The sequence below is a fragment of the Thermoanaerobacterium sp. PSU-2 genome, assembly GCF_002102475.1.
In the GTDB taxonomy this organism is placed as follows: domain Bacteria; phylum Bacillota; class Thermoanaerobacteria; order Thermoanaerobacterales; family Thermoanaerobacteraceae; genus Thermoanaerobacterium.
Genome location: NZ_MSQD01000012.1, coordinates 1 through 56,212 on the forward strand (window position 1 = coordinate 1; position 56,212 = coordinate 56,212).

The 56,212-nt window shown below is 36.5% G+C and carries 69 protein-coding genes, 1 tRNA gene and 1 riboswitch (1 of these 71 cut by a window edge); of the genes, 15 read left to right on the forward strand and 55 right to left on the reverse strand.

What is annotated here, in order from left to right; genetic code table 11:
- From BVF91_RS13405 to BVF91_RS09680, 12 genes are all read right to left on the reverse strand, one after another.
- Positions 1–982: hypothetical protein (locus BVF91_RS13405; RefSeq protein ID WP_206199047.1), on the reverse strand; the 982-nt coding region annotated here is incomplete at its 3' end.
- A gap of 1 nt (position 983) precedes the next feature.
- Positions 984–1,766, reverse strand: a complete 783-nt coding sequence (locus BVF91_RS09635; protein WP_085113199.1) for an HNH endonuclease — start codon at positions 1,764–1,766, stop codon at positions 984–986.
- Between the two features lie 52 nt (positions 1,767–1,818).
- Positions 1,819–2,028 (reverse strand): hypothetical protein, encoded by a 210-nt coding sequence (locus BVF91_RS09640; protein ID WP_085113200.1) that lies wholly within the window; start codon positions 2,026–2,028, stop codon positions 1,819–1,821.
- Positions 2,028–2,675 (reverse strand): ERF family protein, encoded by a 648-nt coding sequence (locus tag BVF91_RS09645; RefSeq protein ID WP_085113201.1) that lies wholly within the window; start codon positions 2,673–2,675, stop codon positions 2,028–2,030. Before BVF91_RS09645 ends, BVF91_RS09640 begins: the two co-directional genes overlap by 1 nt.
- Complete coding sequence (locus BVF91_RS09650; protein WP_085113202.1) at positions 2,675–2,854, reverse strand: hypothetical protein; 180 nt, start codon at positions 2,852–2,854, stop codon at positions 2,675–2,677. The genes BVF91_RS09645 and BVF91_RS09650 overlap by 1 nt, the downstream gene beginning before the upstream one ends.
- Positions 2,844–3,032: a DUF6011 domain-containing protein gene (locus BVF91_RS09655; protein WP_085113203.1), complete on the reverse strand. Its 189-nt coding sequence runs from the start codon at positions 3,030–3,032 to the stop codon at positions 2,844–2,846. Before BVF91_RS09655 ends, BVF91_RS09650 begins: the two co-directional genes overlap by 11 nt.
- Positions 3,033–3,098: 66 nt before the next feature.
- Positions 3,099–3,320: a hypothetical protein gene (locus BVF91_RS09660; RefSeq protein ID WP_085113204.1), complete on the reverse strand. Its 222-nt coding sequence runs from the start codon at positions 3,318–3,320 to the stop codon at positions 3,099–3,101.
- Positions 3,321–3,332: 12 nt separating this feature from the next.
- The gene (locus BVF91_RS13300; RefSeq protein WP_168170201.1) at positions 3,333–3,485 is read right to left on the reverse strand and encodes a hypothetical protein; all 153 of its coding nucleotides are present in this window, start codon (positions 3,483–3,485) and stop codon (positions 3,333–3,335) included.
- A 3-nt stretch (positions 3,486–3,488) separates the two neighbouring features.
- A complete protein-coding gene (locus BVF91_RS09665) occupies positions 3,489–3,728 on the reverse strand; it encodes a hypothetical protein (RefSeq protein WP_085113205.1) in 240 nt (79 codons plus the stop codon).
- Positions 3,729–3,745: 17 nt separating this feature from the next.
- Complete coding sequence (locus tag BVF91_RS09670) at positions 3,746–3,955, reverse strand: hypothetical protein (protein WP_085113206.1); 210 nt, start codon at positions 3,953–3,955, stop codon at positions 3,746–3,748.
- A 14-nt stretch (positions 3,956–3,969) separates the two neighbouring features.
- Positions 3,970–4,176 (reverse strand): helix-turn-helix domain-containing protein, encoded by a 207-nt coding sequence (locus BVF91_RS09675; RefSeq protein WP_085113207.1) that lies wholly within the window; start codon positions 4,174–4,176, stop codon positions 3,970–3,972.
- 12 nt (positions 4,177–4,188) lie between these two features.
- Positions 4,189–4,926 carry a phage antirepressor N-terminal domain-containing protein gene (locus tag BVF91_RS09680; RefSeq protein WP_168170202.1) on the reverse strand — a complete coding sequence of 246 codons (738 nt, stop codon included), beginning with the start codon at positions 4,924–4,926 and terminating at the stop codon, positions 4,189–4,191.
- Between the two features lie 66 nt (positions 4,927–4,992).
- Here BVF91_RS09680 and BVF91_RS13180 point away from each other — a divergent pair, with 66 nt between their 5' ends.
- Positions 4,993–5,235, forward strand: coding sequence for a hypothetical protein (locus tag BVF91_RS13180; protein WP_143589005.1), 243 nt, complete (start codon positions 4,993–4,995; stop codon positions 5,233–5,235).
- Here BVF91_RS13180 and BVF91_RS09685 read toward each other — a convergent pair.
- Positions 5,202–5,405, reverse strand: a complete 204-nt coding sequence (locus BVF91_RS09685) for a hypothetical protein (RefSeq protein ID WP_085113209.1) — start codon at positions 5,403–5,405, stop codon at positions 5,202–5,204. The two genes, BVF91_RS13180 and BVF91_RS09685, sit on opposite strands and share 34 nt — an antisense overlap.
- 12 nt (positions 5,406–5,417) lie before the next feature.
- Positions 5,418–5,645: a helix-turn-helix domain-containing protein gene (locus tag BVF91_RS09690; protein WP_085113210.1), complete on the reverse strand. Its 228-nt coding sequence runs from the start codon at positions 5,643–5,645 to the stop codon at positions 5,418–5,420.
- A gap of 184 nt (positions 5,646–5,829) precedes the next feature.
- On the opposite strand from BVF91_RS09690, the gene BVF91_RS09695 reads away from it, so the two are divergent.
- From BVF91_RS09695 to BVF91_RS09705, 3 genes are read left to right on the forward strand one after another with little or no spacing between them, the layout of a single operon-like run.
- Positions 5,830–6,225 (forward strand): helix-turn-helix domain-containing protein, encoded by a 396-nt coding sequence (locus BVF91_RS09695; protein ID WP_085113211.1) that lies wholly within the window; start codon positions 5,830–5,832, stop codon positions 6,223–6,225.
- A gap of 20 nt (positions 6,226–6,245) precedes the next feature.
- Entirely contained in the window at positions 6,246–6,584 is a 339-nt protein-coding gene (locus BVF91_RS09700; RefSeq protein WP_085113212.1) for an ImmA/IrrE family metallo-endopeptidase, read from the forward strand.
- Between the two features lie 11 nt (positions 6,585–6,595).
- Entirely contained in the window at positions 6,596–7,771 is a 1,176-nt protein-coding gene (locus BVF91_RS09705) for a tyrosine-type recombinase/integrase (protein ID WP_085113213.1), read from the forward strand.
- Positions 7,772–7,830: 59 nt separating this feature from the next.
- Here the strand turns inward: BVF91_RS09705 and BVF91_RS09710 are convergent.
- The 3 genes from BVF91_RS09710 to BVF91_RS09720 form a co-directional block, all read right to left on the reverse strand.
- A tRNA-Thr gene (locus tag BVF91_RS09710) sits at positions 7,831–7,906 on the reverse strand.
- Positions 7,907–7,992: 86 nt separating this feature from the next.
- Positions 7,993–9,279: an adenylosuccinate synthase gene (locus BVF91_RS09715; protein WP_085113214.1), complete on the reverse strand. Its 1,287-nt coding sequence runs from the start codon at positions 9,277–9,279 to the stop codon at positions 7,993–7,995.
- Between the two features lie 16 nt (positions 9,280–9,295).
- The gene (locus tag BVF91_RS09720; RefSeq protein WP_085113215.1) at positions 9,296–10,678 is read right to left on the reverse strand and encodes an NAD(P)/FAD-dependent oxidoreductase; all 1,383 of its coding nucleotides are present in this window, start codon (positions 10,676–10,678) and stop codon (positions 9,296–9,298) included.
- A gap of 273 nt (positions 10,679–10,951) precedes the next feature.
- Here BVF91_RS09720 and BVF91_RS09725 point away from each other — a divergent pair, with 273 nt between their 5' ends.
- Complete coding sequence (locus BVF91_RS09725; protein ID WP_085113216.1) at positions 10,952–11,719, forward strand: threonine/serine exporter family protein; 768 nt, start codon at positions 10,952–10,954, stop codon at positions 11,717–11,719.
- On the forward strand, positions 11,716–12,132 hold the full coding sequence (locus BVF91_RS09730) for a threonine/serine exporter family protein (protein ID WP_085113217.1): 417 nt from the start codon (positions 11,716–11,718) through the stop codon (positions 12,130–12,132). The genes BVF91_RS09725 and BVF91_RS09730 overlap by 4 nt, the downstream gene beginning before the upstream one ends.
- Here BVF91_RS09730 and BVF91_RS09735 read toward each other — a convergent pair.
- The 18 genes from BVF91_RS09735 to BVF91_RS09820 form a co-directional block, all read right to left on the reverse strand.
- The gene (locus BVF91_RS09735) at positions 12,119–13,363 is read right to left on the reverse strand and encodes a methyl-accepting chemotaxis protein (protein WP_085113218.1); all 1,245 of its coding nucleotides are present in this window, start codon (positions 13,361–13,363) and stop codon (positions 12,119–12,121) included. The two genes, BVF91_RS09730 and BVF91_RS09735, sit on opposite strands and share 14 nt — an antisense overlap.
- Positions 13,364–13,414: 51 nt before the next feature.
- On the reverse strand, positions 13,415–13,585 hold the full coding sequence (locus BVF91_RS09740; RefSeq protein WP_014757462.1) for a XapX domain-containing protein: 171 nt from the start codon (positions 13,583–13,585) through the stop codon (positions 13,415–13,417).
- Positions 13,586–13,664: 79 nt separating this feature from the next.
- The gene (locus BVF91_RS09745) at positions 13,665–15,032 is read right to left on the reverse strand and encodes a sensor histidine kinase (protein WP_085113219.1); all 1,368 of its coding nucleotides are present in this window, start codon (positions 15,030–15,032) and stop codon (positions 13,665–13,667) included.
- Entirely contained in the window at positions 15,032–15,706 is a 675-nt protein-coding gene (locus BVF91_RS09750; protein ID WP_085113220.1) for a response regulator transcription factor, read from the reverse strand. Before BVF91_RS09750 ends, BVF91_RS09745 begins: the two co-directional genes overlap by 1 nt.
- Before the next feature lie 125 nt (positions 15,707–15,831).
- On the reverse strand, positions 15,832–17,067 hold the full coding sequence (locus BVF91_RS09755; protein ID WP_085113221.1) for an Nramp family divalent metal transporter: 1,236 nt from the start codon (positions 17,065–17,067) through the stop codon (positions 15,832–15,834).
- A gap of 6 nt (positions 17,068–17,073) precedes the next feature.
- Positions 17,074–18,324 carry a magnesium transporter gene (locus BVF91_RS09760; RefSeq protein WP_085113222.1) on the reverse strand — a complete coding sequence of 417 codons (1,251 nt, stop codon included), beginning with the start codon at positions 18,322–18,324 and terminating at the stop codon, positions 17,074–17,076.
- Positions 18,325–18,493: 169 nt separating this feature from the next.
- A riboswitch (M-box (ykoK) riboswitch) is annotated at positions 18,494–18,656 on the reverse strand.
- A 47-nt stretch (positions 18,657–18,703) separates the two neighbouring features.
- A complete protein-coding gene (locus BVF91_RS09765) occupies positions 18,704–19,381 on the reverse strand; it encodes a Crp/Fnr family transcriptional regulator (RefSeq protein ID WP_085113223.1) in 678 nt (225 codons plus the stop codon).
- Between the two features lie 16 nt (positions 19,382–19,397).
- Positions 19,398–20,726 carry a replicative DNA helicase gene (gene dnaB, locus BVF91_RS09770; RefSeq protein ID WP_013789101.1) on the reverse strand — a complete coding sequence of 443 codons (1,329 nt, stop codon included), beginning with the start codon at positions 20,724–20,726 and terminating at the stop codon, positions 19,398–19,400.
- A 69-nt stretch (positions 20,727–20,795) separates the two neighbouring features.
- Positions 20,796–21,239, reverse strand: a complete 444-nt coding sequence (rplI, locus tag BVF91_RS09775) for a 50S ribosomal protein L9 (RefSeq protein ID WP_045411044.1) — start codon at positions 21,237–21,239, stop codon at positions 20,796–20,798.
- Positions 21,239–23,206: a DHH family phosphoesterase gene (locus BVF91_RS09780; protein ID WP_085113224.1), complete on the reverse strand. Its 1,968-nt coding sequence runs from the start codon at positions 23,204–23,206 to the stop codon at positions 21,239–21,241. The genes rplI and BVF91_RS09780 overlap by 1 nt, the downstream gene beginning before the upstream one ends.
- Before the next feature lie 36 nt (positions 23,207–23,242).
- Positions 23,243–24,142: a DUF2232 domain-containing protein gene (locus BVF91_RS09785; protein ID WP_085113225.1), complete on the reverse strand. Its 900-nt coding sequence runs from the start codon at positions 24,140–24,142 to the stop codon at positions 23,243–23,245.
- A gap of 22 nt (positions 24,143–24,164) precedes the next feature.
- Complete coding sequence (locus BVF91_RS09790) at positions 24,165–24,461, reverse strand: MazG-like family protein (protein WP_085113226.1); 297 nt, start codon at positions 24,459–24,461, stop codon at positions 24,165–24,167.
- Positions 24,462–24,522: 61 nt separating this feature from the next.
- Positions 24,523–24,789, reverse strand: coding sequence for a 30S ribosomal protein S18 (rpsR, locus tag BVF91_RS09795; protein WP_085113227.1), 267 nt, complete (start codon positions 24,787–24,789; stop codon positions 24,523–24,525).
- 12 nt (positions 24,790–24,801) lie between these two features.
- The gene (locus BVF91_RS09800; protein WP_085113228.1) at positions 24,802–25,248 is read right to left on the reverse strand and encodes a single-stranded DNA-binding protein; all 447 of its coding nucleotides are present in this window, start codon (positions 25,246–25,248) and stop codon (positions 24,802–24,804) included.
- A 21-nt stretch (positions 25,249–25,269) separates the two neighbouring features.
- Complete coding sequence (gene rpsF / locus BVF91_RS09805; protein ID WP_085113229.1) at positions 25,270–25,557, reverse strand: 30S ribosomal protein S6; 288 nt, start codon at positions 25,555–25,557, stop codon at positions 25,270–25,272.
- A gap of 65 nt (positions 25,558–25,622) precedes the next feature.
- Positions 25,623–25,829 (reverse strand): DUF951 domain-containing protein, encoded by a 207-nt coding sequence (locus BVF91_RS09810; protein ID WP_013789109.1) that lies wholly within the window; start codon positions 25,827–25,829, stop codon positions 25,623–25,625.
- Positions 25,813–26,691, reverse strand: a complete 879-nt coding sequence (locus BVF91_RS09815; protein ID WP_085113230.1) for a mechanosensitive ion channel family protein — start codon at positions 26,689–26,691, stop codon at positions 25,813–25,815. The genes BVF91_RS09810 and BVF91_RS09815 overlap by 17 nt, the downstream gene beginning before the upstream one ends.
- A gap of 17 nt (positions 26,692–26,708) precedes the next feature.
- On the reverse strand, positions 26,709–27,242 hold the full coding sequence (locus BVF91_RS09820) for a CvpA family protein (protein ID WP_085113231.1): 534 nt from the start codon (positions 27,240–27,242) through the stop codon (positions 26,709–26,711).
- 137 nt (positions 27,243–27,379) lie between these two features.
- Here BVF91_RS09820 and yyaC point away from each other — a divergent pair, with 137 nt between their 5' ends.
- Positions 27,380–27,934: a spore protease YyaC gene (gene yyaC / locus BVF91_RS09825; RefSeq protein WP_085113232.1), complete on the forward strand. Its 555-nt coding sequence runs from the start codon at positions 27,380–27,382 to the stop codon at positions 27,932–27,934.
- Position 27,935: 1 nt separating this feature from the next.
- Here yyaC and cphA read toward each other — a convergent pair whose 3' ends face one another.
- The 18 genes from cphA to rpmH all read right to left on the reverse strand — a co-directional run bounded on the left by cphA (position 27,936) and on the right by rpmH (position 44,591).
- A complete protein-coding gene (gene cphA / locus BVF91_RS09830; RefSeq protein WP_085113233.1) occupies positions 27,936–30,563 on the reverse strand; it encodes a cyanophycin synthetase in 2,628 nt (875 codons plus the stop codon).
- The gene (locus tag BVF91_RS09835; protein ID WP_085113234.1) at positions 30,563–31,384 is read right to left on the reverse strand and encodes a cyanophycinase; all 822 of its coding nucleotides are present in this window, start codon (positions 31,382–31,384) and stop codon (positions 30,563–30,565) included. The genes cphA and BVF91_RS09835 overlap by 1 nt, the downstream gene beginning before the upstream one ends.
- A gap of 85 nt (positions 31,385–31,469) precedes the next feature.
- Positions 31,470–32,342 (reverse strand): diacylglycerol/lipid kinase family protein, encoded by an 873-nt coding sequence (locus tag BVF91_RS09840; RefSeq protein WP_085113235.1) that lies wholly within the window; start codon positions 32,340–32,342, stop codon positions 31,470–31,472.
- A 7-nt stretch (positions 32,343–32,349) separates the two neighbouring features.
- A complete protein-coding gene (locus tag BVF91_RS09845; RefSeq protein ID WP_085113236.1) occupies positions 32,350–32,853 on the reverse strand; it encodes a DUF4446 family protein in 504 nt (167 codons plus the stop codon).
- Positions 32,854–32,882: 29 nt separating this feature from the next.
- A complete protein-coding gene (locus tag BVF91_RS09850) occupies positions 32,883–34,028 on the reverse strand; it encodes an aminotransferase class V-fold PLP-dependent enzyme (RefSeq protein ID WP_085113237.1) in 1,146 nt (381 codons plus the stop codon).
- A gap of 23 nt (positions 34,029–34,051) precedes the next feature.
- On the reverse strand, positions 34,052–35,350 hold the full coding sequence (gene hydE, locus BVF91_RS09855; RefSeq protein ID WP_085113238.1) for a [FeFe] hydrogenase H-cluster radical SAM maturase HydE: 1,299 nt from the start codon (positions 35,348–35,350) through the stop codon (positions 34,052–34,054).
- Between the two features lie 97 nt (positions 35,351–35,447).
- The gene (locus BVF91_RS09860; protein WP_085113239.1) at positions 35,448–36,287 is read right to left on the reverse strand and encodes a ParB/RepB/Spo0J family partition protein; all 840 of its coding nucleotides are present in this window, start codon (positions 36,285–36,287) and stop codon (positions 35,448–35,450) included.
- Positions 36,280–37,059 (reverse strand): ParA family protein, encoded by a 780-nt coding sequence (locus tag BVF91_RS09865; RefSeq protein ID WP_085113240.1) that lies wholly within the window; start codon positions 37,057–37,059, stop codon positions 36,280–36,282. The genes BVF91_RS09860 and BVF91_RS09865 overlap by 8 nt, the downstream gene beginning before the upstream one ends.
- 88 nt (positions 37,060–37,147) lie before the next feature.
- Positions 37,148–37,951 (reverse strand): nucleoid occlusion protein, encoded by an 804-nt coding sequence (gene noc, locus BVF91_RS09870; RefSeq protein WP_085113241.1) that lies wholly within the window; start codon positions 37,949–37,951, stop codon positions 37,148–37,150.
- A 107-nt stretch (positions 37,952–38,058) separates the two neighbouring features.
- On the reverse strand, positions 38,059–38,505 hold the full coding sequence (locus tag BVF91_RS09875; protein WP_085113242.1) for an NUDIX domain-containing protein: 447 nt from the start codon (positions 38,503–38,505) through the stop codon (positions 38,059–38,061).
- Positions 38,506–38,522: 17 nt separating this feature from the next.
- Positions 38,523–39,245, reverse strand: coding sequence for a 16S rRNA (guanine(527)-N(7))-methyltransferase RsmG (gene rsmG / locus BVF91_RS09880; RefSeq protein ID WP_085113243.1), 723 nt, complete (start codon positions 39,243–39,245; stop codon positions 38,523–38,525).
- 5 nt (positions 39,246–39,250) lie between these two features.
- The gene (mnmG, locus tag BVF91_RS09885; RefSeq protein WP_085113244.1) at positions 39,251–41,122 is read right to left on the reverse strand and encodes a tRNA uridine-5-carboxymethylaminomethyl(34) synthesis enzyme MnmG; all 1,872 of its coding nucleotides are present in this window, start codon (positions 41,120–41,122) and stop codon (positions 39,251–39,253) included.
- Between the two features lie 8 nt (positions 41,123–41,130).
- Positions 41,131–42,507 carry a tRNA uridine-5-carboxymethylaminomethyl(34) synthesis GTPase MnmE gene (gene mnmE, locus BVF91_RS09890; protein WP_085113245.1) on the reverse strand — a complete coding sequence of 459 codons (1,377 nt, stop codon included), beginning with the start codon at positions 42,505–42,507 and terminating at the stop codon, positions 41,131–41,133.
- 96 nt (positions 42,508–42,603) lie between these two features.
- Positions 42,604–43,224 carry an RNA-binding cell elongation regulator Jag/EloR gene (jag, locus tag BVF91_RS09895; RefSeq protein ID WP_085113246.1) on the reverse strand — a complete coding sequence of 207 codons (621 nt, stop codon included), beginning with the start codon at positions 43,222–43,224 and terminating at the stop codon, positions 42,604–42,606.
- Entirely contained in the window at positions 43,190–43,846 is a 657-nt protein-coding gene (locus BVF91_RS09900; RefSeq protein WP_085113247.1) for a YidC/Oxa1 family membrane protein insertase, read from the reverse strand. The genes jag and BVF91_RS09900 overlap by 35 nt, the downstream gene beginning before the upstream one ends.
- 14 nt (positions 43,847–43,860) lie before the next feature.
- Complete coding sequence (gene yidD, locus BVF91_RS09905) at positions 43,861–44,070, reverse strand: membrane protein insertion efficiency factor YidD (RefSeq protein ID WP_045411109.1); 210 nt, start codon at positions 44,068–44,070, stop codon at positions 43,861–43,863.
- A complete protein-coding gene (gene rnpA, locus BVF91_RS09910) occupies positions 44,067–44,405 on the reverse strand; it encodes a ribonuclease P protein component (RefSeq protein WP_085113248.1) in 339 nt (112 codons plus the stop codon). Before rnpA ends, yidD begins: the two co-directional genes overlap by 4 nt.
- 51 nt (positions 44,406–44,456) lie before the next feature.
- Entirely contained in the window at positions 44,457–44,591 is a 135-nt protein-coding gene (rpmH, locus tag BVF91_RS09915; RefSeq protein ID WP_013789130.1) for a 50S ribosomal protein L34, read from the reverse strand.
- A 490-nt stretch (positions 44,592–45,081) separates the two neighbouring features.
- On the opposite strand from rpmH, the gene dnaA reads away from it, so the two are divergent.
- The 5 genes from dnaA (at position 45,082) to remB (ending at position 49,362) form a co-directional block, all read left to right on the forward strand.
- Entirely contained in the window at positions 45,082–46,413 is a 1,332-nt protein-coding gene (gene dnaA, locus BVF91_RS09920; protein ID WP_085113249.1) for a chromosomal replication initiator protein DnaA, read from the forward strand.
- A gap of 222 nt (positions 46,414–46,635) precedes the next feature.
- Positions 46,636–47,748 carry a DNA polymerase III subunit beta gene (gene dnaN, locus BVF91_RS09925; RefSeq protein WP_085113250.1) on the forward strand — a complete coding sequence of 371 codons (1,113 nt, stop codon included), beginning with the start codon at positions 46,636–46,638 and terminating at the stop codon, positions 47,746–47,748.
- Between the two features lie 18 nt (positions 47,749–47,766).
- Positions 47,767–47,973, forward strand: a complete 207-nt coding sequence (locus BVF91_RS09930; protein ID WP_085113251.1) for an RNA-binding S4 domain-containing protein — start codon at positions 47,767–47,769, stop codon at positions 47,971–47,973.
- 35 nt (positions 47,974–48,008) lie between these two features.
- A complete protein-coding gene (gene recF / locus BVF91_RS09935) occupies positions 48,009–49,097 on the forward strand; it encodes a DNA replication/repair protein RecF (protein WP_085113252.1) in 1,089 nt (362 codons plus the stop codon).
- Positions 49,098–49,107: 10 nt separating this feature from the next.
- Positions 49,108–49,362 (forward strand): extracellular matrix regulator RemB, encoded by a 255-nt coding sequence (remB, locus tag BVF91_RS09940; protein WP_085113253.1) that lies wholly within the window; start codon positions 49,108–49,110, stop codon positions 49,360–49,362.
- An 18-nt stretch (positions 49,363–49,380) separates the two neighbouring features.
- Here the strand turns inward: remB and BVF91_RS09945 are convergent, their stop codons facing one another.
- Positions 49,381–50,115, reverse strand: a complete 735-nt coding sequence (locus tag BVF91_RS09945) for a type 1 glutamine amidotransferase (protein ID WP_085113254.1) — start codon at positions 50,113–50,115, stop codon at positions 49,381–49,383.
- Positions 50,112–51,473 (reverse strand): Mur ligase family protein, encoded by a 1,362-nt coding sequence (locus tag BVF91_RS09950; protein WP_085113255.1) that lies wholly within the window; start codon positions 51,471–51,473, stop codon positions 50,112–50,114. Before BVF91_RS09950 ends, BVF91_RS09945 begins: the two co-directional genes overlap by 4 nt.
- A gap of 190 nt (positions 51,474–51,663) precedes the next feature.
- On the opposite strand from BVF91_RS09950, the gene gyrB reads away from it, so the two are divergent.
- From gyrB to BVF91_RS09965, 3 genes are all read left to right on the forward strand, one after another.
- Positions 51,664–53,565: a DNA topoisomerase (ATP-hydrolyzing) subunit B gene (gyrB, locus tag BVF91_RS09955; protein WP_085113256.1), complete on the forward strand. Its 1,902-nt coding sequence runs from the start codon at positions 51,664–51,666 to the stop codon at positions 53,563–53,565.
- Between the two features lie 13 nt (positions 53,566–53,578).
- Positions 53,579–56,017 carry a DNA gyrase subunit A gene (gene gyrA, locus BVF91_RS09960; protein ID WP_085113257.1) on the forward strand — a complete coding sequence of 813 codons (2,439 nt, stop codon included), beginning with the start codon at positions 53,579–53,581 and terminating at the stop codon, positions 56,015–56,017.
- 102 nt (positions 56,018–56,119) lie between these two features.
- Positions 56,120–56,212, forward strand: partial view of an FMN-binding protein gene (locus BVF91_RS09965; protein WP_085113258.1) — the 5' portion only. 345 nt of this gene lie beyond the right edge of the window; 93 of the gene's 438 nt are visible here — the first part of the coding sequence; it begins with the start codon at positions 56,120–56,122; the stop codon falls past the right edge of the window.

Consider the following 56,212-nt stretch of genomic DNA (forward strand, 5'->3'; position numbering starts at 1 on the left):
TTCCTGTAGCTTCTCCGTTATAGAGGAATTTTGACTTGTCGAATGTATATTTTCTTGTATCCTGTTTATTATCTCCTGTATACTTTCTAACGTTGCCATTGGTGTTACCCCCTTGCTTTAAATAGTTTTCTGCTGCTGTGTTAAAATCAAGAAACTTATCAAGACCTCTTTGCAAAAAATCTTTTAAGCTCCATTTATAGCTCCAATAATACTTCTCATCTGTTAAGATAATTGCATAGTTATCTATGGCCCTACATATTTCTTCTTGTGTATAATCTTTTAATGCTCCATTTATTGCTCGTTTAGTTTTATCTGTTAAAGACCGATGTTGAATGATATTTTTGCTATTCCAATGTTCAAAAATCATTAATTGAGGTGTTATAGTTTCATTTGTAGAATTAACCTGTTTGGTCGGATTTCCAGAATCCGACTTAATATATATATCTTTTGAAGGTGAAGGTGAAGGTGAAGGTGAAGGTGAAGGTGAAGGTGAAGGTGAAGGTGAAGGTGAAGGTGAAGGTGAAGGTGAAGGGTGTTTTTTGTCGTCATCTGTGCTAACTTGCGCGCAATTGCGCGACGTATCTTTTTTGTTTGCGTTATTTTTATTCTCCCATGGTGCATTTTCAGGCACTGGACAACTAGATTTATCTGTTTCTCTTTTATTATCTCTAATGTAGGTTTGATACTTATAATACTTTTCCGGTTCTATTGCTATATATGTATGTCCATCTACTATATATTTAAAAACAAGTCCTACTTCTGCATACTTATCTATTGCTTTTTCAATATCTTCTACAGTAAAAGGGAATGCAGGGAAAATACTTAATTTAATCTTTAAGGGCATTGCCTCCATTCTTCCCCAATCATCAAACCCTGTAATAAACCATGGCCACATTAAGGCTATTGTAGGATCTTCTGCGGCTATTTGTGCTATTTTTTCGTCAATGCTCATATCACTTGTTATAAATCTCTTTCTTCCCATCTTATTCACCTTCATTATTTCTCTCAAGAAATTCATCTATGCCATCAATAAATTCTCCCCAATGAGTAATAGCTTTAGCAAATTCTTTTAAATTTTCTATAGAAGCACCATGTAAATAAGCTTTCTCTAAATATTTCAAGGCTATATCAGGTTCATAATATTTACATCTATTTTTGATAATCCCTCTAATGTAGAATAAATCTTTTATGTAAGGTTTTTCGCTCTCTAATTGTTTTACACTGCATATTTTTTCTATATAATCAAATGCTTTTTCTATTGAATCTTTTGTGTATCCATCAGAACCATCTGGCACTAAATATTGTGATGTTGAAATATCAATTGCATCAAGAATGTCATTTAAAGAATATTTTTTTATTAGTTTTTTTAATGTTTTAATTCCATTTTGGTTTACTTCACATTTTGCAATTTTTTCAAAGTGAGATCTGACATATTCTAATTGTTGATTGTCTAAATTTATCAATTCTTCTCGCCATTTCATCATCATTTCAAGTTGCTCTCGCCGCTCATTTAATTCTTCTAATTGTTGCTTTTGCTTTTCCAAAACAGATTTATCATCCAATAATTTAGCACTTTTCCCTCTATTACAATCTCTACATGCTGTAATCAAGTTTGTAATATCGTTAGTGCCTCCTGCTTTAACCGGCTTAATATGATCTACTTCAAGAATGACATCTGGAGCAGATCTACCACAATATTGGCACTTAAAACTATCACGTTTAAATACCTCAAATCTAATTTTCTTTGATATGTTTTTTCTTGCCATTTTCTCCCCTCCAAATGAGGTTTTGTGAGAGGCTCAATTAAGAGCCTCATTATTACCAAGTAACTTTATATTTAATGAAATGCATTAATTTCCCAGTTTCATTTTTGTCTAAAATTATAAGTGTATCTTTTTTGTCATCATTTTCGTCAATAAGTCTTAGTGTGATTCTTTCATCACTGTTGTAGGATATTTGCAATTTACCATGTATTGTAGAATTGAACACTTCTCTCATCTCATGGAAATCTCTACTAATTATTTGCATTATTGTTCATCTCCTTTCAAAAATTCTGGTAAATCTTCTTCATTGTCTATAATTGCGTCTTCTTGTTTGTTCGCCTTGACTAAGCCTGCGATGTATTCGCATATTGCACTTAAGTCTGATTTCTTGATGTCTTTGGAATGTTTATAGCCGAATTTGTCTAATGCTTTTCTGAATATTGCTACGTCTTTTAGAGCTAGTGCGTATAGCTGGTTAGCTTCTTCTTTTGTGATTAGTTCTTCTTTCTTTGCTACGTGTTTTTCTTGTGAGTTGCCATCGTCATCATCTTCACTGCTAATTCCTAATAATGCTGATAATGCGTATCTTCTGCCATAAGTAATGATGCTTCCTATGCCTTGTGCTGTCATTTTTTCAGGCGTAATCATAAGTGGACTACTTTCTATCCATTCACCGCTTGTATGGAATATGCAAGTGGTTATAATAACTTGTCCGTTTTCTACTTTTGCGTCTTGTATAACTGATAAGCCATTTTTACTTAAAATTGGTCTTACAACGTTTAAAATCTCATTTAATGGTGCATATTTATTTTTTAGAAAAGGATTTGTAGCTGTGTTCGCAGGATTTTTGACTTCTCCCTGAAATTTTGCTAGTGCTGTCGCAATTTCTTTGATACTTTCTGATTTATTCATTACCTTTCCTCCTCCACATGTACGTATCCACATTCACATTGGTATATTCCGTCTATTTTGTCCATTGCATGTCCGCAGCTTGGGCATATACCATATTTGTGATAGAAGTCTTTTTGCTCTAACTTGTGTTGTAAGATTTTTAGAAATTCTTTTAATTCTTCTACATCTTCATCTATCATTTTTTAACCCCCTTAAGTCAAAAACTGAAATCTGATTTTTCTTCATCCGTTCTTCAGTTTCTTTGAGATACTTTTTATAGCATGTCTTACCAAATCCTCGTTCAATAGATTTGATATCCTTGAGTTTACGTCCACATCTTACACAATTTCCATCAAGACCACTCACAAGACCACTCATTATCTTTTTATCCCTCCCATTTAAGCCTTGACTGCACCGCTAAAATGCGGTACAATCAAGACGAAGTTATTTTTGAATAAGTTCTTTAATTGGCACATATAAGTGCCTTTTTTCTTCTGTGACGTATTGGTTCCACGGTATTTCTATATCTTCCATGTAAATTTTTAGTGCCTTGTCTGTGTAGTGCTTAAAGAGTTCGACGTCACCATTTAAATATCTTACGATTGCTCTATATAGATAAGCCATGATGTCTCTGTTTGTGAAACCATATGAAATGAAATCTTCCAATTTCCTCACCTCCTATGTATTAAAGAATTCTATGCCATGCTTAACCCGGCCGTTTTTCACTGTTGTTGTTATATGGAATAGCTTGTACAATATTTGAGCAAGTCTAACTGACATATTAGCACCTCCTTTTCTTTCTACATTCCACGTCATATTTGCTATTATCATGTTTTATGCCTCCTTTATTCTGTAGTAATACTGAAACAATATTTTGTATTCTTCTTCTGTATCTTTCTTTTCTTGTATCAATATTGGTAATAACTGTTTTTCTTTTTCTGCTTTTGCGATGTCTAAGTTGATTTGTCGTATTCTTTCGTTTAGGAAGTTTATTTTATTTTCAAGTTCATCAAGCCTTAGTTCGAGCTGTTGTTTGTCATTTGTATCGATTGCTTTTAATTGTACCTGTATCATATGTTATTCCTCCTTTTTTAGTCAATTGTTTCCATTGCGCTTACTTTCTGGTAGAGGCTTTCTAATTCTTTGATTTGTTCTTGAATGTCATCATAAATGTCTTTTTGTATTTCTGTTATTTTTTGTTCATTTAGTTTTACGACGTAATATCTTTTTTTCTCTTGTAAGCGGTGCAATTTTTCTTCCAATATCATTAATAGGGTTAATTTTTCGTGCCATGTCAGCATCTATTTCACCTCCTTTATTCTGCTATTTTCCTGATGCCACGTGTGGATTTCTCAATCTCTTCCTGCCACCATTCTTCAAGTTTGGCTTCATCAAAGAGTATTTTTCTACCAAGTTTTACATGAGGTATTCTTTTTTCACGCACCAATTGATATAAATATTCTTCTGATATGTTGTTGTTTAGAAATTCTACTGCTTGAGATACTGTTAAGGCTTTTATCATTTTATCCCCTCTTTATGCTGTTTTTATATCGTTTAGCATCTTGTCAGCCACTCTGATTGCGTCTTCGAGATGTCCTGTGACTGCAAGATATTGCGGTAAAGTCAATTTCTTTATTCCTTCACGTTCTTTGTAATTATTCATAAGCAATTCAAGATTTGTCCTATATGCTGTGTTATACGCTTGTTTGAAATGTTCCCATGCGATATTGTGCATTATACCTGCCTTAAAAGCGTATTTTCTGACGAGTTTATTTAATCTTTGCTGTAGATCTCCTTCAATGTTTGTTGCATCAAGATTTTGTATTCTATACTCAAGTGTCTGAACTTTTTCCTTGAGTTCTTTTACTGATTGGGCTTGAAGAATTATTAAATCTTCAATGCTCATAAGTTGTTGTGTTCCTAAAAATGCCTGTGCAAGCACGTCTTTGGCTTTAAGCTGATATTCGACGAGCTTATTTTGAATTGCAGGGCTAACTTTTGCAGGGTTTATAGAGGCTAGCCAAAGCGGTAAGTAGTCTAATTCAATTACGTATGATTCCTGTATACCGCCATTAGAAGGTATGCCCCATAAGGTACACCCCTTTGAAAGTGTCATATGTTCTTTGAGTTTGTCTCTTTGTATACGTGCATCCAACCCTAATGCGTTACAAATGTGATTGACTGCAACATAGATTTTGTTTGTTTTATTATCTTTTACTGCAAGTAACTTATCGCCTTGAAAGTCAACTTCTTTTATTTGCAATTCATTCATACTTTTTCCCTCCTTGTTTTTTCTTCCTCTCAAGTGGTAAAATTTTCTTAAGAGGAGGTGAATATAATGAAGATACATTTTAAATGTCATAGTTGTGGCGAAGAATTTAATGTTGAAACCAAAAACCTTTTAAAAAAACAATCTTTAGAATGTCCAAATTGTAGCAATAACTTTAACGCTTTAAATAAGCTAAATAATGCTGTCCAAAACATTGAAGAAGCAAAATCAATGCTAGAAAAACCAACACCGCCGGAAATTATTACAGCTAGAAAATTTTATTCATGGAGTTTTACATTCATAGACGATTGATTCCACGGAATTAAATCTTCTAATTCGTTCTCTACTGCATTTAAAATTTTTTTGCATTGTTTAAATGAAAGTTTTTTATTCGCAAGAACAGTAATTATTTCATAAATTATTTTCATATCACTTGGTTTAAGCTGTTCTTGCTCCTGCTTCTCTTTTAAAACTTCCTCCATCCTTCTCACCTCCTATGCGGATTGATTTTTTATTGATGGTTCATTATCGTATAATTCTTCTACCGATACATTTAAGATTTGTGCTATTTTAGCTAATGTTTCTGCTTTGATATTTCTTTTGCCGGTTTCTATATAATGGTATCCGGTTCCACTTTTATAGCCCAATTTTTTAGCTAATTCTTTTTGAGATATTTTTTTGTCTTTGCGTAGTTTTTTTATTTTTTTTAAGTCAACCTTCATAGTATTTCACCCTTCCATTATGGTAGTTATATTACCTTTTCGGTAGCTTCAAGTATATTATAAACTACCGATTCGGTATTGTCAATAGTAAATTTGACATTTTGGTAGTTTTTCTTTAAAATTTTTTTTAAAATGTTATAATTATATTACCGCAATGGTAAAATATCTAAAGGGAGTGGTAATAATGCTATTAGGTGAGAGAATAAGGCAGGCTCGTCTGCTTAAAAAATTAACTCAAAAACAATTAGCTGAATTGTTGAATGTAACTGATGCTACAATAAATCGATATGAGAAAGGCTTAAGAAGTCCTGACCCAGAAATGCTAAAAGCTATAGCTGACATTTTAGATGTTTCTGTTGATTATCTTCTTGGTCATACCGACATTAAAAATCCAGCTGAAAAAATCACAAAAGCGTTAGAGGACGATCCAGAGCTTTTGGAATTTTGGGAAGACATTAGTTCAAGAGAAGACCTCAAAATAATGTTTAAACAGGCAAAAGATTTGTCACCTCAAGACATAAAAACAATAATAGCATTAATAAGACGGTTTAAAAATGAACAAGCAGCAACACAACTATAACCCTTAAAGAGGTGATTAGCTTGCCTGAAATTGTACATAACCCTCTTATTAAAGCTTTAATAGATGGTAACATTTGTTTTTCTGAATTAATGACTGCATATGGAATTGTAATCAAATATGCTGATTTAAGCAGTAACCTATATGGCTTTGTGTATGCAGATCCGTCTGACACATATTTATTAGTCATAAACAATAACCTAAATTTTGAAACGCAGCAAAAGGTATTTCTACATGAAATAAATCACATCATCTTTGATATGCCGAAAAAGTCCTATTTTATAGGATTGGATATGCAACATTCAGATTTTGAATTAAATGCGGACAAGCTTGCTGAAGAAATAATAAAAGATTGTATATAGGAGGTCATTTTATGCCCGGAAGTATTCAAAAGAGAGGAAACAATAAATACTTATTAACAGTATCCACAGGCTTTGACTTATTTGGCAAACGTATAAGACATACAAAAACAATTACAGCGAATAGTGATGCAGAAGCAGAAAAGCAACTTGCATTATTCTATGCCGAAGTAATGAAAGGAGATATTAGAAACGACAGAAATATAACACTCGGCAAATATATCGAGTATTGGATCAAAACAAAAGGAAAAAAATTAGCACGCAAAACAATAAGCGAATATAAGAAGTTAGCAAAAAGAATAAACGAAGCATTAGGACATATTAGATTATCGAAGTTAAAACCGAGACACTTGCAGGAATTTTATGATCTGCTAAGAGAACCAGATGCTCGATTAGATGGCAAAGAAGGGCCTTTATCAGAAAATGCAATATCACATTATCACAGATTTTTGCACGCTGTTTTAGAAACTGCTGTTAAAGTAGACAAGCTTATTCCTGAAAATCCTGCTAAAGAAGTGCAAGACCCACCTACACCGGGCAGACCAAGACCGAAGTATTATGACGAGGAACAAACTGCAAAGCTATTAGAAGCCTTAGAAGGCGTTACAGGACGCTTTTTTAAGTACAAGGTATTTATTATATTAACCCTCTTTTTAGGTGCTCGCAGAGGCGAAATTCTCGGTCTTGAATGGAAAGATATAGATTGGGATAAAGGTATAATACATATCCAACGTGACAGCGAATATACCGAATCCGACGGTATCTATGTAGATGACACAAAAAATGAAACTTCTATAAGAGATGTTTCTGTGCCACAAGAAATATTGGATCTGCTAAGAGAATATAAAGCATGGCAAAATAAACAAAGGCTTAAAAAAGGCGACAAGTGGATTGATACAGACAGGCTATTTACACAACATGACGGGAAGCCAATGCACCCCGACACAGTTAGTAGCTGGTTTTCTGACTTCGTAAAAGAAAATAACTTACCACCTATCACAGTACACGGTTTGAGACATACTAACGCAAGCATAATGATAGCAAACAATATAGATATAATAACAGTCGCCGGGAGGTTAGGACATGCAGACAAAGCCACAACAGCTCGGATTTATGCACACATGCTAAAAAGCTCTGATAGGAAGGCAACAGAAAGACTTGCTGACACTTTGTTGAGACAAAAAAAATAAGATTGTCAACAAAAGTGTCAACAATCATTTTTTTGCATCTTTAAAAGTATTGATTTTAGTGGAGCTGGCGAAAGGAATCGAACCTTCAACCTGCTGATTACAAGTCAGCTGCTCTGCCGATTGAGCTACGCCAGCATTTATCGCCCTGACAGTTATATATTATACCGGGTAAGTTTCACTCTGTCAACACCTTTTTTAAAATTTTTGAGAGGAACTGATGGTTATTTCATCAGTTCTTCTCTTATTATTGTCTTCTCCCTGCCGGGTCCTACAGATATTATAGAAGCATTTATCCCTGTCAGTTCTTCTATTCTTTCTACATATTTCTTTGCGTTTTGAGGCAAGTCCTCAAATCTTTCTACATTTGTGATGTCTTCAGTCCATCCGTCCAATTCTTCGTATACAGGCTCACAAATAGCTAAATCTTTCAGGCTGGCTGGAAATGTGTTTATTATCCTTCCATTTAACTTATATCCTACGCATATCTTTATCTTTTCAAATCCAGTGAGAGTATCAAGCTTAGTAAGGGCAAATGACCTTATGCCAGAAAGCCTTACGGCATAATTTACTATGACAATGTCAAGCCATCCGCATCTTCTCGGTCTTCCCGTCGTCGTGCCATACTCATGCCCTTTTTCTCTTAGAAGATCGCCTTCCTCATCCAAAAGCTCTGTTGGAAATGGTCCTTTTCCAACCCTTGTAGTATATGCTTTCACAACGCCTACTACATCATCTATCATTGTTGGACCAACTCCTGCTCCAACTGTTACTCCACCAGATATTGGGTGTGATGCTGTAACATAAGGATATGTTCCTAAATCTATATCGAGAAGCGTTCCTTGTGCACCTTCAAACAATACTTTTTTCCCTTCTTTTATTAAATCGTACAATAGTGAAGTCGTATCTACGATGTACGGTTTAAGTATCTTTGCATATTCAAGGTATTCTTCGTATATTTCTTCGAAGCTCATTTCAGAAACACCGTATATCTTTTTGAATATCTCATTTTTCTTCTTGACATTTATCATCAATTTTTCTCTTAACACTTCTTGATCTACAAGGTCACAAGCCCTTATCCCTATTCTCTCCGATTTATCCATGTAACATGGTCCAATTCCTCTTTTTGTTGTGCCAATGTCGTTATCGCCTTTTGAAGCTTCTTCTAATTCATCAAGTTTAATGTGGTACGGAAGGACTATATGGGCTCTGTCACTGATTTTGAGATTTTTCACATCTACTCCTTGACTTTTCAACTCATTCATCTCAGAAATCAAAGAACCAGGGTTTAAAACGACGCCATTTCCTATAATGCATATCTTGTCAGGGTACAAGATGCCGGACGGTATTAAGTGAAGTTTATACTCAACACCATCTTTTAAAACTGTGTGCCCTGCATTGTTTCCGCCTTGATATCTTACAACCACATCAGCCTTTTCAGCCAAATAGTCTGTTATCTTTCCTTTTCCTTCGTCTCCCCACTGCGAACCTACTATTACAAGCGTTGACATTATTTTGCCCCTTTCTTTACTTTACTCTATTTAAAATTTCCCTTGCCACAACGATGCCTGATACAGACGCTTGTGCAAGTCCTCTCGTGATGCCTGCACCATCACCGGCAGCAAACAGATTTTCTATCTGGGTCTCAAATTTATTTGTAAGTTTCACTCTCGAAGAATAAAACTTAACCTCAACACCGTATAAAAGCGTATGCTTCGAATATATTCCTGGCGATACTTTGTCAAGAGCTTTAAGCATTTCAACTATAGACTGGAGAAATCTGTACGGCAGCACGAGACTTAGATCTCCAGGTGTAGCATCTTTTAACGTAGGCTCTACAAGACCTCTTTTAAGCCTTTCTGGAGTAGATCTTCTCCCAGACAAAAGATCTCCAAGCCTTTGTACGATGACGCCATCTCCCAACATATTTGCAAGCGATGCGATATACTTCCCGTAAGCTATAGGTTCTTTAAAAGGTTCCGTAAATTCCTTGCTTACAAGTATTGCAAAGTTTGTATTGTCTGTCTTTATGTCTTTATAGCTGTGTCCATTTACAGTTTTTAGACCATCGTTGTTTTCTACTACTACTTTTCCATATGGATTCATGCAAAACGTCCTGACCCTGTCATCAAATGATTTGGAGTAGTATATAAACTTTGACTCGTAGACGACATCGGTTATATCCTCCATCACAACAGCAGGAATCTCTACTCTTACGCCAACATCAACCGCATTGTTTTTAGTCTCCAGCGACAATCTTTCAGATTCCTTTTTAAACCAGTCTGCTCCTTCTCTGCCAGGCACTACTACCACATACTTTGAGTAGTACTTCTCACCATCCTCTGTGACGACTCCACACGCCTTGCCACCGTCTGTCAATATCTCTTTAACCATCTTTTTAGTCTTTATCTCTATTTTATCCATCAAGTAATCTTCAATATTTTTTATTATGTCATAGCACTTTTCAGTCCCTAAATGCTTTATGACGGCAGGGATTAACTTCAAGTCTGCCGCAGCAGCTCTTTTCTCTATCTCCCTTATTTTTGCTTTATCAGTGCCATGGACTTCTTTCGTTCCACCAAAGTTTACGTAAATATCATCTACATACTTTATAAGCTCATTTAGCTCACCTTTTGGTATATACTCGTCCAATACTCCACCATAATCAGATGTCAAAGTAAGCTTTCCATCGCTAAATGCACCTGCACCACCTATGCCACAAGTTATAGAGCACGGTTTGCAGTTGGCACACTTTGAGCCATACTGGCTTATAGGGCAAAGTCTACCTCTTATGTCTCTTCCCTTTTCCAAAAGCAATATGTTAAGTCCACTATTTTCCTTCACCAATTCCAGGGATGCAAAAAGTCCTGCCGGACCACCACCGACTATTATTACATCGTATGATTTCATTCAAAACACTCCTTTTTGATAGTATAACAACATCCCCTTTAGTATATTATCAGATATCATCATTTTAATCAACTAAATTTACGAATTATATTCATTATTTTTTATATAAAGTTCGTTTTTTATCGATTTTTGCCTCAGTTTTTCGACAAAATATCGATAAAATTTTAAATACTTTTTTTCATTAACACAGTAAAGCCAAATTCATCATTTTTTTATAGCTTAAAATAATATATAATAGTCTTGTGATTTCAGATATGAAAGGAATGTGTACAATTGAACCATGAAGATCTCCTAAAATTCGCCGTAATAGCCGGAAAAACAATACTTGAAAACGGCGGTGAAACGTATAGAAGTGAAGATACCATAGAAAGGATGCTTAATAATAAAGTTGAGAGAGTGGAGACATTTGTAACACCTACTGGAATCTTTGCTTCTATTGAAAACAACGGAAAAATAGAGACGACGATAACTAGAGTCAAGCAGAGGGATAGCGACTTAAACAAAGTAGCTCTTGTCAACGATTTGTCCAGAAGATTCAGCAAAGAAAGTTTAGATACGCTTGACTTTTCAAAATACGCAGATGAACTTATAAAAATTAGGTCAAAAGGCAAATACAGCTTTTTATTGAGAGTTTTCTTTGCAGGCGTTGCTGCAGCATCATCTGGCATGCTTTTAGGCAGTACCATAAGAGATTTCATTCCTACGTTCATAACAGCTACAATACTGCAGTGTATTGTAACGTATTTTGAAGGGCTGCGCCTTTCTACATTCATAATAAACATCATAGGCAGTGCATTTGCAGCATTATTAGGCTTAGCCTTTTCTCACTTCGCAATAGGCACTTTAAACGGCATAATAATAGGATCAATTGTCACATTGCTGCCGGGAGTGGCCATAACGAATGCAGTCAGAGATGCTATATGGGGTGACTTGATTTCAGCCGTATCAAGAGGCGTTGAAGCCGGAATGTCTGCCATAAGTATAGCTGCTGGAGTAGGATTCGTTCTAAATATTTGGTACGTGATTGGAGGCAAATTATGATACAGCAGATTTTCTTTGGATTTTTAGCAACAGCAGGATTTGCATTTTTATTCAATGTGCCGCTTGATGCCATTGTTGTATCGGGACTTTCAGGTGCAGTGGGATGGGCAGGTTACCTGCTTGTCATGAAGATATACCCTTCAACCATCGCTGCTACATTTATAGCATCGCTTTTTATAGGCATAATGGGGGAAATATTCGCTCAGAAGAAAAAGTACCCCACCACCATATTTGTCATTCCAGGCATAATACCTCTTGTTCCTGGTGCGTATTCTTATAAGACTGTCCTTGCCATAATTCAGGGCAATAATAAACAGGCCTTTGATTTAGGCCTGCAAACCATCGGCATCGCTTTGGCAATAGCCGCCGGACTTATGTTTGTGATCTCATTTGCCAGGATTATGAGACGGTGATCTTTGAAAGCTCCTTGTCAAGCTCTCTTACAGTAACCAATAAGCCTTCAAGATTATCTTTTATGTCTTGTATAAACTTAGACTGCTCCTCTGTTGATGCCGATACCTCTTCCGTCGATGCAGCAGTTTCCTCTGAAACTGCAGATATATTCTCAATTGATGATATTATCTCATTTTTGTACTCAGTAAGACCTGCTACAGCATCATTCAAGACTCGAGTATTTTTCGTTATTGTATCAATAGAGGACTTTATTTCGTTAAACGCTTGTGCTGTAGTTTCAACTTGATTCGATTGCTCATCGGCTATTTCTTTAACAGCGCTTGCTTGCTGCACTGTAGCATCTGTCTTCTGTTTTATGGTGCTTATTATCTTCGCTATCTCAGCCGCAGCTTCTCTCGACTGTTCAGCCAAGTTTCTCACTTCTTCAGCTACGACCGCAAATCCTTTACCTGCTTCACCAGCTCTTGCAGCCTCAATAGCTGCGTTTAAAGCCAGCAAGTTTGTCTGATCGGATATACCTGTGATTACTTCTATGATCTTCTCTATCTGCCTTGAGTTAGACTGCAATTCATTTATTTCTGTCACGACGCTGTCGATGGAGTTTTTCGTCTCTGCCGTCTTCTCCTTAAGTGAATTTATGGTCTCTATGCCGTTTTGGCTTACCCTATTGGCATTGTTTGTAGACTCTTCAACAGCTTTAAAGTAATTTGCAGATTCGTCTATGTTTTGACCCATCTTTTGAGCCATTTCTGCTGCATTTGAAGCATCTTTCGCCTGTTCAGAAGAGCCTTGCGCTATTTCTTCTACTGCTTTGGCTATCTGAGTAAATGTATTATTTGCTTCCTCTATTGACTCTGTAAACTTGCTTACTGTAGCTTCTGCACTCTTTGCAAATTCAGTGACATTTTTGATTATGCCTTTAACCTTATCTACCATCTGATTGTAGCTTTCTATCAAAGAGCCAATCTCATCGTTGCGGCCTTTTGCAACATTGGCATTGAAATTGCCATCTGAAAGCTTCTTAAATCCTTCTTTAAGCCTTGCTATAGGCTTTGTAATCGTAAAAGATATGTATATTGAAAATAATATTGATAATAAAAACGACGCTGCAGCTACAAAAATAAACACACCGGCACTTTTGTCATCCAATACGTAGTGATATGTTCCTGCAAGAGGAATAAGGGCTACAACTATAAATGAAAGCATCAGTCTCCAAAATACACTTCTCATCCATATACCCCCTAACTTATATTATTTCCCCTACTTTGAGAGTCTTTTAAGCTACCTGCCTAAAAGCCTCATCAGATAGACAAACAACTGGCCGCCTAAGTATATGCCTACGATTCCTGCAATACCTGGAAGAACGTTTGGCGCAGGCAATGGCAGCTTTAAAAATGAAAAAATCACGCCTACCAAAAAACCCGTAAATAATGCTAAAATCGACGCTTTCAATTTAACACCTCACTTACCATTATCGACATTACTCTTACAAACTTTAGAGCTTTTATATTATATCACAAAAATTATTTACCTACACAGCATTTAGTTTTATCAAAAAGCATACGCCACTATCTGTATTAAATGCTTCTATTGTACCGTCATGCCATTCGATTATTGCTTTAGTTATAGCCAGTCCTAAGCCTGTCTCGCCTTCATCGCCTTTATAAAATCTCTCAAACATGTTTTTAAGCTCTTCTTCAGTAAATTTCCTTCCGTCGTTTTTTATCTTTACCTCTACATAATCCTTTATATTCTTAATTTCTATATCAATAGACGTCTTTGCATACCTTACGCCATTGCTTAATATGTTCATAAAAGATTGCATAAGCTTTGTTCTGTCGCATTTTACGTTTGCATCGTCTCCAGTTAAGCTTATTTTTATGTTTTTCTTGTTTAGCTGAGGCATTATCTTTTCTATGCATTCCTCAAAAATATCCTTTAAATACTCCTTGTGCTTTTTTATGCCTTCTTGATGTGTTTCGATTTTTGTAAGGTACATCAAGTCGTTTACTATATCTCTCAACCTTTTGCTTTCATCTATGATTATGTCAAGAGATTTTGGTATATCGTCTTTTTCTATGACGCCGTCTTTTATGCCTTCTGCATATCCTTGTATAGACATAAGCGGGGTCTTTAGCTCATGGGAGGCATTTTGCAAAAACCGCCTCTGTGATGTGTAATAATTCCTAAGCTCCACAGACATCTCATTAAAGGCATCTGCCAAAAGTTTTATCTCTCCATCTGACTTTATGTTTACCTTCTCTCCGAACTTCTTATCCTTTATTTTCTCCACCACTTCTGTAAGCTTTGCGATGGGGGCAGAGATCGACCTGGAAAGAAAGTAACCTATTATCAATGATACAATGCCAGAAAGCAAAATACCTTTTAGCAAGACGCCTACTATCTGAAGGGATGCTATCTTTATGCCTTTTACAAGCGTGTACATGACGATAGAGCCGATGACTTTTCCGTTTAAGTTGCTTATTATTGGAAAGACTGCAGCTACCACATCTGTGTTTCCAATCTTTATGCTGTTGTAAGAGCCTTCTTTTGTTATTTTGTCAAGTATTGCGTATTCTATCCTATTCCCTCCGCCAAATGGATTTTGCCTTGATGAATACACGATATCGCCGTTTAAATCCACAACTATAAGGTCGCCATCCAAAATCCTTCCTCCCACCCAAAACTTAGGCATGTACCTTATGGATTGCAGCGCCTCTGGAGTGCTTATCCTTCCATTGTAAAGTCGCTGAATGACAGATCCTTGCCTTATGAGGTTTTGCCTGGCTTCATTTATCAAAAAATCCCTTATCATCAAATTGAAAAATACACCTATTATAGAGAAAGAAATGAATACCAGCACCATATATGAAATTATAAGTTTAAACCTGATAGACATTACGATTCCACCTTATACCCATATCCCCAAATGGTCGATATGTTAAATTCGCACCCGTAGCTTTGCAGTTTTTTCCTTATCCGTTTCACCATGTCATCTACAGCCCTCGTCTCAGTGAAAGAGTCGTACTTCCACACCTTCTCTAAAAGCTGTTCTCTCGTGAAAGCTTTATTTGCATTTTTGGCCAAAAATTGTATAAGCTCAAATTCCATAGAAGTAAATCCTATTTCTTCGCCATTGTATATTACTTTTCTCTCATCAGGCACTATGACGATATCCTTTATCCTTATCTCATCGTTTCTCTTAGGCGTTTTAACCCTTCTAAATACAGATTTCATCCTCGCTATAAGCTCTCGCGGTGAAAATGGCTTTGCGATGTAATCATCTGAGCCTAACTCCAATCCCAATATTTTATCCAAATCTTCATCTCTCGCTGAAACGATTATTATCGGTACATCGCTTTTCTTCCTTATTTCTCTACAAAGCTCATATCCATCCATGCCTGGCATCATTATGTCCAATATAAGCATGTCAGGTTTGTCTTTTTCAAAATTATCTAAAACCGATTCAGCATTTTCAAATGATTTGACAGTATACCCTTCCTTTTCGACGTACTTAACCATGAGATCTCTTATATTCTTGTCATCGTCTACTATATATATAAGTTCTGGCATATTACCACCTCACATCTAATTTAACATCATAAGATATCAAAAACAATATCGTATACTATATATTTTAATCATATTGTCAAAAAAAATAAAAGGCGGTTTCCCGCCTTCTTTGCTTATCTTATATTTTAAACAAATGAAAAAACCATGAGGATGGCAGTCAATGATATCAATACTATTGTGGTAGTCCATCCTATTAAATTTTTCACCGGGCTATTTACGTATTTCCCCATTATCTCTTTATTGTTGACAAGAAGCATCATGGAAATCAAAACCACCGGCAACAAGATTCCATTTAAAACCTGCGTCCATATAGTGATTGTAATAAGCGGCGCATGTGGAATCAATATAATCGCAACAGCTATTATTATTATAGCTGTAAAAAGCGTATAAAATTCTGGCGCTTCATTAAGCCTTTTGTCTATGCCTGCTTCAAAGCCAAATGCTTCACAGATGTAAAATGCCGTAGCAACTGGAAGTATAGCGGCGGAAAAGATAGATGCTATAAAAAGTCCAAATGCGAATACGCCTGATGCCAGCTCACCAGCCAGCGGCTTTAAAGCCATGGCTGCATCCTTTGCCTCATTTATTTTTATGCCATTCACATTGAGAGTTGATGCACAAGCAATTATTATGAAAAAAGCTACGACAACTGTTGCGATACAACCTATCACAACGTCCCAGATTGTGTACTTATAATCGTCTATCTTTATGCCCTTTTCTATAACCGATGATTGCATGTAAAATTGCATCCAAGGAGCTATCGTAGTACCTACAATTCCTATTACCATGCTTAAATAGTCTGTTTTAAATGACATGGTGGGTTTTATAAGGGACTCACCTACAGCCTTCCAATCTGGATGTGACAGAAGAGCTGATATGACGTATGACAACAAAAAAACGCTGAATATCAAAAACACTTTTTCCGCTACAGTATAATTTCCTTTGACGATTAAAAACCATACAGCTAAAGCAGCCAATGGCACCATTATATACTTGCTTATGCCGAAGATTTCCATGCTGCCTGCCACACCTGCAAACTCCGTAGCAGTATTCCCAATATCTGCAATAAGCAGTCCGAGAAAGATGAAGAACGTCACTCTTACGCCGAAGTTTTCTCGTATGAGATCTGCCAACCCTTTTCCTGTCACGACCCCCATCCTGGCGTTCATCTCTTGAATGACGATTAAGACGATAAATGACGGTATCAATGTCCAAAGCAGTTTATATCCATAGGTAGCGCCTGCCACAGAATACGTGGTTATGCCACCTGCATCATTGTCAACACTCCCTGTGATTATACCTGGCCCTAAAATCGACAAAAATATCAATAAATTTGTAAGAAAAGTCTTCCTCTTTGTCACTTCCCACTACCTCCTTGCGAATGTCTTCCCACTTCTCATAAGTTCGTATATTATATCATTTATAAGGACAGTTCCTAATAGCTTCATATCTTCATCTACAACAGGAATCGCTACCAAATTGTACTTTGTCACTGTCTTTATGAGGGATTTTATTGAATCCATATCACGAGTATAGATGATGTCTTTATTCATGATTTCATTTAACAGAGTATTAGGCTCTGAAATCACCAAATCTCTAAGTGTAACCGCACCTAAAAGCCTATTTGATTCATCAACTATATAGATGTAATAAATGATGTCTTCATCTGGTTTTAAAAGCCTAAGCTCCTTTATTGCCTCCTCTACGGAAAGCGTATTTTCAAATGCCACAAAGTCGGTTGTCATCAAGCTTCCAACAGCGTACTCAGGATACTCCATCAGCTCTCTGACTTCCAACGATGCATTGTTCTCCATCTCATTTAAGAGCTCTTCTACTTTTTCTTCATTCAGATCATCCAGTATGTCTGCAACTTCATCTGCAGGCATTTCTTCCAAGATGTCCGCAGCTTTAGAAACAGGCAGCTCGTTTAATATGCTTCTTTGAGTGTCTGTCTCCATTTCCTCCAGCACGTCTGCAGCTCTTCCATGCTCTAAGCTGGAGAATATATCTATGCCGGCCTTTAAATCCAGATCCTCTATGATGTCCGCAAGGTCAGAAGGGTGAAGTGTGGCCAATTTGTGATACGTCTTTGACAACATTATGTTTTCTCTCGAGCGAGTAATCGTCTCTATATCTTCCCAAAGTATAAATTTACTTGATATTGTTTTTCCAAATCTCTTTAAAATCCTCTTTAAAGGCTTTGCAAGGCCAAGTCTTCTCAATATGCCTTCAATGCCTATGTCGACAGCAATTGCAAACAAGCCTTTATCTAAAAGCGCCAACCTTATGTCATTGACTCTTACTACTTTCCTTCCATTTACGTCGATAATCTGTTTGTCTAAGACATTTTTTGACAAGTACAAGACATCTTTAAGGTTATGCGCCTCTACTGGATTAGTGCACACAAGTTCGTACTGCCCAAATTTTTTCGTTATCTTTATGTTTTCCCACTTGTACTCTTTGACGCCAGACTTTGTCTTTACCAACATGGATATTGCAATTGGATGCGTCAATGCCGTTGAAACTCCAACATCCTTAAGTTTACCTAAGATCTCACCGTTTTTAAGCAATATCTTATTGCCTAAAATTCTGCTTAAATAAAGACTTAAAATTGGCATTTCACTACCTCCTTTTCTAAGGGAGGAGTTTTAAGGTAAGATAGACTCCTCCCTCATATTCTTTTTTGAATTATTAAATTTTATTCGCTTATGACTATAAGGGCCAGAGTCCATCATTACCACCTGCCTTTAAAAAATTTAAGCCTTTTACAAAACGTAAAAGGCTCTAATCTCAACACACTCGTTGGGTTTTAGCACTATGCGGCATAGGTAGTACCGGCTGAATTAGATTAAACCTTGTAACGGTAGAATCTGTTGACCCATTGGCATCTCTCGATGTTTCCGGGCATCAGCATGTATCCGCATAGGAGCCTCACTTAACGAACTTTATTCAATTGCATATAAATTATAACACACATTAAATATAACTACAACAAATTTATGACAAATTTTTTAATGCATTTACATCTTTTATTACTATAGCATGTCTTTCAAGCTTTATGACACCTTCTTTGTCTAACTGGCTTAAGATTCTTGTCATATTTTCTCGAGACGTGCCTACCATGTTAGCAAGATCTTGTCTATTTAAGTTTAATTCTATGGCTATGCCATCTTTGCCTTGTATGCCTTTTTCCCTGGCAAATGTCAAAAGAATAGAAACCGTCCTGCCAAGGGAATCCTTAAGGGCTAAGTTTTCTATTATGACCGCCACATTTTGGAGTCTTTTTGCCATGAGTTTTATTATGCCTAAGGCTACTTCATTGTTGTTCAGTATCAAATTTTCTATATCTTTATTTTTAAGCACGATAATCTTTGAATCCTCTATGGCCTCTGCAGTGGCTGGATACTTACCACCTATAAACAGAAGGGATTCAGCAAAAATATCTCCATCCTCCATTATTCTTATTATATGCTCTTTTCCCTGTTGTGATATTTTAGATATCTTGACTTTCCCTTTTTTTACAAAATAAATGGCGTCACCTTCATCGCCTTCGTAAAAAATAACGGTATTTTTCTTGTACTCCTTCTCCAAAGCTATTTTATTGATCTCAAATAGAGATTTCTCGCTTAAGACATTGAAATACGGTATCTTTCTTAAATAATCGTAATCACCCATAAAAATACCCTCTTGACTACTCTGTCCTGTATTTATCTATACTTACAAATTTCGTGTACTGGCCCATCCATAGAAGCTCTATGGTACCTGTAGGACCGTTTCTGTGCTTTGCTATAATAAGCTCTGCGATGTTTTTCTTTTCAGAATCCTTGTTGTAGTAATCATCTCTGTAAAGAAACATGACTATATCAGCGTCCTGCTCAATCGCACCTGACTCTCTTAAATCGCTTAAAATCGGTCTATGATCGGATCTGGCTTCAGGTGCACGGGATAGCTGCGAAAGCGTTATTATAGGAACTTGCAGCTCCCTCGCAAGCCCTTTTAATGACCTTGATATTTCAGAAACCTCCTGCTGCCGGCTTTCCGAGTTTCCCCTTCCTTGCATAAGCTGCAAATAGTCTATTAACACTAAAGACAACCCCTTCTCCAGCTTCAGTCTTCGACACTTTGCCCTTATGTCCATGACTGATATGCCAGGTGTATCGTCAATGTATATAGGCGCTGTAGAAAGAGGAGCCATCGCAGCAGCAAGCCTTGGCCAGTCGTCGTCATCTAAATTTCCCGTTCTAAGCTTTTGGCTGTCTATGTTTGCCGTAGAACATATTAGCCTACTTACAAGTTGCTCTTTAGACATCTCAAGGCTAAATATGGCAACAGGTTTTTTCAGTGCCAATGCGGCATTTTCCGCAATATTTAAGGCAAAGGAAGTTTTACCCATAGATGGCCTTGCAGCAAGAAGTATAAAATCAGATGGCTGAAAGCCAGACGTCTTCAAGTCTAAATCGGGAAAGCCAGATGGCACACCAGTAAGATGTCCTTTATTTTTATAAAGATTTTCTATGTTGTAAAATGTGTCCATCAACACATCTTTAATAGGATAGAAGTTTTCGGTGTTTCTGCCTTGTGCTATGTCAAATATCTTCTGCTCAGCCGTATCCAACACATCGTGAAGATCGCCGCCTTCATAGCTTAACTCCATTATCTCTGATGAAGCTTGGATAAGGCGCCTCAATGTCGCCTTCTCTCTAATCATCTTTGCATAATACGACACGTTGGCAGTAGTCACTATGCTGGATGACAGATTCGTTATGTAGTCAAGCCCTCCTACCGCCTCCAACATATTTTGCCTTCTCAGCTCATCAACCACCGTAACCAAATCGACAGGTATATTCTTTTCAAACATATCCATCATTATGGTAAAAAGCTTTTTATTTGACTCCTTGTAAAAATCATCTGCTTTTACTATCTCTGATGCATCGATTATGGCATCTCTGGACAAAAGCATTGCACCTAAGACAGCCTGTTCTGCCTCTATATTTTGAGGAGGGATTTTATTCCACTCCATCTCATTCCCCCCTTAAAAGTCCAAAACTTTGTGTATTTTTCACTCCAAGTCCTGAATAAACTTGAGTAATTATTGTCCTACAACATCTACTTTTACCTTTGCTTGTATGCCGGGGTATATTTTGATGTCTACGTTATAAGTGCCGATTGTCTTTATAGAATCCGGAAGATTTATCTTCTTCTTGTCAATATCATATCCTTTTTTATTAAGCTCATCCTGTATGTCTTTTGACGTTATAGATCCAAACAATTTGCCGTTTTCGCCCGTTTTTACTTTAAGCACGATGGACTCCTGCGAAAGCTTTTTAGCCATCTCTTGTGCAGCTTCTACCTCTTTCTGCCTTTTCTTTTCCTCCGCTTTTTTCTTTTCATTGAGAACATTTATGTTTGACTTCGTGGCATCTATAGCAAGTCCACGAGGCAAAAGATAATTTCTACCATAACCGTCACTTACATTTACTACGTCGCCTGCTTTGCCTATACCCTTTACATCCTTTTGCAAAATCACTTTCATTACGATTCACCTTCCTTAAAATATTCATCTATGGCTGTCTTCAAATCATCTACGACATTTTTAATAGGCTTTTTGACCTGAGCACCTGCCACAGTCAAATGACCGCCGCCGCCCAATTTTTCCAGTATTACCTGAACATTTATATCCCCTATCGATCTTCCGCTTATGGCCACATCGTCATGCCTTTTAAATACGACAAAAGATGCCTGAACGCCTTTTATGTTGAGAAGTTCATCTGCAGCTTGTGCAGCTATGACATTGTCCGTCTCATCAGGGCTTACTGCAATCGCTATTCCTTCTTCTGTTATCTCAGCATTTTTTACTATCGTAGATTTTATTATATACGATTTTAAGTCATTTTGAAACAGCATCTTTACAGATATAGTATCGGCACCCTTTCTTCTAAGATAAGATGCAGCTTCAAATGTCCTTACACCTGTCCTAAATGTGAAATTTTTCGTGTCAACCGTTATTCCAGCCAAAAGCGCTTCTGCTTCTATCGGCTTTAAATCAATCTTGTCTTTTATATACTGTGATATCTCAGTTACAAGTTCACATGTAGATGATGCGTATGGCTCTAAGTAAATAAGCAATGCCTTGTCGATAAATTCTTTTCCTCTCCTATGGTGATCGATAACTACTATCCTATCCACCATGTTTATTAATTCGGGGTACGTAAGATAGCTGGGTCTATGGGCATCAACGACGATAAGAAGCGTCTTTGGATTAACCATGCTCTTGGCATTGCCTACATCGATAAAAGGATTTGCGTACTCCTCGTCTTTCTCTATCTTCTCTAAAAGGGTTTCTATAGCCGGATTTGATTTGTCTAAAATTATCTTTGCATCTTTGCCGAAAGACACAGCACACCTATACATGCCTATTGCGGCACCTAATGAGTCAAAATCCATAAAATTATGCCCCATAAGCAAAACATTTGACGAATCCTCAATCAGTTCTCTTATGGCATGTGCCACAACCCTCGCTTTGACCTTTGTCCTCTTTTCTACAGCCTGTGTCTTTCCTCCATATATGAGGATTTTCTCACCTTTTTTGACTACGGCCTGATCACCGCCTCTGCCTAATGAGAGATCAATGGCAGAAACTGCGTACTCGTTTAATTTTGCAAACTCCGACGAATCTGCACCAACACCTATGCTTAACGTAATCGGTATTTTGTTTCCTACATTTATATCTCTTATAAAGTCAAGTATCTCAAATCTATTTTCTTCAAGATTTTTCAAATCCGCCTCTTGCGTCACAAAGATGTACCTGTCATTGGCGTACTTTATTATATAGGCATTCATTGATTGAATCCAAATGTTCAATCGCCTTTCTATTTCTGCAGCCACAACAGGCTTATTTAGATCATCTGCAGACTGCAAAGCTTCTTCGTAATTATCTACAAGTATGTAGCCTAAGACAGGTTGAGAGCTTACAAGCTTTTTCGATATTTCCATGTAATCAGTTTCGTCAAAGATGAAGACATTGTAGTAATTTTCACCGTCTTTGGGTTTTCTCTTTCTAGTTTTAGAGATGATGCTTATCATGTAGTAGTATTTATTGCCAATCCTGAAGTGATACTTTTCATCCTTTTTCGACTTTGCGTATTTTAAAAAAACATTGTTTATATCCTTTTTATCCTCAAAAGTTTGGGCAAAACAAGAATTGTACCAGACGATATTCCCATCTTCCCTCATCAATGCTACAGGTATAGGCAAAAGCGGTAGTACATTGCCTGATGCCTTATCGACGCTAAAAAAGAGCCTTTCAACGTACTTATCAAATTCTGTCCGCTTCTTTTTTGCCCCTCTGTACTCCACGTACAAAATGTACGCCAAAAGAACCATTGATACAATGCTGATGTATACATTATAGTACAAGAGTACAAAAGCAAGCACTGCCGATAAAATGATGCTTAATAAGCTTACAGAGGATATTAACTTATAATTCTTTTTATCAAACATGAATACATCCCCTTAAACCATGATACAAAAACCATATCACGTAAATCTTCGCAAGTTCATGCTTGTATCTATGACCCCCAGTAGCGTCATCAGAGAAAAAGTAATCGGAAACATAAACAAAGCCACTAATATCACATCGCTTATTAAAGAGCTTACATTAAATCTCTTTGTCATAAAGTATTTTACATATGAAAGGCCGCTTACGGTAAACCCAATAGATAGAAGCAACAGCAGATTAGATGCCACAGCGCTGGAGTTTACAAAATACTGATACAAAAGAGCACCTATAAAAATCCATCCCGTCATGTAAGGCATCCTCCAAAACATGAAGGGAGGTAATTTCTTTACTTTGCCTTCCCTTACCAATATCCTTGAAAGAAGCATGTAGTTAGCTAAGACGATAAGGGCAATCATTATGACAAAAATAGATGGAATAAGCATCTTTAAAGACTCTAATGTATAACTTATCATGCTTTTTACATAAGCTGCATCAGGCGAGTTTTTATATATGTCTAATACCTGATTCCCAATCTGCTGATAGTCACTTAAAATACTACTTATTACATTTATACTAAATATTTTAAGAACATACAATACTCCTACAAAGCCTGCCAAAGATATTGCACCAGTTTCAACCACCACATCCTGAGGAGTGCTGCCACTTTTTATAAAATATCCCATTGCAATCCCTACAGCGCTTAACGCAGCCACAATTGAAGCTGTGATTATGTCTGTAAACAAAAATGTAGCAATAAAAATTAAAGCTGTAGTCAAGATGCCGTACAGCAAACTATTGCTCCTTATTATCACCACGCTTACAGGTACTGCCACAAAAAACAATACGAAAAAAAGCGGCGGTACATATGACCCAATCAAAACCATTATAACCGCTACAGCCACCATTAAAGCTCCATTTACCATGTTTTTGCTGCTCATTTTTTATCCTCCATGCACTATCTTACCTTTTCTTAAGGTACTCCGCCAGTTTTCTGTAATTTTGAGAGTCTTCTTCTATGTCTGCCGAAATGGATTTTATCCTCTTTAAAATTTCCTCATCGATTTCTCTAAAATCATACCCTAATTTGTCTCCAAGAAGATACCCTATTATGATTACGTGACATATGTCGTCTATCAATTCTTGAGGCAAATCGTCATTATTAAAATTTTTAAAAACTGATGCAGTTTTCAATAAAAGCTCAACTTTTAAATTTTCCAAGCTTTTAATATTTCTCGTTATATCAAAATTATTCTCCATAATATCCCACCTTAAACACATGAAAAACAAGAGAGGGCTTGACCCTCTCTATATTATATCATTATTCGGCTGTATATGGTAGTAGTGCAATCTGTCTCGCTCTTTTTATAGCAACTGTAAGTTGCCTTTGATGTATAGCACAGTTTCCTGTTATTCTTCTCGGAAGTATCTTGCCTCTTTCAGTTATATACTTGCGAAGCTTGCCGACTTCCTTGTAATCTATATAATCTATCCTGTCAGCGCAAAAAGCGCATACTTTTTTCTTAGCTTTTCTATTTTTCCTCTTTTGAGCGGAATTCTCCTTAGAATTGTTATTGTTGTTTGACATCATCTACCCTCCTTAGAATGGAAGATCATCCTCTGACTCTACCGGACTAAATCCATCAAAATCGCCGCCATCTAAGTCGATATCAAAATTGTGAATATCCTTACTTAGATCTGGCATAGGATCGCTACCGCTGGATTTATTTGAGTCCAAAAATTTAACTTCGTCTGCCACAACTTCTGTAACCCAGTGGCGATTGCCGCTATTATCATCCCATGTGCGAGTTTGAATGCTGCCGGACACAGCCACCAATCTTCCCTTTTTAAGATTATTTCCGCAAACTTCTGCCAGTTTTCTCCACGTAACGATGGGTATAAAATCAGCCAACCTGTCTCCGTTCTGCTGTGTGTAATTCCTGTTGACGGCAAGTGTAAATGTGGTCACAGGAACCATGTTTGCAGAAGCATACTTAAGGACAGGATCTTTAGTCAAACGGCCTATTAATATAACTTTATTCAACATCATTAACCCACCTATCGTTCATTATTTATCAACTTTCACGATCAAGTATCTCAATATACCGTCTGTGATCTTGTATACTCTTTCAAGTTCATGTGGGACATCTACATCGCTTGTAAAGTTCATCAATACATAGTATCCTTCAGTTTTCTTATCGATTTCATATGCAAGCTTCTTCCTGCCCCACTCATCCACATTAGTAATTTCTCCACCTTTTTCTGTTATGAGATTTTTAAACTTCTCAATTAAAGCAGGTCTTGCCTCGTCATTTACATCTGGAGAAATTATGAATATTGTTTCATACGCTCTCATTCTTTCACCTCCTTATGGACTTTACGGCCCTATTGGGCAAGGCGGCAATCCATATTGTTATTTTATCATTGTTCATTTGGTTTTTCAACAGTTTTTATTACTTTTTTCATTCCTTTTTCAAATTTTGGCCTTGGCATTAAAACCATCCTGCCGCACTTTAAACACTTTATCCTTATGTCCATTCCTACCCTAAGCACTTCCCATTCATCGTTGCCGCAAGGATGGACCTTTTTCATTTTTACAATATCACCTACGTTAATCTCTTTCGGCACTGACATCACCCTTTTTATCTTTGTCTTCGATTGATATATTCATGTGAGGATATGGCAAATCAATATTGTAATCCTTAAAAAGCTTCTTAATCCTGTACCTTAGATCCCTTTCAACAGCCCACTGCTGCATTGGCTTTGCCATTGCTACTACAGTTATTTCCACTGTAGAGTCTTTAAAATTTGTTATTCCAAGGACTTTTGGGCCATCTAAAAGGTCAGTTCTGTCCCTTTTCATTTCGTCACATATCTCATTAAGGGCTTCTATGACCCTATCTACATCTTCTTCATAAGATACGGATACAGCCACAAGTGCTCTCATGGCACCCTTTGAATGGTTTGTCACAGATGTTATCTCTCCGTTTGGTATGATGTTTAAATCACCCGAAAAATCCCTTATTTTTGTGACTCTAAGTCCGATCTCCTCAACAGTGCCGGATAAGTTGTTTATTGTTATGTAGTCCCCTACTCCGAATTGGTCTTCAAATATTATGAAAAACCCGGTAATGACGTCTTTCACAAGGCTTTGGGCTCCAAATCCTACGGCAAGGCTACCTATACCAGCAACAGCCAATATGGAACCCATCTTAAGCCCTAATATCTCAAGGATAGAATAAACAGCCACAAAATATATGACGTACTTTAAAATATTCTTCGTAAGTGAAGAAAGAGTCTTTACTTTTCGCTCGGAAAATTGAAGCTTTGACTTCTCTTGCATCACATAAAATCGATCGATTAAAAGATACCCCAACTTTTTGGCAATATAGGCTATTATTATGACTTTTATTATGTCAAAAGTATTTCCAAAAATTTTTATATCGTAAAGCTTCAGTATTTGATCGTAAAGTCTACTTATGTACTCCAATTTAAACATCCTTTCATTTAAAGCAAAAGCAATTTAATAAAGTCCTTGTTTGTCAAAAACAGCTTTGCAAATTGAGACTTTTCTATGTAAGTCCAATAACTTAATGGCAGCATGCCATTTACTACACTTAACAATCCAAACAGCAAAAATAGAAATGCAAATCCTTCTATAGCGCCTAAAATTCCACCACCGACTCTGTTGAAAGTCCTTATAACTGGATAATCCATTAACTTATTGATAGTTACTGCAACAGCTTTCAAAAACAGCAAAGACAGCAAAAACGTAAATACAAAACTAATCAATATAACAATCATCTTCGTCGATGCACCGCTTAAAATCGCATCACCGTATCCTGTGATCTTCACTATAAGACTTACCAATTTATTATTTCTCAATATCAATTGTTCTACAACTGGATAAAATCTTTTAGTCAAAATCCATGATAGCACAATGCTGGCCATCCCGTACAACGTCATGATAAATCCTTTAATGAAGCCAGTATATATGAAATAGGCTATTATTAAAAGTATTGCCATATCAACAATATTCATATAAACCACCTTAAAGTGCAACTACTATTATAATACACATATCTACCCAGCTTTTCAACCTAAAATGTCGTCAGTGTATTAACAAGGTAAAAATTGTGAAAAATAAATATGAGATTGCTTAAAGGAGATGGGCTACAATGAAACTGATAAACATAAATGACAAAACTTGTTACAGCGATTTTAGCCTTGAATTTTCAAGATGTTTTAATAAATTGTTTAATTTTAAGGATGAATTTGTAATAGTATGTATTGGCACTGATAGATCCACAGGAGATAGCCTGGGACCTATCGTGGGATACAAATTAAAAAACTATTTCTCCGATAAAATAGGCATATACGGCACATTAAATGAACCTGTCCACGCTAAAAACTTAAATGAAACTTTAAATACGATAAACAAAGTACATAAAAATCCTTTTATAGTCGCTGTAGACGCATGTCTTGGCTCATTAAACCACGTAGGGTGCATATCAATAGGTGAAGGATCTATAAAACCTGGCGCAGGTGTTTCTAAGGATTTGCCTCCTATCGGAAACATGTATGTGACCGGAATAGTAAATATATCAGGTTTTATGGAATTTATGGTTCTGCAGAATACGAGGCTTAATATCGTTATGAAAATGGCAGATATAATAACGTACGGCATAACACAATCTATAATGAACATCATAGACCGCAAGGAAAGGGCGTGATTTACGCCCTTTCTTTGCTTTCATCAATATTAAATTGGCTTAATCTTATGAAGTTGTTTATGGCATCGATTATCGGTGTGTACTTTTCATAGAATATGACTATCAAATCGCCTGGCATCGCTTCATACATGGCCGATTTCAGTGCATCTACTTCTTTTAAAATCACCTTTACATCTTCTTTAGAAATCCCACCTTTTAAGGCGCCTATCTCAAGAAGTTTTGCTACTTCGCCAGGTTTTCTTCCTCTCAAATCTATGTCTTCTTTTATGTAGATTTTGTCAAACCCTTTTCCACATATCTCTCCAACCTTCAGTGTGCTTGAATCGCTTCTGTCCCCAGGCACACCTATAACGCCGATTAAGCGATTTGGATTTAGTTTGCGAGCAGATTCTATCACTTTCTTTATTCCATCAATATTATGGCCATAATCCACCAACACTCTGAAGCTTCCTATGTTGAATATATTAAATCTGCCTGGATTGTGGTTTTCATCGCAGTAAAAAGACCTAATGCCTCTCGATATGACGTTGACTGGAACCTTTATCCCATAACATGCAGCAATTGATGCCATGGCATTTTCCACATTGTACAAGACTTTGCCGTTTAACGTTGCTGGAATCTCATCGATCTTCACAACAGGTATGATTTCGCCATTTGCTATGACTATAGTGTCGTCCTTTAAATATACAGATATACCACCATTTTCAAGATGTCTTTTTATAGTCAAGTTGTTCTCGTGCATGGAGAAGTATATGATCTTTCCCTTTGCTCTTTTCGCTATGTATGGTGTCATAGGATCATCTGCATTTAACACAGAATAGCCATCCTTTTTTACTGCCTCCACCACCAGTGATTTTACAAAAGCCAGATCTTCCAATGTCTCAACACCATCTATCCCAAGATGATCTTCTGATATGTTTGTGATTATGCCGACATCAGCTAAATCATATCCTAAGCCTTCTCTCACTATGCCGCCTCTGGCGGTTTCTAATACTGCTGCATCGATGTTTTTGTCTGCAAGGCATGTTCTGGCGCTTTTCGGCCCCGAATTATCGCCTTTGTATATGCAGACATCGTCTACGTAGATGCCATCTGTTGAAGTCATGCCAACTGTATAACCGTATATCTTAAGTATATGTGATATCATCCTCACAGTGGTGGTCTTTCCATTCGTCCCTGTCACTGATATTATTGGTATAGTAGCTTTGCTTCCCTTAGGATAAAGCATATCTATTATTGCCTTAGCTACGTCTCTTGGTTTCCCTTGTGACGGATAGTGGTGCATCCTTATTCCAGGCGCTGCATTGACTTCAATTATTGCACCATTCTCCTTATTTAAAGGCAGCGATATATTCTCCATAGTGATATCAATTCCTGCAATATCAAGTCCTATGGCTTTAGCTGCTCTTACAGCTATCTCAATATTGTCTGGATGTATTTCTTTTGTCCTGTCTACTGCCGTTCCACCAGTGCTTAAATTGGCGCTTTCTCTAAAATAAACATACACGCCTTTTTTGGGAATATCATCTATGTTATAACCTTGCTTTTTTAAGACGAATTGAGAAATGTTATCTATATTTATCTTTGTAAGAGGCTTTTCATGTCCTACACCTCTTAAAGGATTTTCATTTTCTATCTCCACCAGTTCTCTTATCGTATGTACGCCATCTCCTAATACTCTTGCAGGTATTCTCTCAGCCACTGCCACCACTCTGTCGCCTACCACTAAAACTCTGTAATTCTTTCCTTTGATGTGCTTTTCCACTATGACGATATCGCTTATATTTTTAGCATTTCTGTAAGCAACAATAAGTTCCTCCTTGTTAGAAAGGTTTAAAAAGACGCCTTTTCCTTGATTTCCATTGTAAGGCTTAACTACAACTGGATATCCAATTTCCTCAGCTATGGCAATAGCGTCATTTTCATTGTACGCCACATCTCCTTCAGGCACTGGCAATCCATATTCTTTGATTATTTTTTTCGTAAGAATTTTGTCGCATGCGATGTCTACAGCAATGCAACTGGTATTTTGCGTTATGGTACCTTCTATCATCTTTTGATAGCGGCCATACCCAAGCCTCAATATGCTGCCATTTCCCACTCGCGTCACAGGTATTGATGCTTCTTCAGCAGCTTTTTTTATAGCCATCGTACTTGGCCCCAATTCCACTTCTACGACGACTTTTCTAATCTGCTCCAACTCCTGCTGAAAATCAAAGTCTTCGCCGTTTATAAATTTATTTACCATTTTTACTGCTAACTTTGCAGATCTTAATGCACACTCTTCCAGTTCGTACTCGAAAATGACATTGTACATGTGCCCATCAATAAGTCGCGCTTTCCCAAACTTCACATCATAGCCCAACATATTTTGTATCTCCAGTATTATGTGCTCGGTCACATGGGGAAGATACGTCCCTTCCTCAAGCCTTTTTATAAATCCGCCTTCATAGCCGTATGAACAGCAGTGTTTGCTTAAACCTGGGATTGTTTTTACAAGCCTCTCATTAAATCCAGGTATGTCTTTCGTAGGTATATCATGATCACCTGTGTCAACTACCATCTTTACAACAGGTCTATGGCAGTATATGTTTCTGCCTCGATACACCTTTATGTCCTTTATATTCATTATTTATCCTCCTCATTGTATTTAAAAGGCTCCCTCAGCATGATATTAAAACCATATCCAGATGGGAGTATATGCAGTGTAACATGTGTCAATGATAGTATCTCATCAGGACTTGATTCCGATACATTTGTATTTTTTAGCGTCCTTCCATCTACAACAGTCACTGCATTTGAGCCAATGACTTTAAACTTGTCGCCATCGACAACTATGGCAGTATCCTCATCTATTCCTACTCCAAGATTGTTGGGATTTTCAGCTATGGCCGTAAGCAGTCTTCCAATCCTGCCTCTTTGGGCAAAATGTTGATCTATTATGACGTTATTCAAAAGTCCCAATCCTGAAGCCATGTTTATGGTGCATTTTCTCGGGGCTTCCTCGTCGTCTCCACCTATTATCATTGTCCCTGACATAGCGGAAGCACCTGCGCTTGTGCCAACTATTAGAGTCCCTTTCCGCTTATTAAGTTCATTCAATAGTTTGTCTATACCGCTTCCGCCAAGTATGCTTGTGATCCTTAATTGATCTCCACCTGTAAAGAAAATACATGTGCTTTTTTTAAGCTTTTCTAAGGCAATCTCATCTTTTGCATCATCTCTTGAATCTATATTTACAGTTTCTACGATCCCAGCTCCTAGCCTTTTAAAAATTTCCACATAATTTTTACCTACCTCTTGTGGCTTTTCTGTGGCTGTAGTCATCACCACAATCCTGCCATTTTCACCACCTGATAGCTTTATCACTTCTTTTAAAATTACACATTTATCTTTTTTGTCCTCTGCTCCACCTATTATAATCAGTTTCCCTGTTTTTATTTCATCCATCTATACGCCTCCAAAGAAGTTAAAAAATAAAAAACTTCAACCATATATAGTATGGCTGAAGTTTTTTAACAATATACTTTTTTATTTAATTCGTACAAATTTTTACAGAATTCCTTTTCACATTAAGCACTATTGTGTTTGATAAAATGACTTCCCCGTCAACACAAAGCGCCAACTCTTTTTCAGCGTCTATATGTATTTTCTCGGCTTTATAAGTTTCAACACATTTCAACGATGTGTGCTTCCCAAAGATGGCCATAGGAAGCAAGAAAAGCAGCTTAAATTTGCTGATTTCATTTACGATTATCACATCTAAATATCCATCATCAGGATTGGCGTCAGGCAAAATCTTAAATCCACCGCCGTAAAAGCTGCAATTGCCAAATGCAGCTAACATTATCCTTCTCTTTATCATCTTTCCGTCTATATCGATCTTTACGTTGTATGGCTTGTATTTAAAAAGTACATTTATAAGGCTTAATGTATAAGCTAAAATTCCACTGACAAATCTTTTAAATCTGGTTACTTGCACCGCAACGTCTGCATCGATGCCTATATTTGCCACATTGTTGCATGTAATGTACTTGTTTATGACAGCGCTATCGATAAACTTTGTCTTTTTCATTAACAGAATTTCCAATGCCTTATATACGTCCTTTGGAATGCGGAAATACCTGGCAAAATCATTGCCAGTACCTAAAGGTATTATGCCAAGTGCTACATCTGAATCCTTTATGCCATTGATGACCTCATGAACTGTCCCGTCGCCACCTACTGCTACTACGATTTCAAAATCATCTTTTACAGCTTCTCTCGCCAGTATAGTGCCATGTCCGGGATATTTTGTTATAAAAAACTTGTACTTTAAGTTTTTCTCATTCATATACTTCTCTATTTTAGGAATCATCCTGTATGCCTTGCCATTGCCAGCAGTGGGGTTTACAATAAAGGCGATCAAATTATCCTCACCTCTGGCCTTTTCTTGCCTTATCTATGGCTTGTATCTCCTCAGCAGACAGAGGATAATTTGATTGTGCTTTGACTATAGGTTTTGCAAATGTGGCTGTTTCATTTCTTCCATAGATACCTGATATTACTATTCCATTGTCATCGCTATCTAAAAGAGCTATCGAAAAGCTTAAATCAGATCCAACATCATTAAAAGCATTGTACCTTACGATTCCAACCTTTTTTATAGATGCTTTCATTTCATTGTCTATCATGCTTAGCTCTTTTCTGAACTTCTCCAACTTCTCGTTAAACTCGTCGTTTTTGCTTATATTTTTAGCCAAAAGATCTACTACATCCCCCATCTCCAATTCCTTAATAAGCTTTTTATATTTATTTTTCAATTTTGTGTATTTTGAATTAATCACAATGACCACTATAAAATCTATTAATCCTAAGACAATCGCAAATAATACAAGTAAATCCATATTTTTATTGAGCATCATCATAAGTTCCTGCATAGTTTTTTTCCTCCGCATATAAAGATTATTTAAATGGCCTGTTTTGCTATAGTATAAAGTGCTTCAACAGCTTTATCAACTTCATCTTCTGTGTTGAAATAACCTATTCCAAATCTGACGGTTCCAGTCTTTATAGTGCCTATTGTCTGATGTGCCAAAGATGAACAATGGAGTCCAGACCTCGTCGCTATATCAAATGCCTTATCCAATATATAGCTTACCTCACCAGAATCAATATCTTTGATATTGACTGAAACGACGCCAACTCGTTTTTTCGAATCTTCGTTTCCATATAAGATAAGATTAGGAATTTCTTTTACACCATCTATAAATCTCCTGACAAGCATCCTTTCATGATCTAAAATACTTTCAACGCCTACGCTTCTAACAAATCTTACGCCTTCTTTCAAACCTGCAATCCCAGGCGTATTTGGCGTGCCACTTTCCAGCATATCAGGCATCATATCAGGCTGATGTATGTTTTCCGAATTGCTACCTGTCCCACCTTCTTTTATCGTCTTAAGTTTTATTGTGTCTCCCACATAAAGCCCACCGGTACCTTGAGGGCCTAACAGGGATTTGTGGCCAGGAAATGCTAATAAATCAATATTGTCTCTCTCTACATCAATAGGATAACTGCCTGCAGTCTGGGCAGCATCCACAAGGAAATATATACCCATTTCCCGGGCAATACTACCTATTTCCCTTATTGGCATCAGCGTGCCAGTAACGTTTGATGCATGGATCATGGCGATCAGTTTTGTATTTTTCTTTATGGATTTCTTTACATCCTCCACATCGATATTTCCCTTTTCATCGCATTTGACTACAGTCAAATCGATGTAATTCCTATCCCTCAGCGCAATAAGCGGTCTTATCATTGAATTGTGCTCCATGCTGGACGTTATAACGTGATCGCCTTCGTTTAAAATTCCCTTTATGGCAATATTTAATGAATCCGTCGTGTTAAGCGTAAAGACTATCCTCATTGGATCGCTTATATTAAATAGATTGCAAAGTTCCTGTCTGGCTTCCAATATGTGCTTTCCAGATTCTATTGCCAACCTGTGACTTCCTCTGCCTGGATTGCCACAGTATCTCATCACTCTATCAATCTCATCATAGACTGATTCAGGCTTAGGATACGATGTAGCTGCATTGTCAAAATAAATCAATGATAACCCTCCTATCGACTTTTCTATACTATTTCTTTTATATACTCTTTATTTATATAAGGAGGCAATTTTCTACCGGCTTTTACGATAGCCATGTATGCCGTCTTAAGATCTACCATGTTTTTATTGCTGTAAATCCTGTACCTGCTTCTGTACTTTGAAGGGGTAGATATAAGCATGATAGTATTTGCGCCAGCCATCAAAGCCTTTACTTGGGCTTCTTTGTCAACGGTAGCTAATGCAGTCGTGGCTGGAATAAAGACATTTTTTAGTACAAGCCTTGTAACAGCAACAGTTTTAAGGGTCATATCGACGCTTCCATGCGGATACGTTTCTAAAGGCGTACCTGCAGCAGGCACGAAAGGACCAATGCCCACCATGTGAATGCCCATCTCTTTAAAGAAAAGTATATCTCTTGCAATGTCTCTCGCTGTCTGACCAGGCAGACCTATTATGTTTCCATTGCCATTTATATATCCGTTTCCCCTAAGCCATTGGCTGCATTTTACGCGGTAGTCAAAGTCATCATCAGGATGTATGTTTTTAAATATCTCCCTGTTTGTAGTCTCTATTTTTAGCAAGAAGTTGTTTGCACCAGCTTCCCTAAAATGCTGGTACTCTTCTTCAGTCCTTTCACCAATGCTTAATGTTATCCGCATGTTAGTCTCTTTCTTGATTTTTCTTATTATCTCAATTATTTTATCTTCTGTATACCATGGATCCTCTCCTGATTGAAGAATAACCGTCTTTATCCCCATCTGCTTTAGTTCTTTTGCAGTTTCAACTATCTCATTTACATCCATCCTATACCTGTCAACAGTTAAATTGTCTCTCCTTAAGCCGCAGTATAGACAATTTTTTCTACAGATATTAGAAAATTCTATTGCAGCCCTTATGTCGACTACATCACCTACAACCGCCTTCCTCATCTCATCGGCAGCTTTGTATATAGAACTTAAGTTCTCATCACCATCGGCACTAAGCAGCAAAACTATATCATCTTCTGTAAGCTCTATGCCTTTTTCCACTTTTTCTAAAACAGCTTTTATGTCCCTATTTAATCCTTTATTTATTATTTCTAACAAGCCATCTAATTTCCTAATTTTATATGGATATATACCTTTTACTGATACGGAATTTATTTTTAGGAGCTTTTCTGCTACATCTACATTATATGCATCAATTTTAATTGCGGTACTGCATACAGAACCGTACTCTGCTGGAGCTGGTATTAATTCTGTTTTAATGCTATTTTCCTTTAATATCTTATCTGCATTAAGCATGTGCTGCGTTGAATTGCAGATTATTATGCAATGTTCCATCTACATCACCTTAAATTCATTCATATATCTATATTTTATATTTATTTGGCCTTTGTTACAATAGAAAAATGCATTTGTTTTTACAAATGCATTGAGATTACCTATCTATTATGAGTTCAGCAAGTCTCGACAGATCTTCATCTCCATAGTATTCTATCAATATTTTTCCCCTGTTTTTTCCATGGATAATTTTAACCTTTGTGCCAAAGAATCTGCAGAAATTATCCTCTATCTCTTTTATGTATGCGTCGCTTTCTTTTCGTTTTTTCTTCTTAGACGATGTGACTTCTTTTATGAGGTTTTCAGTATCTCTCACATTTAGGTTCTTGTCCACTATTTTCTTAGCTATCATGTTTTGCTTCTCAGCGTCCTGCAAGGCCAATATAACTTTTGCATGTCCCGTCGTTATTTTGCCTTCCATCAACATATTTTGAACTTCTTCATCCAAGTTTAGGAGCCTTATGCTATTAGCGATGGATGACCTGCTTTTCCCCACCCTTTTCGATATTTCTTCCTGTGTCAGGTTGAATTGCTCCATTAGAGATTTATACGCCTTTGCTTCATCAATTGGATTTAAGTCTTCTCTCTGAAGGTTCTCTATAAGGGCTATTTCCATCACTTTTTGATCATCAAAATCTTTCACTATAGCAGGTACTTCTTTAAGCCCCGCTAACTTTGCCGCCCTCCACCTTCTCTCACCAGCCACAATCTGATACCCAAAATCGTTCTTTCTGACTATTATAGGTTGTATAATACCGTGTTCTTTTATGGAATCGGATAATTCTTTTAAAGACTCGTCATCAAAATGTTTCCTTGGCTGAAATTGATTTGGCTCAATATCCGAAATCTTAATGCTTTCAACGCCTTTCGCGCTTTCTTCATCTATCTCTGGTATAAGAGCTTGTAAACCTCTACCAAGCCCTCTTTTGTTATTCACCTGCCTCACCGTTCCTTTCAATTAATTCCTTGGCCAACTCCTCATAAGCTTCAGCACCTTTTGAATGTGGATCGTAAAGAGAAATAGGCTTTCCAAAACTTGGCGCCTCACCTAACCTTATGTTCCTCGGTATTATGGTCCCGTACACTTTCCCTTTAAAATACTTTTTCACCTCGTCAACAACCTGTATCGATAGGTTTGTCCGAGCATTAAACATAGTCAAAACAACACCTTCGATTTCTAAACTGTGGTTTATGTTTTTCTTTATCAGATTTATAGTGTTCATTAATTGTGTTAATCCTTCCAGCGCATAGTATTCACATTGTATAGGAACTAAAATAGAATCCGCCGCCGTCAATGCATTTATTGTCAAGAGTCCCAAAGATGGAGGACAATCAATTAAAATATAGTCAAAATCCTCTTTTATTTCATTTATGGAATTTTTAAGCCTAAATTCTCTGGATAGCATCGGCACCAGCTCTATCTCTGCACCTGCCAATTGTATGCTGGAAGGTACAATGGTAATTCCGCTCATATCTTCTAACTTTATGTACGCTTCTCTTATGTCTTTTCCTTCAATTAAAATATTATACGTAGTGCAGTTAATAGATGAACTATCTATTCCAAATCCGCTGGTCATATTGCTTTGTGGGTCCATATCAACGCACAGCACCTTCTTGCCAGCAGCAGATAAAGAATAGCCAAGATTTATAGTTGTCGTAGTCTTGCCAACGCCGCCTTTTTGATTTGCCACAGCTATTACTTTGCCCAATTTATCACCCCGCAATTTTATCATATTTTTATTATAGCATTGTTCCATGTGGAACAAAAGTTAAATTATGATACGGGGTGATTAAAAATTACTTTTTAGGAATCCTTATCTTAAATTCTATGTAGTCATCTTCATTAAGCTCAGTGTATTCAGCATCGACACCTGAATTTTTCATTATTGTAATAGCTTGCTTTATTGTATTTACAAAGATTCTTATGTCTTTATAAAACCTCATCATCTTCTTTTTTTCTTGCTTTTTATCTTCTTCCATCGTTATCTTGTTTATCATGTCTTGTACAATTTTCTCTGTTTCTTTAACATTGCACTTTTTCTTTATGATTATGTCGATGGCTTTATTCTGCATCTCCTCATCTGGAAGCCTTAAAAGAGCTCTTGCATGCCGTTCAGTCAAATTGTGCTCTATCAATTTAGCCTTTATATCATCGCTAAGCTTTAGAAGTCGCAACTTGTTGGCAATGGTAGACTGGCTTTTCCCCAGCATAATAGCCAATTTTTCCTGAGTTAGATTGTGGTCATTTATTAGATTGTAATATCCTTCAGCTTCTTCTAAAAAATTCAGGTCTTTTCTTTGCAAGTTTTCTATTAAAGCGATTACTGCAGAATCCTCATCATATGCTTCAAACACTATAGCGGGAATCGTCGTAAGACCCGCCAGCTTTGATGCTCTTAGCCGTCTTTCCCCAGATATAAGCTCATACGAATTGCCATTTACGACTCTCACGCTTATTGGCTGTATCACACCATAAGCTTTTATAGAATCGCAAAGCTCTTGCAGATTAGCAGTGTCAAAGATTTTGCGAGGCTGATATGGATTTGGTCTAATAAGATCTATCGGCAAGTACTTTATTTCCTGCTGTTTTATCGACACCATAAAAAACACCTCTTCGTAAAACAATAGATTATATTATATATATTCTACAATAATATCAAAATTCCTCCTATAATTCCATTATTATCCTTAATATTTTTATCGATTTTTTATCTGTATATTTCAGGCAATCTTATGTTTTGATCCTTAATGCTTCCGTCCATAATCATCTTCTTAAGCCCTTCTGGATATATGTCTAAACTATCAAATTGTGATACGTCAATCCATTTTACGTCTTTAATCACCTGGTGCTCTCTAGGCATATCAGGATCAGAACCTAACTTCAAATCACCACCTACAATTCTGCACTTAAAGTATGTAGCGTAGTAAATAAGGTATTCTTCAAGATAACAGACACTATCAGCCACCACATCGTATCCTGTCTCTTCCTTGCATTCCCTCACCAACGCTTCTACAAGGGACTCATTTTCCTCAACACGTCCTCCTGGAAAGACCCATCCTACCTCATTTTCCGTCTGATGTTTCACGAGAAGAACTTTGCCGTCTTTAATGATAACGCCTCTTGAAACTAACAGACAAACCCTAAAATCACTCATAAATCATTACCCTTTCTTTAAAGTGGTGACTTTTCAATCGATTTTGGCTTTCTCGGGTATTTACTATCAGTAGCATCCAACTTCTTTATTAAGACAAGTTTATGGTGAATGTCGGTGTAAGGCAATGTGACATCAAGGACATTTTCCACCTTACACCTTAAAACATTTAAGGCATTTTGCGATGCAGCTATTTCCTCATCTGCATTAGACCCTTTATATGCTATCAAATATCCATCAACCTTCGTAAAAGGTATGCAATACTCTATTAGCACATTTAGTTGTGCAACAGCCCTCGATAATGATATGTCGTATTTCTCGCGAAAATCCCTATCTTTGCCTAAGTCTTCCGCTCTTCCATGTATGATTTCTACGTCTTTTAAATTAAGATAGCTTGCCAATTCATTTAGAAATACTGTCCTCTTCTTTAAAGAATCGACTATAGTAAGCTTTAAAGACGGATAAAGAATTTTAATAGGAACTGATGGAAAACCAGCACCTGCGCCTACATCGATTATTCTTTCATCGCCCTTTATTATTTTACACTTTGATGCGGTTAAGCTGTCTAAAAAGTGCTTAATGATGATTTCCTTTTTTTCTGTAATAGCCGTTAAATTCATTTTCTCATTCCACTCTAAAAGAAGATCAGTGTACTTTAAGAATTGTTCCACATGGAACATATTAAGTTCTACTCCTAAATCATCAGCACCTTTTATAAGCATATCAATGTATTCTCTGTTCATATACCTTATCTCCTTGACTGCAAATAAACTAAGATGACAGAAATATCTGCTGGTGAAACGCCGGAAATCCTGGATGCTTGACCGACAGATGTAGGCATGATGCTTTTTAATTTTTGTCTTGCTTCAATGCTTATTCCTTTTATGTCGTCATAATTTATCCAAGGCGGGATCTTTTTATTTTCCAATGCCTTAAACTTCTCTACTTGCTCCATTTGCTTCTTTATATAACCTTCATACTTTATGTTTATATCGATCTGAAAAGCCACATCGTCTCTAATATTATCCGGCCTACCAATATCAATCGCTTTCGACGAAACATAATCTATCTCAGGCCTCTTTAGTAAATCGTACATGGTTATCCCTGTGACGATAGGTGAACTTCCTTTTGACTTTAAATACTCATTTACATCATGGCTTGGAGTTATCATGGTGCTTTTCAATCTTTCCATCTCTTTTTCGTACTGCGCTTTTTTGCTTAAAAACCTATTGTATCTTTCATCATCGACTAATCCTATCTGCCTTCCCTTCTCAGTTAAGCGAAAGTCGGCATTGTCCTGCCGTAAAATAAGCCTGTATTCCGCCCTTGACGTCAACATTCTGTACGGCTCATTTGTTCCTTTAGTTACAAGATCATCGATCAATACGCCTATATACGCTTCAGATCTATCCAATATAAATGGTTCTCTATTGTAGTGCTTCATAGCGGCATTTATGCCTGCCATAAGTCCTTGTGCAGCAGCTTCCTCATATCCTGACGTACCGTTTACTTGTCCTGCAAAAAATAACCCTGAAATAGTCTTTAACTCCAAAGATTGCTTTAACTGAGTGGGATCTATGCAGTCATATTCGATGGCATATCCCGGCCTCATCACCTTAACATTTTCCAATCCCTTAATCGTCCTTAAAAATTCTATCTGGACATCTTCAGGCATGCTTGATGACATGCCTTGAACATACATTTCATTTGTATCTCTTCCTTCTGGCTCAATAAAAAGCTGATGCCTCAACTTATCGGGAAACTTGACCACCTTATCCTCAATAGATGGGCAATACCTCGGTCCAACGCCTTTAATTTCACCACTGTAAAGAGGAGATCTGTCTATGTTTTTCATTATCACTTCATGCGTCTTTGTGTTTGTGTATGTAAGCCAGCATGGAATTTGCTCAACATTTATCTCATCGTGCATGTATGAAAAAGGCGTTATCTTATCGTCACCAGGCTGAATCTCCATCGCATCAAAATTTATAGATTTTTTGTCAACTCTTGCCGGCGTACCTGTCTTAAACCTCATCAATCTTATGTTAAGCCTTTCAAAGCACTTAGAAAGCTCATTAGCTGGAAACAATCCATTAGGCCCACCGCTGTAGCTTACATCACCGATGATTATCCTACCTCTTAAGTATGTGCCAGTCGTAACAATACAAGACTTACAAAGATACCTTGCGCCTGTCTTTGTAATAACGCTTTTAACTTGTCCATCCTCCACTTCTATATCTACAACTTCTGCCTGTTTTATGTCTAAATTCTCCTGCTTCTCCAGCGTATACTTCATATTAAATTGATACCTTTTTTTATCAGATTGTGCCCTTAAAGCCCTTACAGCAGGACCTTTGCTGGTATTTAATGTCCTCTCCTGTATCAATGTCAAATCGGTATTTATGGCCATCTGACCACCAAGCGCATCAATCTCCCTCACAAGGTTAGTCTTAGCCGGCCCACCTATAGCAGGATTACACGGCATCAAAGCAATAGAATCTAAATTTATAGCAAAAGCGACTGTCTTTAGGCCAAGTCTTGCGGTAGCTAAAGCTGCTTCACATCCAGCATGGCCTAAACCTATTACAGCTACATCATATGAACCTGCATCGTATACCATCCTTACACCTACTTTCCAACACAAAATCTCTCAAATATTTCATTTATCAAATCCTCATTTGCAGTTTCACCAGTTATCAAACCTAAATGATCTATTGCAGCATTTAAGTCAATCGATACAAAATCTTCCGTCAGACCACTTTCTATCGTCTTAAGGCACGACACCAAATTTTCTTTCGCTTTAATTAAGGCCTCTTTGTGTCTCATGTTTGTCAACAAAAACTCGTCGTGGGATAAACCATCAACCATAACCATATTGTATACAGTATTTTCTAATGTTTCTAACCCCTCTTTTGTGACAGATGACAGTTTCACATATCTTCCACCTGATAACTTATCAACTTCATGTATGTCAATTGCAGAAGGCAAATCGATCTTATTTAAGATATATAAGATCTTCTTATTCTCTATTAGCTTAAGTATCTCATAGTCATCTTTCTCCAAAGGCCGTGAACCATCAAAAACGAACATTATCAAATCAGCCTTATCTATAGCTTCTCTGCTTCTTTCGACACCGATTCTCTCCACGATCTCATCAGTCTGCCTTATGCCTGCTGTATCTATGAGGTTTATAGGTATGCCTTTTATGCTTAAATGTTCTTCGATGATGTCTCGTGTTGTGCCTGGTATATCTGTCACAATTGCTCTGTTTTCATTTAACAATGCGTTTAGAAGCGATGATTTGCCTACATTAGGTTTCCCAATTATTGCTGTGTTAAGCCCTTCCCTTATGATTCTGCCTTTTTCAGATGTTTTAAGTATCTCATCAATTTCTCTGATTGATTTGTTAATGCCATCTATAAGTTCACCATCATTAAATAACTCCACGTCTTCTTCAGGAAAATCCATGAGTGCAAATATATGTGCAATAAGCGCCACAAGATCATTTTTTATCTTTGTGATCTTTTCTTTGACGCTTCCATTAAGCTGCATCAAAGCGTATTTATTAGATAGATCTGTCTTAGATCTAATTATGTCTATGACGGCTTCCGCCTGTGATATATCCAATCTTCCATTCAAAAAAGCCCTCTTTGTAAATTCACCAGGTTCAGCAAGCCTTGCGCCATTTCTGAGTACAAGCTCTAAAATTCTTTTAGCGGGAATATAACCTCCATGACAATTTATCTCTACCACATCTTCTTTAGTATAAGTATGAGGACTTCTCATGACATTTACCAAAACTTCATCGTATATCTCGTCATTTTCCATATCGCAAATAAAACCGTAATGAACCGTATGACTCTTAACATTTTTCAAATCCACGTTTCGCTTTGACTTAAAAATACCGGAAACTATTTTTATTGCATTACTGCCACTTATCCTTATGATGGAAATACCACCTTCACCTATCGGAGTCGAAATTGCAGCAATTGTATCATCTATCACATTAACCACCAAACTTTCAAATCTTCAGTATGATAATATAACACCAAATATTATTTTACAATAAGATAAAAGAAAAAATACCCTTTTGGGTATCCGCTACTTTAAAGATATCGTCACTCTCCTATTTGGTTCATCGCCTTCGCTAAATGTCTCTATATCAGGATCATCTTGCAAAGCCAAATGAATTATTCTCCTCTCGTTGGCATTCATAGGCTCTAATGTGATGCTTCTATGTTCCTGCTTTACCTTCCTGGCAATTTTATTTGCCAAATTTATGAGTACCTTCTCTCTTTTTTCGCGATAATTTTCCGCATCCAATAGAACTCTCTTGTGCACGCCTTCTATATTATTTTTATTGGCCACTAAAGATACAAGGTACTGCAGTGAATCTAATGTCTCTCCTCTGTACCCTATCAGCAGACCAACGCCTTTTCCCTTTAAATTTACCAATATCGTATTATCTTTTTCGCCAATGTCGTAAGCGACATCTATGCCCATAAAACTTATCAATCCGTCTAAAAACCTTTTAATGTTTTCCTTGAAGACATCTTTGACTATTATCTTCACTATTGCCTGTTTGCCCAATAAACCCAGAAATCCTTTACTGCCTTCGTCTATTACTTCTACGTCCACCAAATCCCTCGTTATACCTAACTCTGAAAGTCCAGCATTTAAAGCTTCATCAACCGTCTTTCCTGTTTTTATTATTTCCCTCATTTGAAGACTCTCCCTTCATTGGTTCGGTAGGTCTTAAAAAGATGTACTGCTGCACAATCTGAAAGATATTGCTGGTAACCCAGTATATTCCTACACCAGCAGGCAGTGAAACAGTTATCCATATCATAAAAGCAGACATTATAAGATTCATCGACTTCTGATTGTTGTCTGTCTGTATCATCGCAGAGGAAATATAAGTAGTAACACCCGACAATATTGGCAATATAAAATAAGGATCTCTTGCTGCTAAACTTTTAAGCCATAAAAATGAAGCCGTGCTAAACGCAGGATAGCTTCTAAGCATAGCAAAAAGCGGCCAAAGTATTATAAGAGGAAGAAGCATCGGCAGACAACCGCTCATAGGATTTACATTCTTTTCTTTATATAACTTCATCATCTCTTCATTCATCTTTTGGGGATCTTTAGCGTACTTTTTCTTGAGTTCTTCAACTAAAGGGCTAACTTCTTTCATCTTTCTCATTGTCCCCATCTGCTGGACATAAAAAGGCAAAAGGACAACCCTTATGAGAATCGTAAATATGATTATGGCTACACCATAATTTCCAACAAAATCGTATATAAATTTCAATAACTGGCCAAGGTACATACCAATTGATGCCATTTTAAACCTCCTAGCTATTTTACAGGATCGTATCCACCTGGATTAAAGGGATTACACCTTAATATCCTCCACAAAGCCATAATTCCACCTTTCAAAATGCCATACTTCATGATGGCATCGATAGCGTATTGAGAACAAGTCGGATAAAACCTACAGGATTTTGGCTTCATTGGAGATATGAATTTTTGGTAAAACTTTATTAAATATATGAAAATGTATTTCATTTATCATTCACCATATAAAGAGAAGATTTCTTAAGAAGCCTTCTCATAGCATTTCCTAACGTATAAAAATCTGACTCTACAATTTTATTTCTGGCAATAAAAATAATGTCGTATCCTTTTTTTAAATCACCATCTAACAACCTGAAATTTTCATATAATAACCTCTTATAGCGATTTCTAACTACACTTTTACCTATTTTTTTACTGATAGAAAATCCGACTCTATTGGCATCCAAACCATTCTCTAAAAAATACATGACAATGTATTGATTAGAAACAGATTTCCCATGACTATAAACATTCTTAAAGTCTCTACTGCGTTTTATCTTCATCATATCATAAATTTATAAACCTCCGATTGCAAAAAAGGCCCATTAAGGCCTTCCTTATGCTGTCAACCTATGTCTACCTTTTCTCCTTCTTCTTCTTAAAACATCACGACCATCTTTCGTAGACATCCTTTTTCTAAATCCATGTTCCTTTTTTCTGTGCCTTACTTTTGGCTGATGTGTACGTAACACTACTACACCTCCTAAAACCATAAAAATGCTAATAAGATTATATCGTTTATTTATTTGCATGTCAATAAATTAATCCACTAATGTTATTAACATATTAAAAAGTTTTATTCAGCGACTGTTAATAATTTTTATTTTTTTATTGATAATGTGTTAATATTTTGGTATTATATAATCGAAGTTGTTAATAAGTTTTAAAATTTATCAATACGCACGTTTAGTTATTCACAGGTTGTGCATAAATCTGTGAATAACTTGTTATTATTTTAGTTTATTTTTTATACATTGATTTTATAATTAGGTTTTTTAGCCTTTTTTAATATATTTTTATCAAGTAAAAATTTATCAACAACATTTTTATATCTTTTAAAACAATGTTACATTGTTGATATTTTTTTGCCTTTTTAACAAAATTTATTAACAACTTGCCGATATAAACACATGGAAATTATTTTTTATTAACAGCTTGTTTATATTTGTAGGAGGTCACAAAATGTATGACGATTGTTACTCACTCTGGGATGCAATATTTGAAAAATTAAAAAGCGAATTAACATCCACCAGCTATACCACATGGCTTGTCCATTTAAAGCCTGTAGCACTATTAGATGACATACTTGTGCTATCAGCAGTAAATGTATTTACAAAAAATATCATAAATGGAAGGTATTTAAATGTAATCTACGATGCAGCAAAATCGATAACAAACAAAAACATAGAAATAAAAATAGTATCAGAAGACGAAGAAGAATACAAAAAAATAAAAGAAACCGTTCAATTTAAAAGTGAAAAAGACAAATCTGTTTCTAACATGTTAAATCCAAAGTACACATTCGATACATTCGTTGTAGGAAACAGCAATAAATTGGCACACGCTGCATGTTTGGCCGTAGCACAATCACCCGCAAGGGCGTACAATCCTCTTTTTATATATGGCGGTGTTGGCCTTGGCAAAACCCATTTAATGCACGCTATAGGTCATTTTGTGCTGGAACACAACAGCAATACAAAGATAATGTACGTTACATCAGAGACATTTACAAACGAGCTGGTTAACTCTATAAAAGACGACAAAAACGAAGAATTCAGAAATAAATACAGAAGCATAGACATCCTTTTAATAGACGACATACAATTTATAGCAAAAAAAGAAAGGACACAGGAAGAATTTTTCCATACATTCAACACACTGTACGAAGCAAATAAGCAGATAATAGTTTCCAGCGATAGACCTCCTAAAGAGATACCAACGCTGGAAGACAGGCTTAGATCACGGTTTGAATGGGGCCTTATAGCAGACATACAGCCACCAGATTTCGAGACCAGGATAGCAATCTTAAAGAAAAAAGCGCAAAACGAAAACTTAAATATACCTGACGATGTGCTTATATACATTGCAGAAAAAATACCTTCAAATATAAGAGAATTAGAAGGCGCTTTAATAAGAATCGTGGCTTTTTCTTCTCTTACAAAGGCAAACATAGACCTTGATCTCGCAAAAGATGCCTTAAAGGACATAATATCCAACAAAGTCAGAAAAGTAACAGTTAAGCTTATACAAGAAGAGGTATGCAAATACTACAACATAAAATACGAAGATTTTATATCAAAAAAGAGGACTAAGACGATAGCTTTTCCAAGACAAATTGCCATGTACTTAGCCCGGGAAATGACAGACTTGTCATTGCCTAAAATAGGCGAAGAATTTGGAAAAGATCACACTACAGTTATACATGCCTACGACAAAATCTCAAACGACATAAAAGAAGACGAATCTTTAAATAAACAAATTGAGGAACTTAAAAAGCGAATAAAAGGTTTTTAACATATACACATTGATAAACTGTTGATAACATCGATTTTTTAGAGCTTGTTGATATTGTAGATATCTTTTTAAAAATTTTAATAAGTTATCAACAACATAAAAACAAGGTTTTATGCTGATTAAAAAAGTTTTTAACATATTAACAAGCTCTATTATTACTACTACTATTATTTAATTATATTCTTATTTTTTTTAAATATACCTAAAAGGAGAGAAATTTCTATGAAATTTTCTTGCGATAAAATTTCATTATCAAATGCAGTGAACAAGGTTATAAAAGGGGTAACCCCCCGTACCACCCTCCCTATACTGCAAGGCATACTTTTAAAATCAGAAGGCGATAAGATATTAATGTACACAACTGATATGGAAATTGGAATTCAATGCAGTGTTGATGCATTTATCATTGAAAAGGGAAGTATAGTCGTATCATCTAAGGTTTTCTCAGACCTTGTAAGGAAGCTTCCAGATGATACAGTTTTTTTTGAGTCTGACGAAAACAACACAGTAAATATAAGGTGTGGTTTATCTGAATTTTCTATATCAGGAAATTCATCAGAAGAATTCCCTGATATACCAGATGTGATAAAAGATGTAACTTTCACTTTAAAACAGAAAGTCTTAAAAGAAATGATAAAGATGACTTCATTTAGCGTCGCTCAAGATATGACGAGGCCTATTCTGACAGGTATACTTATGGAGGTAAGCAGAAATGCGATAAATATGGTAGCACTTGATGGATACCGTATGGCTATAAAAAAACACGTTTCAGAAGATCCTCTATCAAATAATATGGATGATTTCAGCGTTGTCATACCAGGTACTACGGCTAACGAGCTTTTAAGGATTATGGAAGACAATGATGATGACGTATCAATATCTTTTACAGGTAATCAAATTTTGTTGGAATTTGACGGTACAAAAGTTATATCAAAACTTTTAGATGGGAATTATATGAATTATAAGGCAGTAATACCTAAGGATTTTAAGTCTGTAGTTATCATAGATAAAGATGATTTGGTAGATGCTATAGACAGGGCGTCATTGCTGGCTTCAAACAAAAGCAATCTAATTAAATTTACTTTTAATGAAAGAGAACTTGTGATATCATCAAATTCTGAAAAAGGAAAGATGTCGGAAAGACTTAATATAGAGATTGAAGGCAATCTTATTGAGATAGCTTTTAACTCCAGGTACCTTTTGGAGGCACTTAGAGTCATCGATTCTGAAAAAATAAAGATGAGCATGATAAACAGCATAAATCCTATGATAATAACGCCGATAGAAGATGATGATTACTTGTACATGGTATTGCCTGTAAAATTAAATGATTAGTCGAAAGGGTTTGGTATGATGGAAGAAGTAAAGATAAGCACTGAATACATTACGCTTGATCAATTTTTAAAGTACGTAGGCATAGCAGAAACTGGCGGTAAAGGTAAACAGATGATATTGGATGGCCTTGTAAGAGTAAATGGAAATATTGAGCTTAAAAGAGGGAAAAAATTGCGCAAAGGTGATACAGTGGTTGTAAATGAGAAACAGTTTGTAATTAAATAAAGTACAGTTTTGCTGTACGAAAGGAAAAGGAATGAATGTATCTAAAAGAGCTTATTGTTGACAATTTTAAGAATTTAAAGCATCAAAAGGTTACATTTTCTGCTGGTATAAATGTAATATACGGTTCAAATGCACAAGGAAAAAGCAATCTTTTAGAGTGCATAAGGTTGTTAAGCATCGGAAAATCCTTTAGAAATAGCAAAAATAGGGATATGGTGTGTTTTGATGGGGATTATTATTATATAAAAGGTGTTTTCGACGTAGATGGTGAAGAAGTGACAGTTGAGACAGGGTATAAGTTAAATCAAAACAGATTTTTTAAGGTAAATAACAATAAGATAAAGAATATTTCGGAGTTAATCGGCATTATACTTACTACGATTTTTTCTCCAGATGACCTAAATATTGTAAAAGGCAGCCCTTCATCAAGAAGGCGATACATCGATGCATCTATTTCAATGATGAAGAGAAACTACCTTTACGACATAATACAATACAACAAGGTTTTAGCAAACAGAAACAAGATTTTAAAGGATGTAAAATTTAAAAGAGAAAGTGCAAGGCTTTTGGACATTATGGATGAGCAGCTTTCATTTTTTGGTTCAAAGATTATCATGTACAGAAGGCAGTACATCAATAATCTTGATTTAATAGTAAAAAAGATTGTTCAAGATATTTCATGTGAAAAAGTTGATCTGATATATTGGAATAATGTTACAGACAAAATTGATGATATTAAGTCTACTAAGGATTTATTTTTAAATAAGTTGATTTCAAACAGGGATGTGGATATAAGGTATGGTGATACGAAGTACGGGCCTCACAGAGATGATGTGAAAATATCGATAAATGGCCATGATTCAAGAATTTTTGCTTCACAAGGTCAGCAGCGGACGATTGTACTGTGTCTTAAATTGGCAGAATACGAAGTAATAAGATCAGAAAATGGTGAAAGTCCTATACTTTTGCTGGATGATGTCATGTCAGAGTTAGACGAAAATAGGAGAAAATATATCTTAAATAAAGTTGAAGGGTGTCAGACTTTTATAACACATACAGAAAAAAAAGATGTAAAAGGCGATAAATACTTTTTGATTTCAAATGGAGTAATAATACCTGATTAAGGAGGAAAATATGTACGTTCATTTAGGTGGGAATGTAGTGGTGCCAGACGATGAAATAATTGCAGTTTTTAATATAGATGTTAAATCGTCAAAAGATACCAGCGAATTTTTAAGGGTTGCTGAAGAAGAAGGATTCATCGTAAAAATATCAGATGACAATATAAAGTCTTTTGTAATAACAGAGAGAAACAAAAAAAGCATAATTTACATATCTCCCATATCGTCCTACACCATCATTAAAAGAGCTTTAAAATACAGCGAATAAAAAATAGAGGTAAAACCTCTATTTTTTTACAAATCTATTTATTATGGCATCTTGTGTTAGATGTTCAAATGAGTCATCTAAAGGCGTTAGATTGCAATTGCCGTATTTTCTTTCCAGAGCTTTTTTTATCAGCATGTCTGTAAACTCTGGATTTTTAGGCAGCACTGGGCCGTGAAGGTATGTTCCAAATGTGTTTTTGTATATTGCGCCTTCCATGCCGTCTTCGCCGTTATTGCCATTTCCATATATGACCTTTCCTAAAGGCTTAACGTTATTTTGCAAAAATGTCTTTCCGGAGTGATTTTCAAATCCTACCATCTTAAATGTCTTGCCATCGATAGATGATTCTATTATTATGTTGTCAATCATCCTTTTATTTCCTGCTACCGTGTATATTTCAAGTGCACCTATGCCAGGCAATTTGTTTCCGTCTGAAGATAAGTAGTACATGCCAAGCAGTTGGTATCCGCCACATATGCTGAGAAGCGTCAATCCATCTTCAATGGCAGACTTTAAATTTTTTGCTCTCTTTAATGTCAGATCATCGCTGACGATTTTCTGCTCCCTGTCAGAGCCACCACCTAAGAACAGTATGTCGATGTCTTTGAAATTTGTATTTGTGTCTACTGTTATGGCCTTTATTTCGGCTTCAATTCCTCTCCACTCACATCTTCTTTTCAGTGTTATTATGTTTCCTCTATCACCGTAAAGATTCAGTAGCTCTGGATACATATGGCCTATTACGAGTTTCATTGTTTTACACCTCTTGATTTTAAGTAATTATTTACTTCGTGCAATGACGTGTAGTTAGGAAGGACAGCTATCAATTCTTCATCTGTTATGGTTGGAATGTAGTCCAGTGCTTCATCTATTGGTTTTATGATTTTTATCTTCTTTTGATCTATTCCGGCGTATTTAAGCCTTAATGCCATATCTTCTGCTCTTAACCCTGATGTCACAACATGGTTTATTTTTGTATGTGATACAAAATTTTCGATGTCTACATCCCAAAGCCAAGATACATCTCTGCCGTCAGCGTAATTGTCGTTTATGGCAACTAATAAGTTTAAAGGTTTGTTGATTTCTCTTAACATGTTTAAAGTGCTGTCAAAGCCTATGGGATTTTTAATGAGGTTTACTATGGTTTTTTTGCCCTTTAAATAAGTCTTTTGAAGTCTACCTGCAATAGGCGTGTAGTTGTTAAGCCCCGCTTGTATATCTGAAAATGAAATTCCTAAAAGTACATTTGCTGCTACAGATGCCATGACGTTATAAACATTGTATGCACCTGTAAGATGGCTTTTTACGTTTATTAACTTGTCTTTATATTTTAATTTGAATGATATGCCATCTTCTGTAAGTTTTATGTCAAGTGCGCCGAAATCCAATTTTGGCCGTGATTTTCCGCATTTAGGGCAGTAATAGTCGCCAAGCTGACCGTAAAAAACATCCCTGTAGACGTATTTTCCACCGCAAACCGGACAGTATTTCTGTTCAAATGCTGGTGATAGGCTGTAGCCGTAATTTAACTTGTCTAAGATGCCGTAGTAAAAGACATTTAGATTGAGGTCATCGCCTAAAGAAGCTGTAAAAGGTTCGTCTGCATTTAAAAGAAGCATTGAATCTTTAGGAAGTTTACTTAAAGATTCTTTGACTTTTTTGATTGTCGTGTCTAACTCGCCGTATCTGTCAAGCTGATCTCTAAAAAAATTCGTCACAACGACTACCTTTGGATTGATGTCATTTAAGACAAGAGGCATATTCGCTTCGTCGACTTCAAAAACGCCAGTATCGCAACTTATATTGCCAAAAATGTCGCTGTTTTTTATAAGCACAGTGGCAATTCCACTTAACATGTTTGCTCCTTCTCTATTATGAACTACTTTCTTGCCAGACGACTTTAAAATCTCTGCTATAAGTCCCGATGTAGTAGTCTTTCCATTTGTTCCTGTCACAACTATCTTTTCATTTTTTACGTCTTTTACGATGTTCTTTATGATATCAGCATCTACCTTTAAAGCTAATTTTCCTGGCAATGATGTACCATTTTTTCCAGTTAATTTACAACCAACTATTACAAATTTTCCTACTAAAATACCGAGAAGATCCAATATAACACCACCTTGAAAATGAACATCATATCTATATATTTAAGTATATTATAAAATAGTCTTTTTATAAAATAAAAAATTTCCTTTTAGAAGTGAAAATGCGAAAAAATCTGCTTAAATTCGCTTCCTTGTATAAAAAACAAAAAAATGATACAATAAAACTATTGGAATTTAGTACGGAGGTATGTATATGGCAAATGATGAAACATATGGTGCAAGTCAAATTCAAATATTAGAGGGTCTTGAGGCTGTAAGGAAGCGTCCTGGCATGTACATAGGTAGTACCAGCAGCAGGGGACTTCACCATCTTGTATATGAGATAGTAGACAATAGCATTGATGAAGCATTGGCAGGGTACTGCAAAAATATAGATGTCATTATTCACAAAGATAATTCTGTATCTGTAATAGATGATGGTAGGGGAATACCGACAGACATACATCCACAAACAGGCAAATCGGGTGTTGAAGTTGCGCTGACTGTGTTACATGCAGGCGGTAAGTTTAACAATGACGTGTACAAAGTTTCTGGTGGTCTTCATGGTGTAGGACTGTCAGTAGTAAATGCTTTGTCAAAAAAGCTTGAAGTTATCGTCAAGCAAAATGGAAAAGTGTATCAGCAGAAATATGAAAGAGGGGTTCCAAAGACAGATCTTACAGTAATCGGTGAGACAGATGAAACCGGTACGACAATAACATTTTCTCCAGACGGGGAAATATTTGAGACATTGGAATACGATTATGACGTGCTTTCACAAAGACTGAGGGAATTGTCGTTTTTGAATAAAGGCGTAAAAATAAGGCTTGTTGATGAGAGAGATGGAAAAGAAGATGTTTTTCACTATGAAGGCGGCATAGTTGAGTTTGTAAAGTATCTAAACAGAAACAAAGAAGTGTTGCACCCAGAGCCGATTTACATGGAAAGCAAAAGCGATACGTACGAAGTGGAAGTTGCGATGCAGTACAATGACAGCTATACGGAAAACATATTTAGCTTTGCAAACAATATCGATACAAGAGAAGGCGGCACTCATTTAATAGGCTTTAAGGCAGCATTGACGAAAGTCATCAATGACTACGCAAGAAAGTTTAACATCATAAAAGAAAATGACAAGAACTTGCAAGGGGAAGATGTAAGGGAAGGGCTTACGGCGATTATAAGCGTTAAACTCATGAATCCGCAGTTTGAGGGACAGACGAAGACGAAATTAGGCAATTCTGAGATGCGCTCAATAGTCGATTCTGTCGTGACTGAAAAGTTGACGGCTTTCATGGAGGAAAATCCTTCGCTTTCAAAAGTCATTCTTGAAAAGGCTACATCCGCTGCAAGAGCAAGGGAAGCAGCCAGAAAAGCCAGAGAGCTTACAAGAAGGAAGTCGGCGCTGGAATCTACTTCGCTTCCCGGTAAATTAGCAGATTGTTCAGAAAAGGATGCATCAAAGTGTGAGCTTTACCTTGTTGAGGGTGATTCTGCAGGCGGTTCTGCAAAAATGGGAAGAGACAGCAAGTATCAAGCCATACTTCCCCTTAGAGGTAAGATTTTGAATGTAGAAAAGGCAAGGCTTGATAGAATTTTATCAAGCGATGAGATAAAGGCTATGATAACAGCGTTAGGCACTGGAATAGGAAGCGATTTTGATATCTCAAAGCTTAGATACCATAAAGTCGTCATAATGACAGATGCCGATGTTGATGGAAGCCACATAAGGACATTGCTTCTTACATTTTTCTACAGGTTTATGAGGCCGTTGATAGAAAATGGAAATATATATATTGCACAGCCACCACTTTACAAGATAGAGAAAAACAAAAAGGTGTACTACGCCTATTCCGATAAAGAGCTTGACAATATTTTAAAAGAGATCGGAAGAGAAAATTACAATGTGCAGAGGTACAAAGGTTTAGGAGAAATGGATGCGGAGCAGCTTTGGGATACTACGATGGACCCTGAGAAAAGGACTATGCTGAAAGTAAGCCTTGATGATGCTATTGCAGCCGATGAAATATTTACGATTTTGATGGGGGACAAAGTAGAGCCAAGGCGTGAATTTATAGAAAAATATGCTAAAACCGTTAGAAATCTTGATATATAGGCAGGTGATTTAAGTGAGTGATAACACAAATAATGAAGAATTGAGAGTAATACCAGTAGATGTAGAAGATGAGATGAAAAAATCTTTTATAGATTACGCCATGAGCGTCATTGTAAGCAGGGCTTTGCCTGACGTGAGAGATGGATTAAAGCCTGTTCACAGGAGAATTCTCTATGCAATGAATGGCCTTGGTCTTACGCCTGACAAGCCTTACAAGAAAAGCGTAACTGTCGTAGGTGAAGTATTAGGGAAATACCATCCACACGGCGATGTGGCAGTTTACGACGCTATGGTTAGGATGGCGCAGGATTTTTCCATGAGAGAGACATTGGTTGACGGCCATGGTAATTTTGGAAGCATCGACGGTGATCCGGCTGCTGCCATGAGGTACACAGAAGCAAGGTTATCAAAGATAGCTTTGGAAATGCTTACTGACATAAATAAAGAGACTGTAGACTTTGTGCCAAACTTCGATGAAAACTACAAAGAACCTGTAGTTCTTCCATCAAGGTTTCCAAACTTATTGGTAAATGGATCACAAGGAATAGCCGTTGGAATGGCTACTAATATTCCTCCTCACAATTTAGGCGAAGTGATAGACGGCATAATTGCGTATATAGATAATCCGTATATTGCTACAGATGAGCTTATGAGGTATATAAAGGGCCCTGACTTTCCTACGGGTGGTCTTATAGTTGGAAAAGATGGCATCAGAGAAACGTACGAGACAGGCAGAGGGAAGATAATAGTAAGGGCAAAGGCAGAGATAGAGGAGCACAATGGCAGGAATCGCATAGTCGTCACAGAATTGCCTTATATGGTCATAAAATCAAAGTTGGTTGAAAAGATAGCGGAGCTTGTAAGGGACAAGCATATAGAAGGCATCTCTGATTTAAGAGATGAATCGGATAGAAACGGCATGAGAATCGTCATAGAATTAAAGAGAGATGTAAACCCAAAGGTCGTCTTGAACAAATTGTACATGCATACACAGATGCAGCAGACGTTCGGAGCTATCATGTTGGCCCTTGTGGATGGAGCTCCAAAGATACTTTCGTTAAATCAGATTATTGAAAAGTACGTGGATCACCAGGTGGATGTTATTACCAGAAGAACGAAGTTTGACCTTCAAAAGGCCGAAGAAAGGGCACACATTTTAGAAGGCTTGAAGATTGCCCTTGACCATATTGATGAAGTCATAAATGTGATACGAAGCTCAAAAACAGAGCCTATAGCGAAGAATAATTTGATGGATAAGTTTGGGCTTAGCGATAGGCAAGCACAGGCTATCGTTGATATGAGGCTAGGACGCCTTACAGGATTAGAAAGACAGAAGATAGAAGATGAATTAAACGATCTTTACAAAAAAATAAAAGAGCTAAAAAGCATACTGTCAGATGAAAAAAAGGTGCTGGACATAATAAAGAAAGAGCTTAAAGACGTAAAAGATAAATATTCATCAGATAGAAAGACGCAAATTGTTGCGAAAGAAGACGAAGTCGACATTGAAGATTTAGTTCAACTGGAAGACGCTGTTGTAACCATGACGCACTTTGGCTACATAAAGAGGATGCCTCTTGATGCGTATAAATCACAGAAGCGTGGTGGAAAGGGTATTTCCGGCATATCTACAAGAGAAGATGATTTTGTAGAAAATGTATTTACAACTACGACACATGATAGGCTTTTGTTTTTTACAAACAAAGGCAAGGTGTACAGCTTAAGGACGATAGACATACCTGAATCAGGAAGGCAAGCCAAAGGGACAGCTATAATAAACCTCATTCAGATAGATCAAGATGAAAAAGTAAATGCTGTGATACCAATAAAAAAATCCCATAATGCTAAATACGTCGTTATGTGCACTAAAAATGGCATAATCAAAAAGACTGAGATCGAAGATTTTCCGAAGATAAAGAAAAGCGGCAATACAGCCATAAAGCTTGACGATGGAGATGAGCTTATAAATGTCATGCTTACAGATGGCAACAGGGAAATAATCATAGGTACAGCAAACGGCTTCTGCATAAGGTTCCATGAGGACAATCTAAGGCCAATGGGTAGACAGGCAAGAGGTGTAATAGCAGTTACACTAAGAGATGATGATTACGTCGTTGAAATGGATTTGGTTGATAAAGATAGAGATATATTAGTTGTTACAGAAAATGGATACGGAAAGAGAAGCGATGCAGATGAATACAGATTGCAGACAAGGGCAGGAAAAGGAATAATAGCTGCAAAAATAACGAAAAAAACTGGAAAATTGGTTTCTGTAATGTCTGTAAGTGAAAAAGACGAGATCATGATAATATCAGCTAATGGTATCCTTATAAGGACTAAAGTGGCTGATATATCAAAGATGCACAGAGATACTACAGGTGTGACGCTGATGAAGCTTGATGAAGGGGATAGAGTTGTTTCGACTGCAAGGATTGCAAATGATGAGGAATAAATTGTTAAAATTTATTTTAACAAAAGAAGGATTTTTAAGATAGATGTCGAATATATATTAAGAGGCGAATTGTTAAAAATTTTTCTAAAAGGAGAGGTTACCATGAAAAAATCATTAGCTATTGGGCTTACGACGGCATTTATTGCAGTAAGCTTGGTTGGTTGTGGTTCAAATAACTCCAATACGTCTTCAAAC

What these genes read in the sequence shown, in the direction of transcription:
- BVF91_RS09930 (WP_085113251.1), top strand. Translation starts at nt 47,767, where the DNA reads ATGGAAGAAGTAAAGATAAGCACTGAATACATTACGCTTGATCAATTT.
- rpsF (WP_085113229.1), bottom strand. Translation starts at nt 25,557, where the DNA reads ATGAGAGCGTATGAAACAATATTCATAATTTCTCCAGATGTAAATGAC.
- BVF91_RS09780 (WP_085113224.1), bottom strand. Translation starts at nt 23,206, where the DNA reads ATGTTTGATAAAAAGAATTATAAGTTAATATCCTCTGTAAGCTTATTA.
- BVF91_RS09790 (WP_085113226.1), bottom strand. Translation starts at nt 24,461, where the DNA reads ATGGAGAATAATTTTGATATAACGAGAAATATTAAAAGCTTGGAAAAT.
- dnaN (WP_085113250.1), top strand. Translation starts at nt 46,636, where the DNA reads ATGAAATTTTCTTGCGATAAAATTTCATTATCAAATGCAGTGAACAAG.
- yyaC (WP_085113232.1), top strand. Translation starts at nt 27,380, where the DNA reads ATGAAACTGATAAACATAAATGACAAAACTTGTTACAGCGATTTTAGC.
- BVF91_RS09635 (WP_085113199.1), bottom strand. Translation starts at nt 1,766, where the DNA reads ATGGCAAGAAAAAACATATCAAAGAAAATTAGATTTGAGGTATTTAAA.
- BVF91_RS09745 (WP_085113219.1), bottom strand. Translation starts at nt 15,032, where the DNA reads ATGTCTATCAGGTTTAAACTTATAATTTCATATATGGTGCTGGTATTC.
- rsmG (WP_085113243.1), bottom strand. Translation starts at nt 39,245, where the DNA reads ATGAACAGAGAATACATTGATATGCTTATAAAAGGTGCTGATGATTTA.
- BVF91_RS09685 (WP_085113209.1), bottom strand. Translation starts at nt 5,405, where the DNA reads ATGGAGGAAGTTTTAAAAGAGAAGCAGGAGCAAGAACAGCTTAAACCA.
- BVF91_RS09675 (WP_085113207.1), bottom strand. Translation starts at nt 4,176, where the DNA reads ATGATAAAAGCCTTAACAGTATCTCAAGCAGTAGAATTTCTAAACAAC.
- BVF91_RS09690 (WP_085113210.1), bottom strand. Translation starts at nt 5,645, where the DNA reads ATGAAGGTTGACTTAAAAAAAATAAAAAAACTACGCAAAGACAAAAAA.
- BVF91_RS09820 (WP_085113231.1), bottom strand. Translation starts at nt 27,242, where the DNA reads ATGAATATTGTTGATATGGCAATACTTTTAATAATAGCCTATTTCATA.
- BVF91_RS09900 (WP_085113247.1), bottom strand. Translation starts at nt 43,846, where the DNA reads ATGGCATCAATTGGTATGTACCTTGGCCAGTTATTGAAATTTATATAC.
- BVF91_RS13180 (WP_143589005.1), top strand. Translation starts at nt 4,993, where the DNA reads ATGAAGATACATTTTAAATGTCATAGTTGTGGCGAAGAATTTAATGTT.
- BVF91_RS09800 (WP_085113228.1), bottom strand. Translation starts at nt 25,248, where the DNA reads ATGTTGAATAAAGTTATATTAATAGGCCGTTTGACTAAAGATCCTGTC.
- BVF91_RS09835 (WP_085113234.1), bottom strand. Translation starts at nt 31,384, where the DNA reads ATGGATGAAATAAAAACAGGGAAACTGATTATAATAGGTGGAGCAGAG.
- gyrB (WP_085113256.1), top strand. Translation starts at nt 51,664, where the DNA reads ATGGCAAATGATGAAACATATGGTGCAAGTCAAATTCAAATATTAGAG.
- dnaB (WP_013789101.1), bottom strand. Translation starts at nt 20,726, where the DNA reads ATGGAGTGGAATAAAATCCCTCCTCAAAATATAGAGGCAGAACAGGCT.
- dnaA (WP_085113249.1), top strand. Translation starts at nt 45,082, where the DNA reads ATGTATGACGATTGTTACTCACTCTGGGATGCAATATTTGAAAAATTA.
- BVF91_RS09670 (WP_085113206.1), bottom strand. Translation starts at nt 3,955, where the DNA reads ATGCTGACATGGCACGAAAAATTAACCCTATTAATGATATTGGAAGAA.
- BVF91_RS09715 (WP_085113214.1), bottom strand. Translation starts at nt 9,279, where the DNA reads ATGTCAACGCTTGTAATAGTAGGTTCGCAGTGGGGAGACGAAGGAAAA.
- hydE (WP_085113238.1), bottom strand. Translation starts at nt 35,350, where the DNA reads ATGGAACATTGCATAATAATCTGCAATTCAACGCAGCACATGCTTAAT.
- BVF91_RS13300 (WP_168170201.1), bottom strand. Translation starts at nt 3,485, where the DNA reads ATGATAATAGCAAATATGACGTGGAATGTAGAAAGAAAAGGAGGTGCT.
- yidD (WP_045411109.1), bottom strand. Translation starts at nt 44,070, where the DNA reads ATGAAATACATTTTCATATATTTAATAAAGTTTTACCAAAAATTCATA.
- jag (WP_085113246.1), bottom strand. Translation starts at nt 43,224, where the DNA reads ATGAGGGAAATAATAAAAACAGGAAAGACGGTTGATGAAGCTTTAAAT.
- BVF91_RS09765 (WP_085113223.1), bottom strand. Translation starts at nt 19,381, where the DNA reads ATGGGTGATTACGATTATTTAAGAAAGATACCGTATTTCAATGTCTTA.
- cphA (WP_085113233.1), bottom strand. Translation starts at nt 30,563, where the DNA reads ATGAATATAAAGGACATAAAGGTGTATCGAGGCAGAAACATATACTGC.
- BVF91_RS09735 (WP_085113218.1), bottom strand. Translation starts at nt 13,363, where the DNA reads ATGAGAAGTGTATTTTGGAGACTGATGCTTTCATTTATAGTTGTAGCC.
- BVF91_RS09760 (WP_085113222.1), bottom strand. Translation starts at nt 18,324, where the DNA reads ATGCCAATTTTAAGTCTTTATTTAAGCAGAATTTTAGGCAATAAGATA.
- mnmG (WP_085113244.1), bottom strand. Translation starts at nt 41,122, where the DNA reads ATGGTATACGATGCAGGTTCATATGATGTAGCTGTAATAGGTTTAGGC.
- BVF91_RS09695 (WP_085113211.1), top strand. Translation starts at nt 5,830, where the DNA reads ATGCTATTAGGTGAGAGAATAAGGCAGGCTCGTCTGCTTAAAAAATTA.
- BVF91_RS09785 (WP_085113225.1), bottom strand. Translation starts at nt 24,142, where the DNA reads ATGAGCAGCAAAAACATGGTAAATGGAGCTTTAATGGTGGCTGTAGCG.
- BVF91_RS09750 (WP_085113220.1), bottom strand. Translation starts at nt 15,706, where the DNA reads ATGCCAGAACTTATATATATAGTAGACGATGACAAGAATATAAGAGAT.
- BVF91_RS09645 (WP_085113201.1), bottom strand. Translation starts at nt 2,675, where the DNA reads ATGAATAAATCAGAAAGTATCAAAGAAATTGCGACAGCACTAGCAAAA.
- BVF91_RS09705 (WP_085113213.1), top strand. Translation starts at nt 6,596, where the DNA reads ATGCCCGGAAGTATTCAAAAGAGAGGAAACAATAAATACTTATTAACA.
- BVF91_RS09720 (WP_085113215.1), bottom strand. Translation starts at nt 10,678, where the DNA reads ATGAAATCATACGATGTAATAATAGTCGGTGGTGGTCCGGCAGGACTT.
- rnpA (WP_085113248.1), bottom strand. Translation starts at nt 44,405, where the DNA reads ATGATGAAGATAAAACGCAGTAGAGACTTTAAGAATGTTTATAGTCAT.
- BVF91_RS09665 (WP_085113205.1), bottom strand. Translation starts at nt 3,728, where the DNA reads ATGATACAGGTACAATTAAAAGCAATCGATACAAATGACAAACAACAG.
- BVF91_RS09655 (WP_085113203.1), bottom strand. Translation starts at nt 3,032, where the DNA reads ATGAGTGGTCTTGTGAGTGGTCTTGATGGAAATTGTGTAAGATGTGGA.
- rplI (WP_045411044.1), bottom strand. Translation starts at nt 21,239, where the DNA reads ATGAAAGTGATTTTGCAAAAGGATGTAAAGGGTATAGGCAAAGCAGGC.
- BVF91_RS09845 (WP_085113236.1), bottom strand. Translation starts at nt 32,853, where the DNA reads ATGCAGGAACTTATGATGATGCTCAATAAAAATATGGATTTACTTGTA.
- BVF91_RS09730 (WP_085113217.1), top strand. Translation starts at nt 11,716, where the DNA reads ATGATACAGCAGATTTTCTTTGGATTTTTAGCAACAGCAGGATTTGCA.
- BVF91_RS09640 (WP_085113200.1), bottom strand. Translation starts at nt 2,028, where the DNA reads ATGCAAATAATTAGTAGAGATTTCCATGAGATGAGAGAAGTGTTCAAT.
- noc (WP_085113241.1), bottom strand. Translation starts at nt 37,951, where the DNA reads ATGGTGTCGATAAAACAGCAGGAAATAAAGTACTTGCCGATAGATCTT.
- recF (WP_085113252.1), top strand. Translation starts at nt 48,009, where the DNA reads ATGTATCTAAAAGAGCTTATTGTTGACAATTTTAAGAATTTAAAGCAT.
- BVF91_RS09945 (WP_085113254.1), bottom strand. Translation starts at nt 50,115, where the DNA reads ATGAAACTCGTAATAGGCCATATGTATCCAGAGCTACTGAATCTTTAC.
- BVF91_RS09650 (WP_085113202.1), bottom strand. Translation starts at nt 2,854, where the DNA reads ATGATAGATGAAGATGTAGAAGAATTAAAAGAATTTCTAAAAATCTTA.
- remB (WP_085113253.1), top strand. Translation starts at nt 49,108, where the DNA reads ATGTACGTTCATTTAGGTGGGAATGTAGTGGTGCCAGACGATGAAATA.
- BVF91_RS09680 (WP_168170202.1), bottom strand. Translation starts at nt 4,926, where the DNA reads ATGAATGAATTGCAAATAAAAGAAGTTGACTTTCAAGGCGATAAGTTA.
- BVF91_RS09875 (WP_085113242.1), bottom strand. Translation starts at nt 38,505, where the DNA reads ATGAGTGATTTTAGGGTTTGTCTGTTAGTTTCAAGAGGCGTTATCATT.
- rpsR (WP_085113227.1), bottom strand. Translation starts at nt 24,789, where the DNA reads ATGTCAAACAACAATAACAATTCTAAGGAGAATTCCGCTCAAAAGAGG.